This is a genomic window from Bacillus sp. Je.9.29.b (assembly GCF_051129925.1).
In the GTDB taxonomy this organism is placed as follows: Bacteria; Bacillota; Bacilli; order Bacillales; family Bacillaceae; genus Bacillus; species Bacillus safensis.
The window spans coordinates 173,015-230,685 of the sequence record NZ_JBCPSO010000003.1 but is presented as its reverse complement, the minus strand read 5'-3'; the positions used below and the strand labels follow the sequence as shown (position 1 = coordinate 230,685).

The window sequence follows — 57,671 nt, the reverse complement described above, 5'->3', positions numbered from 1 at the left end:
CGCATGATAATCATTTCCCACTTCACGTACCGGCAGGAAATACTCCGGCGCCAGCATAAGCGCCGTCAAAGCCGGCAATAACAGAAGCTCTCCTTCAATTAATCGCAAGCCAAGAAAAACAGCGACGGTTGCAATCGATAGCATGGAAAAGAAATCGAGGGCAAACGATGACAGAAAGGCAACCTTCAGTGTGCTCATGGTCGCTTTTCGATATCGCTTTGACACCTCCGCAATATGACGGGAGTGTTTTTTGCTGATACCTAAGTAACGAAGCGTCTCAAGGCCGCGGAGAGAGTCAGTAAAATGATTGGATAATTTCTCATACGATCTCCATTGTTTGGCCGCTTTACGCTGAGCAACAAGGCCTAGCAAAATCATAAAAATAATTAAAATTGGCAGCGTCACAATTAAAATGACGGCTGATGTTTCATCTAATGTCCACACATAGATAAGGACCATCGCCGGAATCACTGCCATGTTCACCATTTTCGGCAAAAACAGCTGTAAATACTGACGGTATTGAGCAATTCCTTCCATTGCTAATGTGACAAGCTTTCCTGTCCCTTTTTTCTTTGCGAAGGCAGGCCCTAATCGAAAGAGTTGGTCTAGCAGCTGCTTTCTGACGTCTGCTCCAATTTGGGAAGAGTAGGTAAACATGACCTTCTCCCGAATCAAGGTGAGACCGTGCCGCACAACAAAGGCAGCAAGAAACAGCATGACATAAGGCGTTGCCTGCGAGAGGCTTTTCCCGTCAAACAGCGTTGTAATGGCATGTGCCAGCCACTGTGCTTGGAAAATAATACTTGCTCCTTGGATGAGTGACACAATACCTAAGAGGGCAAGAAGCCCTCTCATTCCTTTTAATTGAAGCAAACGTTTATCCATTAGTAGGTCATTGGCTCCTTACCGCTTACACGTTTACGGAAGACGTAATAGCTCCAAATTTGATACCCAAGCACAAAGGGCAGCAAAGAAACAGCAACAATCGTCATGACCGTCAGTGAATAAGATCCAGATGCAGCGTTTTGAATTGTGAGATCAAATGAATGACTGATTGAACTAATCATGACGCGCGGGAACAATGCAGTGAAAAGCATGGACACCGTCACCATGATGCCTGCGCCTGTGAATAAGAATGTCCAGCCATCACGTTCTTTTCTCATCAAAACAAGGGCAGCTACATAACAAACCACAATCAGCACAGTTAATGGAATGGTGATGATCGGGCGTACAGTATAAATATCTGTTTCAATGATGGACACACCGACAAATATAACAAGAACAGGGAGTGCAATGAGCAGGACACGCTGGCCTAGTTTTCTTGCACGGTCTCTTAAGTCACCCTCTGTACGAAGTGTGACGAAAATCAAGCCATGCAGCAGACAAAGAACCGTCACAGCTAACCCGCCGATCACTGAGTAAAGATTAACAAAGTCCGTAAATCCAGCGTACATGTTCATGTCTTGATCAATTGGCATCCCGCGTAAAATACTCGTGAATAACACACCGAGCAAAAACGGCGGAAGCAGACTGCCAAAGAAGATCACCCAGTCCCACGCTTTAATCCAAGAGGCTTTCTCAACCTTCCCTCGGAATTCAAAGGCGACGCCGCGCCCAATGAGCGCTAAGAGGAGAACTGCAAACGGAATATAGTATCCGCTGAACATCGTGGCATACCAGTGAGGAAATGCAGCGAAAATAGCGCCGCCGGCAGTAATCAGCCAGACCTCATTCGCATCCCAGAAAGGACCAATCGTATTGATTAAAATGCGGCGCTCGTGCGCGTCCTTTCCAAGCAGCTGCATGGACATCCCGACACCAAAATCAAATCCTTCTAAGAAGAAAAATCCAACAAATAATACTGCGACAAGAATAAACCAAATCTCGTTAAGATATGCCATGATATGCGCCTCCATCAAATGGATCTGTAGACAGGTCCGTTTCATCCTTTTGATCTGTATCCTCTTCAGAATGTGCACCTTTTTTAATTTCTCGAATGAATAAGTAGGCAAGCAAAATGGCAAGAATCAGATACATCGCCGTAAAGCTAATGACTGAGAATAACAGCATGCCATACGATACGTTCGGTGAAATCGATTGAGCTGTCGTCATCATACCAAAGACGGTCCACGGCTGACGCCCGATCTCAGTCATGATCCAGCCGGCTGAATTCGCAATAAACGGGAACGCAATCATCCCTACCATGAAGCGTAAAAACCATTTGTTTGTTTCGAGTTTCTTTCTAAAGCTCAAGTACAAACCAATCATACTAGCAAAAATCATCAGCATTCCGGCACCGACCATGATTCTAAAGCTCCAGAATGTTGTTTTCACTGGCGGAATGTAGTCTCCGGGACCAAACTTGGCTTCATATTCTTTTTGAAGTGTCAGCATACCTGGAACATCTCCACTGAACTTCGAATATGCCAAATAACTTAAGGCAAACGGAATATTGATCTCCGCAGAGTTTTCTTTTTTATCTGTGTCAATGTTGGCAAATAGTGTCCAAGCCGCTGGATCTCCACTATCCTTCCAAAGGGCTTCACTTGCTGCCATCTTCATTGGCTGTGATTTCATTAAGTGCTTCGCTTGATCATGTCCAGAGAACGCCACACCTAAACCAGAAATTAAAGCAAGGACCATCGCAATCTGGAATGATTTTTTGAAAAAGGCGATTTCTTGTTTTTTGATCATTTTATAGGCACTAACTCCTGCAATAAAGAAAGCTCCTGTTGCCAGTGCACCAAATAGAACGTGCGGGAACTCAACCCAAAGCTGCGGGTTCGTCACAAGAGCGCCAAAATCATTCATTTCTGCACGACCATTTTTAATGGCAAATCCAACTGGCTCCTGCATAAATGAGTTGGCGAGTAAAATCCAAAACGCCGAAAAGATCGTACCAAGAGAAACAAGCCAAATGCACAATAAATGAATCTTCTTCGGCAGACGATCCCAGCCGAATATCCAAAGTCCAATAAATGTAGATTCAAGGAAAAAGGCCAAAAGTGCTTCAATGGCAAGCGGTGCACCAAAGACATCACCGACAAACCTTGAATAATCTGACCAGTTCATCCCAAACTGGAATTCCTGCAGAATCCCTGTTACCACACCTACTGCAAAGTTAAGTAAGAACAGGTGACCCCAAAACTTCGCCATCTTTTTATAGATGTCTTTTTTCTTGACGACATAAAGGGTCTGCATCAATGCGACGATAAACACCAAACCTATTGACATAGGAACAAAAATAAAATGAAATAATGTCGTTGAAGCAAATTGAAATCTTGCTAAAAACAGCTCACTCACAGCCTTACATCCTCCCTTACTTTCACATGCCGAACGATTCATGCTCACCATTTCACAAAATATTCACCGTTTGTTCAATGTTTCACAAATAAAAGTCCATTTGAAATGGTTCACTCGGTGAAATTTTACTCTTGATTTTCATTCGGTTAGTTATTTATACCTGTACTTTACACCCATACGCTTCAAAAATAAAGTAAATTTTACCTAAAAATTGGATGGTATTGTGTCAGTTGTTTGAATACTTTGTCAAGAATATGTGACGGAAAATAAACAACCGCAAAAAAAATAGCGCTGCACGTGGGCCGCAGCGCTGTGTTTCTATTTTAAGCTTTTTTCTGTAAAGCAGGTCTTGTGACTTGGACTTCATAGTACGTAATTTTGTTTTTTAATAAGCCTTCAGGTTTCGCTTTTCCATGAGCGTGTGCATCACCAAATGCCTGAGATTTTGTCCAGTTCACAAAGTCTTCTTTTCGATTCCAGCGGGTATGAATGGTCACTTCATCGTAATCGGTTGTCTGCTGTGTGACCCAGACTTCCATGCCTAAAAATCCTTCCATGAATTCTACTTGTCCCTGCTTGTTAAAACGCTTAACGAGGTGGTCTGCACTGCCTTTTTCTACTCTAACCTGGTTGTTTACAATGATCATGTTTGGTTCATCTCCCTTTTGTTGTTGGATCGAAGCGATTGGGATAATGAGCGGATGCTCTCCATCTAGGTGAACCTCTGCCTGAATCCCAAACACCTCTTTGAAAAAGTTTTCTGTTAATACTTCCTTTGGTGTCCCTATTTGGTAAACCTGACCACGCTTCATCGCAATCAGGCGGTCACAATATTTTGCTGCCTGCTGCAGGTCATGAAGAACCATTAAAATGGTGATCCCATGTGTTTCATTCAGCTGTTTGAGCAGCTCCAGTAAATCAAGCTGGTGCGCAATATCTAAGTAAGTGGTAGGCTCATCCAGAATAATCGTCTCTGTCTTCTGAGCCAGTGCCATGGCAATATACGCCTTCTGCCTTTCTCCGCCTGACAATGTATGCAGCATCCTGTTTTCATTCACTCGGCTATTTGTCACTTCAAGCGCCCACTCTATCGCTTCCTGATCTGTCTTCGAGCTCTTTTTCCAGATCGAACGATGCGGACTGCGTCCAAGGGCAACCAGCTCACGTACTGTCATCGATGGGATGGCTGTTCTCGTCTGCATCAAAACGGCGATTTCCTGTGCAATTTCCTGTGCTGTCATTTCTTTTTGCGGGATATCGTGAATATAAATCATGCCGCTTTCAATCGACGTAAGACGTGCGGCCGCTTTAATAAACGTCGACTTCCCTGACCCATTTGGTCCAATAATGCCTGTTACACTTCCTTTAGGCACAGTTGCTGAAATAGACGACAGCCGAAAGCCTCCTTGACTGAGACTCACGTCATCCATCGCAATCACATCCAACTTAACCCCTCCCTTTCTTTTTTAATAAATAGAGGAAGAAAGGTGCACCGATACAGGCCAGCAGAATACCAACAGGCAGTTCAACCGGTGTAAACCATACCCGTGCTGCTGTATCAGCAAAGACCACAAGTACGCCGCCGCCAAGCATTGAGATCGGCAGCAGGTACCGGTAGTCATCTCCAATTAAAAGGCGGATAAAATGAGGGACGACAAGACCGACAAATCCAATTAAACCGCTCACGCTTACAGCTGCACCCGCCAAAAGCGCTGCCAGTGCAATTAAGAAAAATCGGGTTCGCTCGACTCTAAGGCCGAGCAGCTGCGCTGACTCATCACCAAGCAAAAGAAGATTTGCCGGCTTGATCGCAAAAAAACAAAGACACAATCCAGCAATCGCATAAGGTGACACAAAGCTCAGATGATGCCAGCTCCGTCCATTTAATCCTCCTGATAAAAAAGGCAGAACGGCCTGCACACGCTCACTATAAAGCACCATAAATCCATTCATGACTGCACCAAGCAGGGCATTGACTGCCACACCCGCCAGAATCAATTTCAGTGGTGAAACCCCTTGATCGAACGACAAAATATACACAACAAGTGCCGCTAATAAAGCGCCAAGGAAGGCAGCCGCTGGAAGCAGATATGTGAATTGCGGAAACACGATCATGCTGAGTACAGCGGCTAACCCGCCGCCGGCGGTCACACCGATGATCCCGGGGTCAGCGAGTGGATTTCGGACGACTCCTTGTAAAATGGCTCCTGATGCTGCGAGACAGGCCCCGACGATGAAACCTATGAGAACGCGCGGCAGGCGTAAATCCATAACGATTTTTTCATGGACTGGCTGGCCTGATCCCGTCAAAGCAGCGATTAAATCTGGCAGCGATAATTGAACAGAACCTAATGCAAGCCCTAGACATATGCCCACACCTAGCGAGAAAAGCAGTCCCGGTATCAGCCATCTTCGTCTCGACTGTCTTTTTTGAAAATCTAACTCTGCATTCACCTTCATGATGACAATCGCTTCAATCTCTTCTCTAGTTCATCAATCGCCTTTATGACGTCTGCGCCTGGATTCGTCCCGAATAAATCACTAGGCAGAATCTCCACGCGGCCATTTTTGACAGCTGATACATCATGCCATGCTGCATTCTGTTTCATTTCACTCATAAAGCCTGCTTTCACATCTTCAGGATTGCTGTGTGTCATGAGCAGAATGAGATCAGGATCGGCTTCGATCACCTTTTCTGCATTGATTTGAGCGTATTGAGGAAATTTTTCGAGTGCCGGTTCATTCTCAGCAATGTTTGCACCCCCAGCGATGTGCAGCAAATCTCCGCTTAAGGATTGCGGAAGTGCCGCCATATATGTGCCGGGTGCACCGTACACAACGAGTGTTTTCACTTTTTTCTTGGGCTGCTTGACCTGCTTTTTCCGCTCATCAATTTGATCATTGAGTGCTTTAGCCTTTTGCTGCTTTCCGAGCAAATCCCCAAATAACGAGATTTGACGCTGGATGTCCTTCACTGAATTGGCGCTTGTCAATAGAAGCTGTGATCCAATTCCTTCTATTGTAGAGATGTCCTTGCTGTTTAATTGTTCATTTCCAAGCACCACATCAGGCTTTAAGCTTGTGATCAGCTCTACATCAAATTGATGCGTTGTGCCAATCGTTTGTACGGACTTTGCCTTTTGTAAGCTGTCTGGTAACTCGGCAGTTGGCCGGCCGACCGCCTCACCGCCTAAAGCATACAAAATACTCATGTCCCCGGTCGACAAGGCGACGATACGCTGAGGGGATTCATCAAACGACAGCGTTCTTCCGGTAAAATCCTTTATCTTCAGCGCTCCTTGCCCGCTTCCTTTCTCTACAGGTGCTGCCTGACTGCATCCGCCGAGGAGAAGCATCAAGACGAGTCCCGCTAAGATCACATGTGAAAATTTCAACCGTCTGTCTCTCCTTTTCTAGTAAACTTTCTTTAGCTTTGCCTGTACCACGAGACGCCCGCTTTTAGGTGCAAGCACATGATCACAGGTCGATAAGGTGAGGATGAGGTCATCTGTGGACACGTCTGTCTTCGTTTGATAGATTGATTTCTTCCTCACAGCTTGCAAGTAGTGCGCATATTCGCCAAGATCTTGAAAATCGGTTTGAATATAATCGAAGTCAACCGTCGTTTCATACACGGCAAAAATCTCCGCTTCATAGCTTTGATACAGCGTATCGTACTGAAATGTCCGGTGCTCTTGGAAGAAATCTTTTTTTAGATAGTTTGTGAGTCCAGCAAACATGGATCCATCCCTCATCCGATGGCCGTACACCACTGTATTAGGGCTTTCATGCAGGACGTCATTACGATAATCCATAAAGATACTGCCTGCCCGGGTGTCGTTTTTTAAATAATTGCGAGTTAAGTAGAACGCATTATCGTGAGATTGAACAATCGGATACTGAATCATCGTGTCCTTCATATTGATCCAGCCGACAATGTCCTCATTCACCTTCCGCAGCTCATCAAATGACGAACGGATCTTTCCCGGCCCCCGTTTTTCAGTCATTTCTTCTTCATGTCCATACATCGTCTGGGCCTTTGCAAGCACCTGGCGATTTTGATAATAACCGAAAAGTTCGAAGCCGATGGCTGTCCCGCTATAAATAAATACACCTAAACAAACGATCGTCAGCATCTGCTGCCAAAGCCGTTTTCCTCGTTTCACACTGTCTCACCTGCTTTTTGCCCAGCTTATATACCAACAGGCACGATGTACATCCCTGTTTCTGCATCCTGTCTAATCGTGACGGACACATCATAGATGTGCCGCACGTTTTCCTCTGTTAACACATCGTTTGGCTGTCCTTCACTGATAATCTGTCCATCCTTCATCGCTATGATGATATCGCTGTAGCGGACAGCCTGATTCATGTCGTGCAGCACCATGACAATCGTTAATCCATGCACGGCATTCAGTTCACGGATCAGCTCAAGAATGTCAAATTGATAGTAAATATCCAAATAAGTTGTCGGTTCATCTAAGAAAAGGATCGGTGTTTTTTGCGCAAGTGCCATCGCAATCCATACACGCTGCCGCTCTCCACCTGACAGTGAGGCAAGCGGCACCTTTCGTTTGTCCGTTAGCTTTGTACTGGACAGCGCCCACTCTATCGCTCTCTCATCCTCTTCCTTGTCTCCTCCGCGCATCGTCTGGTACGGCGTTCTGCCGAATGCCACGACCCGTTCGATCGTTAAATCAAGCGGCGCTTCATTTTGCTGATGGACGACAGCGAGCTTTTTTGCCAGCTCCTTTGGCTTGAACGTATTCAGCGTTTGCCCGTCTAAGTGAATTTGCCCTTTATTTGGACAATGATTATTCGCCATTAAGGAAAGCAGTGTGGATTTTCCCGAGCCATTTGGACCGATAATGGTTGTGATTTTTCCCTTTTCAATCTTTGTTGTGACTGATTGAACGATGTCCTTCTGCTGGTCATATGAGAATGACACCTCACGAATGTCCATGGAGACGGTCCCCCCTTCTTAATAAAAAGATCAGAAACGGCCCGCCAATCACGGCCATGATCGTAGAAGCAGGAATCTCATTTGGCGCCACAAGCGTCCTGCCAAGCGTATCAGCCGTCAAAATAAGCAAAGCCCCGCTTAACGCAGAAAATGGAATCAGTACCCGGTGATCCGAGCCGACAAGCCTTCTTGAAATGTGCGGAATGAGCAAGCCGACAAAGGCTATCACGCCCGCTACTGCAGCTGTCACCGCCGCAAGTAAAACGGCTGTGATGGAAATCAAAAGGCGCATTCTGGTCACACGCAATCCTAAATTTTTCGCTGTCTTGTCCTGAAGAGCCAGGAGGTTGCACCATCTGCTGAAGAAGAGTGCAACGACAAGGCCGGCGACACCATAGACACCGATTAAACGGACATCTCCCCACGTTTTCATCGTGAGATTCGACTGTCCCGACTGATTAATTGTGATATTGAAATAGCTGCAAATGGTCACAAATGCTTCAGCCATTCCAGTAAACATGGCATTGATGGCGATCCCAACCAAGATCATGCGGATCGGGCTTAAACCACCCTTCCAAGACAGAACGTACACGAGGAAACACGCAATAGCCCCGCCTAAAACCGAAAATAAAGGAGAGTAGAAATAAAATTGAGGAAGCGCTGTAATCGCCATTAATGAAAAGAAGCTGGCTCCTGATGAAATGCCAATGACGCCGGCATCAGCTAACGGATTCCTCATGACCGACTGCAGCAGTACACCGGAGACAGATAAGGCGGCCCCTGTAAACATCGCGATAAGCATGCGGGGAATTCTCAAATCTTTAATGATTTCTACCTGTGCATGTTGACCGGTGATGAGCCCTTCTAATAATTCAATTGGGGTGACATGAATGCTCCCAGTAATGGCTGAATAAATAAACACGCAGACCAGTAAGAGACTGACTATCAGAAATAAAATCCCTGTTTTTTTCATCTTGAACGTCCTTTTATCATTAAGATTCGCCGCTTATGACGGATACAACATACGAGTCAATTCATCTAATGCTTCTGCTGCCTTTAAATTGCCTGTTGTCCCGAATAAGCTTTCTTCGAGGTCATACACCCGGTCTTGTTTGACCGCATTGAAATGTTTCCAGATGTCATTTGTTTTGAATTCTTCATCAAACATTTGGACGACTTCGTCTGGCATCCCATGTGCGGCCCGGAGAATGATATCTGGATTGGCTTTTTGTAAATATTCCGTATTGGATGCCAAATACTCCATTTTCTCGCCTTTGACAATATTCTTTCCTCCTGCGATACGCACAAGATCACCAATATATGAATTCTCTGTCGCCACCAAATAACTGCCTGGCACACCAAGCAAAATCAGAACGGACGGCTTGCGTTTTCCTTTCGTCCTCTCTTGAATGTCTTTCTTTTTTTGCTCAAACTCAGACACAATGCGTTCAGCCTGCTTCTTTCTGTCATACTGATCTCCAAGCTTCGTGATGGCCTTCTCCATGTTAGCCATGCTCTCGAGATTTAGGTATGTGGCAGGGACACCTGCTTGCTGAAAGGGTGTCTCTAAATCATATTGAAGGGTTGTGACAGACAGGACATCTGTCGGTTGAAGTGATTGGATGATTTCCATGTCCGGGCTCATTGGGTTACCGACTTCCGGCAGTCCTTTGTAACGAGCTGGCAAGGATTTTTGACTTGTTGGCACCCCGACAAGATCCACCTCTAAAGCATCCATGATCTCCGCAGCAGCTACAGTCGTTGCTACAATGCGCTCACTTGATTCAGCGCTTTTTTTGCCTTTTGCTGAGCTTTCAGCTGACTGTGAGCAGCCCGATAAGATCATGCACACACTGAAGGCAGCGATCAAGGTACATAATATTCGATGCTTCAAAAACAGAAGCCCCCTTTCGAAAAAAGAGAGTGGATGCGCCGAGGTAAAAGGCGCATCTCACTTAAAATAAAACGAACTATCTTGTCCGTGTTTGATATTTTCTGACGAGTACGAATAACGAACCGCCGAATAAAAGAATATACACCCAAAGAAGAGAGGCATCTCCCGTTTTCGGATTCAGCTGTCCAGACTCAGATTTGGTTTGGTCATCTGATGGCGTAAATGTCATCTGCTCCGCACCCGTTTCCTCAGGTGCTGCATTCTCAAGTTGATTTGTTTGAGAATCGTGATCATTTGGATTTTTGACAAAGCCGATACTCTCATCGTCTCCAATGACCTCATGAATCCCGCTTCCCTCACCAGGAGCGATTCCTTTTGTGTCATAGACAATTTTGACATCGTACTGCTCATGGTAGTTCGCAGCTGGAATATCAATTTTTACGCGTGCAGCCTGAGCTCCACTTAAACTTTTTGCTTCATATTGAATAACGCGTGTATCTGCTTTTTCATCTGTTTTCGCAACAAGAGTCTCTTCAAACTTTCCACCTGTTCCTACTTGGAATGACGTGATGGCTGAGCTGTTCTTCACTGTATATGAAACGAAGTGGCGGCCATTTTTTACAACCAGTGTCGCAGGACTCACAACGTAATCGTTCATGCGGGAAAGCTCATCCTTGTCTGCTTTCTTCATTGAGAAAGGAAGCTTGTATACACCATCTTTTAGCTGAGCCGTCTCTTGATCTGCTCCGCCGTTATTCGTTTCTGTTGTTGGTGTGTTTGGTTTTGGTGTTTCTGGTGCAGCTGGTGTTTCTTCCTCTACCACCTGCCCGTCCTTCACTGGAGCGATACTCTTTGAATCAAATTGAAAACGAATATCGTAGGTTTGGTCATAGTTAGCGGCTGCTACTACAATGTGTACTTTTCCTTTGACCTCGTTTTTCAAATCATCTACATCAAATGAAACCACTCTTGTGTTCTTTGCCTCATCCTTGCTGACTGTTTTGGCTTCTTGATAAGAACCGTTTTTCTCTGTTTTTAAAGAAGCGACAGACTTATGGTCCTTCACCGTAAAGGAAATGGTTTGCTTTCCATTTTTGACAGTTAAGGATGCAGGATGTGAGAAGTAATCACTCATTCGAGATGCCTCATCCGTATCCCCTTTTAGCACACTGTAATGAATACGATATACGCCATCTTTTAATTGATTTTGGGCGGAATCATCTGGTTTTGTGCCATTGTTATTGCCTGGTGTTGTCGGTTGATCGTCTGGCTTTGTACCATTTTGATCATCTGGCTTTGTTTCGTTATCGTCTGGCTTTGTACCGTTTTGGTCATCTGGTTTTGTTTCGTTATCGTCTGGTTTTGTACCGTTTTGGTCATCTGGCTTTGTTTCATTATTGTCTGGTTTTGCAGGCGTAACGAGTGTTAGGCTGCTTTGATCAAATGCAAGCTGTACGTCATATGCTTCGTCATAAATAAAGCCGCCTAAATCCCAGTAAATTTTCACCCAGCCGTTTAATTTCGCTGATAAGTCGTCGACATCAAATTTGATCACACGTGTATTGGCTGTTTCGTCCTCACTGACCGTTTCAGTGGTAACGAGAGCACCATTTTGTTCGACCTTGAAATCTGTTATTTCTTTGCTTTGCTTCAGTGTGACATAGGCTGTTTTCTTGCCATTTTCCACAATCAGCTTAGCTGGCTTTTCTGTATAGGTATCCATCATGGACGCTTCTGTGCTGCCATTTTTTAAAATGGTGAATCCGACTGTGTATTCACCATCAACGAATGATGCCGCTTGAGCTGTTCCTTGAGGAATCTGAAACGCAGTCAACAAACTGAATAAAACGAGCAGAATGGCTGCCTTTAGATGAAAAAGACGTTTCAAATGGTGACACTTCCTTCCGTTAATGCTTGATGATCCACTTTCTTGCTAAAAACCCGCCTGAACATAAGACAAGCACAAGGAGCCACCCTGTTTGGCTTGTATCACCAGTTTGAGGATTTTCTTCTTGTTTCGTTGTGGATGAATCAGCTTTGTTCGTTGATTCTTTTGATGGATGCTGACTTTCTGCTGCACCCGCTGATTGATTTGCACTGTTAGATGAAAGTGATTTGATGCTGCTTTCATCGAATTTCAGCTGAATGGTGTAATCATGATCATAATCAGCAGATTTCACAGTGACATGAATTTTTGACGTGATTGGTTTAGACAAGCTTTGAGCCTGGAACTGAACAAGCCTTGTATTGGCTTTTTTATTTGTTGAGAGAACGGTTGTATCGACATAGCCGCCATTTCCCGGTACTTTAAATTCCGTTACCCAGCTGCTATTTTTAATCGTCGTTTGCACTGTCAGGAACCCATTTTTCACTATCACTTTTGCTGGCTTCAGCCAGTAATCATTTGCCATTGAGACCGCATTTCCTTCAGCTTTCAGCACTGTATAATTGACGGAGTATGTACCATCCTTTAATGCGGCAGCCTGTGCGTTTGAAAAAGGCAGCATAAGTGCCAGTAAAAAAACGGCCATGAAGACTGACAGCCTCATTCTTTTTTTCATCAAGCGAATTTCCTCCCTTTCTATTGAACAGATGCCGCATCAAACTTGAGACGAATGTCGTAATTGCCTGTATATCCGATAGCCGGTACAGTCACACTCACTTTTGCTGGTACGACCTCAGTCAGGCTGTTCACATTGAATTCTACTGTTCTCTTATTCGCAGCTGCATTTGTACTGATCACCTTCGCATCTTTGTAGACACCTTGATCGAGCGTTTTAAAGCTTGTGATCCAAGAGCTATTCGTTAACGTGACTTGCGCTTTGATTTTTCCACCCTTTACGACAAGCTTGGCTGGTTTTTCGAAATACGTATTCGCTGTTGAAGTCGAATCGCTATCAGCTTTCCATACCACATATTGCGCTGAATATTGACCATCTGCTAAGCCAGCTGCTGAGGCTGAGCTAACAGGAGCTAGAGCAAATAATAGAACAAAACTAAGGAATAATAATACGGGTGATGTTGAACGAATGACTTTCATGTGAAACCCCCTAAATGATATTGATAATTATTCTCAATAGACAATAAAAAAAATAACCTTCATAAGTGCTGGAACACACTTATAGATGATTATGATAATCATTATCAATTGAGTGGAAAAAATAAATCTTTGCTTCTTAAAGTCAAAGATGTCTGCTTCTAAATGATGGATTGATAAGAGTTTTAGGCAATCTGTCCCATTCATAATACCATGGCATAACCTCCATTCCATTACAGGGAAAAGAACCCTCTTCTCCTTGATATTATATAATGCATGAAATGATTGTCAACATCATTTTTCATACTATTGTCTTAGTTTTCTGGAAAATCACACAAAAAAATTTCGATCAGACACACTGATCGAAATCGATTAAGAAGGAACATGTTCCCCTATTTTGCTGTTTTTACGATCTAAAGACCAAGCATACATTTCACGAATAATCGGTTCAATTTTCTTCCCTTGCACTGTTAATTCGTATTCAATCCGCACTGGAATATCGGGGTATACCTTTTTCTCAACAAGTCCCTCAGCTTCTAAATCCTTCAGCCTTTCTGATAGTAATCTTCCGCTGATGTTCATTTCATTTTCAAGCTGACAAAAACGCTTAGGCCCTGTCAGAAGCTGATTGATGATGAGAATGACCCACTTCTTGCCTAGAATCTCCATGGCATCTGTAATTGGGCAGCCATCTACTTGAGCCATATCTTACTCCCTCCTGCTTTTTTCTCTTTTTTTCATTATAACACAATTAATTACTTGAAATAAGTCACTAACTATTATATAGTTTAGTTACTAAAAGTAACAAGGTATTCATTTTTTATAGATTTTCAAAAACATTTGAACATGCCGATGCATATATCATGAAGGAGATGACCGAGCTTGAAGACAATTGAGCAGCTAAGGTTGGGTGTGACAGAATTACATGTGTCCAGCTTTGATCGTTCTTTACCTTTTTATACAGACATTTTAGGATTTTCTATATTAGAAAAAACAGATTCCACGGTGACACTTGGCAGCAATGCAAAGGAACCGATTCTTTTGTTAAAAGAAGATGCACAGCTCAAAGAGAAGCCTGATCATGAGCCAGGACTTTATCACTTTGCTGTTTTATTACCTACCAGAAAAAACCTGGGCACATGGCTGGCACATGTGATCAAAAAAGGCTATCCTTTAATTGGAGCAAGCGATCACTTTTTCAGTGAAGCCATTTATTTAAGTGATCCTGACGGCATTGGCGTAGAAATTTATGCTGACCGTCCTCAGGACATTTGGGTAGGTGAGCATGGAGAACTGAAAGGTGGCGGAAATGCACCGCTTGATGGAGATGGACTCCTGCAGGAAGCCGCTGATACCACATGGGAAGGACTCCCTGCGGGCACATTGATGGGACACTTGCATTTCCATCTCAACCCAGAAGAAGCAGATTCCTTTTATGTGAACACGCTCGGTTTTCATATCCGAATGGCTCCACCAGCAAGCCTATTTATCGCCGCTGGTGTGTACCACCATCACCTTGCCTTTAATGCATGGGGACGCGGAAGAAAAGGAGCCATTGATCCACGTTTTTCAGGAATTAGAAGCTATACACTGGTTTTCCCAGAAGAAGCAGACAGACAATCCGTCATCGAACGCCTGACAAAAGCAGGCACTCAAGTCAACACGACAGGAAAAAGCAGCGAATTTGTTGATCCATTTGGCGTTCTCGTTCGTTTACAGATTGAAGAAACAGACTAAAAAGAAGGTGCAGAATATGGACAAACACACAGAGCTTAAAACAGCCATATTAAAAGATAAAATCAAACGAGTACAGCAAGAAGACGGGTATATATATATCACTGGACCCATTAAACTGCCAGTGAATTTAGACGGCAGAACCGTCATGTTCAACTGGTATTCATGGTTAAAAGACGATGGAAAAGAGCCATTGTCAGATGAAGCTTTAATTGAAAGCCTCTCGTCCCGCCAGCTTGCTGATCATCAGCAGTCAAGCGTTCTCGTATATGGGGATTTTGAGCACGCTGACGAAGCTCTTATCCGCATGCATTCCATTTGCCACACAGGCGATATTTTCGGAAGCAAGCGCTGCGACTGCGGATTCCAATTGAAGCAGTCTATGCGAATGATTGAGGACAATGGAGCAGGAGCCCTGTTTTACTTAGCCAATCATGAAGGCCGCGGCATTGGTCTTTTCAGTAAAGCCATGGCTTATATTCTTCAAGAAAACGGCTACGATACAGTAGAAGCGAACGAAGCACTTGGTTTTGAAGATGACACACGTCAATACGAAGAAGCCATTGCCGTTCTTCAAACACTTCGTACAAAGCCGGTCAGACTCATTACCAATAACCCAAAAAAGACAGATGCGATCAGCCATGCAGGTTTATCTCTTTCTGGACGCATTCCGCTTTGGGGAGATGTCTCTGAATTTAACGAAAAATACTTGCAGACAAAAATCAACCGCTCAGGTCACATGAAGGCGGAGCAAGAGGTGCGTACGATTGCCACATCATGAGCAATATATGAAGCTAGCCCTTGATAATGCAAGGGCAATGAAAGGTCAGACATCTCCGAACCCGCTCGTCGGGGCTGTGATTGTGCGAGAGAATGAAATTGTTGGAGTCGGTGCTCATATGAAAGCCGGTGAACCGCATGCTGAAATTCATGCACTCAACATGGCTGGAGACAAGGCAAAAGGAGCCACCATTTATGTGACCCTTGAGCCTTGTTCCCACCATGGCCGCACAGGCCCTTGTGCGGAAGCACTTGTGAAAGCCGGCGTCGAAACTGTTGTCGTGGCAGCACTTGATCCGAATCCGCTTGTCGCTGGCCGCGGGATTGCCATTTTACAAGACGCAGGCATCCAAGTCATCACGGGCGTACTTGAACAAGAATCCATTCTGATGAATGAAGTATTTAATCACTTTATTACGAAAAAAACACCTTTCGTGACGCTCAAAGCAGGCATTACCTTAGATGGAAAAATCGCCTCTGCCACGTCTGACAGCAAGTGGATTACATCTGAGACATCCCGTTATGACGCTCACCATATCCGCAGTATCAATGATGCGATTTTGGTCGGTGCTCAAACCGTCATTCACGATGATCCTTCATTAACTGCGCGGATTCCAAATGGGAATAATCCGATTCGAATTGTCTTAGACTCTAAGCTGTCAACACCACTGACAGCAAAGATCGTCACCGATCAGATGGCACCTACCTGGATCTTCACAACAAAACAAGCCGATGAGGAAAAACGAGCGGCTTTAGAAGAAGCTGGCGTTCGTGTCTTTATGACAGACAGTGACACGCGGGTACCCCTGCAAGAAGTGCTTCAAGTGCTGGGAGAAAAAAATATCTCCTCTCTCATGATTGAAGGCGGCGGCCAGATTAATGCCTCGTTCTTAGAACAGCAGCTTGTAGATAAATTGGTCATCTATATGGCGCCTAAGCTCATTGGCGGACGACTTTCCCCTTCCTTTTTCGGAGGCGAAGGCATTCGCCTCATGAGTGATGCCATTGAACTGGATCAACTCTCAGTGGAACCGCTTGGAAAAGATATTAAAATGACGGGATATCCCGTTTATCAATAACAAATAGGCTGTCGAGATTTCTTCGACAGCCTTCTTCTTGTCTTCTAGTCTCTTCTCTCTAAAAACTCAATTCGATTCCCAAAAGGATCTTCTACATAAAACCGATTGGCTCCCTCCAATGGCTCATCTTCTTTTATACTAATCTGATGCTTCAATAATACCTCTTTTAATTCCGATAGGCTCTTTACAAGAAAAGCTGGATGAGCTTTCTTTGCAGCTTGAAAATGTTCCTGAATGCCAATGTGAAGCTGATGATGACCGCATTGGAACCAGACACCTCCGCGTTTAGCTAAATTACTAGGCTTAGGTATTTCTTTCATCCCTAAAATTTCACCAAAAAACAAACGAGCTTTCTCTTCACTGCCTTTTGGGGCAGCTAGTTGAACATGGTCGATTCCAAAAAAGTTTGACATATTCCTTCTCCCTTTCTTTTCTCAATTGGTTTTTCTATGTAGGGTTTCTTAGTTTTGCGTTGCTGAGCAATATTTGATTGTTACTTCATTGGCGGGCTTGATACTTTGAGTCTTTCATTGAGGTGTTTCTTACGATGTAGGGTTTGAATGACAATTTTAAAAAACAGAACTCCCCTGGTCATGAAAGTTCTGTCCATCTAAGTCTCTCTTATAATAACAGTTGAAACCAAGACATATCATGTCAAGGTGTATGGGCGGTGATTCATTTTGGTGAAACTTGTCGTAAAATGTTTCATGTGAAACATTGATCGTTACTTCCCTTCGACCAGCCTGCCAAAGCTTTCTGGTGAAAGTCCCGGTGAAATGCGGACGCGGTGCAAGGACATCATGCCTTGTTCCTTCTTCGCATGTCCTGGTTCAGTGGTGACAGCCATTTGATATCCAGCTTCCTTCGCCAGCTTCAACGTCTCTTCATTATAGCGCCCGACAGGATAACTGACCATTCTCGTACGCTGAGAAAACCGCTGATCGAAGAATGTCTTTGATCCTTTTAACTCTTCTTCCTGCTGCTGCTTTGATAATCGATTGAGCTCTAAATGATGAATCGTATGACTCTCAATCGATATCCCATGTGCCATCATCTCATCCATTTGCTCATCCGTTAAGTGATGTGGACGGCCAATGGATTGCTCAATCATGAAAATCGTTGCTTTCATTCCATACTGCTTTAAAATTGGAAATGCCTTCGTATAGTTATCCGTATATCCATCATCAAATGTAATGAGGACACTCTTCTTACTTGGCATCGAATTTGTTGTGAAAACGCGGTACGCCTCTTCTGGCGACAGTGTGACATAGTCATTGTCCTTCAGCCATTTCATATGAGATGCAAATTCGCTCTTTGGCACACGTAACGAGTTGCCGCTTGAGATACTATGATACATCAAAATCGGAAGCTCGACCGGCTCCTTTTGCTTCATCCAGGTTTTTGTCTCTATCACTGCCGTTTCTTTTTTCTGCTGAATCTCTTTTGTTTGTAATGGACCCTTTTCCTCTTTGAGGACTTGCTGGCTTCCTTCCGCCTGTTCCTTCATTCCCATACAGCCCGAAATGAGCAGCAGCATAAGACCAATCGTCATCAGCCTACATATTTTTTTCATTCACCAATCCTGCTTTCTCTTTATCTACCGAATGATTATAACAGAAATTGGTTATTCATTGACAACTATTTTGACAGGGTATTCATTTTTTTACACATTTCGATCATTTCGATGGCGAGCAGATGAATGGTCTCTGTTGTGAGCATTTGATCTTCTGCGTGTATCAGCAGTAAAGAAAACGGAAGCTGTTCACCTGCCGCTTCTTTTTGAATCAGCGACAAGTGCAGATTGTGGATGCTTCGAAAGGCTTCCTCCCCTTTTTCGATCAACTGCTGCGCTTTTTCAAAATCATCAGCTCTTGCTAGACGAATCGCTTCTACATAATGACTTCTTGCCTCGCCTGCATGGGCAATGATTTGAAAGGCTGCTCCCTGCATTTCCTCTAATACCGTCATCTGCTTCTCCTCCAATTATTCAAGATTCATTTGCTAGTGTCAGTGCATGCTCTAGAATTTTTTCTCCGTTTGCTGTTCCGTATAATCTCACATTGACGACATCGACGGGGATTTGATAGGGTGCCGCTGTTTTTTCTGCTGCTTTTTTCATAAAACTAACTTGCGGTCCAAGTAAAATCGCCTGTACATCCTCTCCATGCTCTTCTAGTTCATCCGCAATGGCTCCTTCAGGTATAGCATAAATATAGTAATCCAGTCCTTTAGCTTCTGCGGCAGCCTTCATTTTGGACACCACAATGGACGTTGACATTCCTGCTGCACAAGCGAGAATGATTCGTTTCATTTCTCATCACTCCTATTGATAAATGACTTCTGTTTCAACCTGCAGTTCCCTTGTTTTGATTAATGTCTGGTACCAATACGCAGATGCTTTCAGCTGACGATTTCGTTCATTCTCCAGCTGGATTTCGACTAATCCGTAGCGGTTTTTAAAGGCATTCATCGGTGAGACATTGTCTGTAAATGCCCAAAGCATATAGCCTGTGCAATTTGATCCTTCTGCTTTCGCTTGAAGTGCCCGCTTCAAATGCTGGCTGATAAATGAAATGCGATACTGATCATCAATGATACCGTCTTCTGTTTTAAACCGTTCTTCCTTTTCGACACCCATGCCATTTTCGGCCACAAACCACTCAATATTTCCGTATTCTTCTTTTATTCTCATCCCCATATCATAGACAATCTTCGGGTAGATTTCCCAGCCTCTGAAAGGATTCATTTTTCTCCCTGGAAGCTCAAACATATCGTAATAATAGGATGGATGAAAAGGTGTTCCTTCGTTCCAAGCCTTACTCGGTGCCTTGACACGATGCGGATAGTACAAGTTAAGCCCAACGACATCCACCGTATGATTCTTGATGATCTGAAGCTCTTCCTCTGTGGAATCGAAAAGAATATCATGCTTTTTCAACACATCGATCAGTTCCTCTGGATACTCCCCTTTGATGGAAGGATCTAAGAACATTCGATTAAAAAACAAGTCATACATACGTGCCGCTTCTTGGTCATGCGGGGCAGACGATCTTGCATACGTCACTTCTGGATTGAGAATCACGCCGATTTTGGCTCCTGCCGATTCCTTCAACCCCATCTCCTGAAAAAGCTTCACCACTTTTGCTGTTGCCAGAGCTTTATGATAGTTCCACTGCATCCATTTCTTCGTATTTTGCTCAAACGGATATCGGATGGCATCTAGATAAACACGTGTCTGGACAACAATCGGTTCATTAAAACTAAACCAATGCTTGACCCGGTCTCCGTAGCGCTCAAACACCTTTTCTGCATAAAGTACAAACAGCTCGACAACATGCTTTGATGACCATCCGCCGTACTTCTCAAGCAAAACGGCAGGAAGCTCATAGTGCTCTAAGCAAAACATTGGTTCTACACCTGCTGCGATTAATTCATTGATCAGATCATCAATGTAACGAGCATAGGCCTCATCTACTATCCCATTCTCGTAATCTATGAGAAACCTCGACCAATTGATCGATGTCCTGTAATGTGTCAGCCCAATCTCTTTCATTAAGGCTACATCTTCAGGGTAGCGCTCGTAAAAGTTTGTCCCACCAGCAGGACCATAGCCTTCGTGCCACACGTGATATCCTTCCTTATACCATAAGTCGATGTACGAGTCCTGATGCGCCCGCTTTCCCTTCCATCCCTCGGTCTGCCAAGCAGAAGCCGCAGCACCTAGGATAAAATCACTTGGAATCTCAATTCTGTTCATGTCGCCGCCTCCCTTTTTTTCGTCTGAATGTTTATTCTGAATCTGGTGCCGCTTCTGGCTTGCGGTTAGACAAGAGTACAAACGGTAAATAGATGAAAACAGCAACCACAATACAGATAAGCTGTGTAATGACAGCGCCCATACTGCCAGCGGTGGACAGCCATGCATTCACAAGCGGCGGTGTCGTCCATGGCACCATCACGACCGCTTTTCCAGCGAATCCAGTAGCCGTCGCAATATAACCAATCGTACCTGTCACAAGCGGTGTGACGATAAATGGAATCGCCATCACAGGGTTTAGCATGACAGGTAATCCAAAAATAACGGGTTCATTGATGTTGAACAGTCCGGGTCCTGATGAGAGCTTGGCAATGCTTCGCATCTCTTCCCTTCTCCCAGCAATAAAAATCGCAACCAAAAGACCAATGGTCACACCTGAACCACCGATGCTCATATACACATCCCAAAACGGCATTGTGATGATATTCGGTATTTCTTTTCCCTCTTGAAATGCTGTCATATTCACTGCAATCGATCCTAATAAGAGCGGCTCCCGGATCGGCTTAATCATCTGGTTGCCATGGATGCCGATCACCCAGAAAAATTGCGCCACAAACATCAACGTTAAAATCCCAGGCAGCCCCTGTACAACACTTTCTAACGGACGCTGCACCACGTTATACACTGCTTCATGCAAATAAATGCCTGTCACACGATGAAATGCAAAGCCAAATGAACTAATGATTGTAATTGTAATGATAGATGGGAAAAGTGACGAAAAAGATGTTGCCACATTCGACGGAACCGAATCCGGCATCTTGATTTGCAGCCATTTCACCTCGGTCAGCTTACAAAAAATCTCCACAGATACGATCGCAATGATCATCCCTAAAAATAAGCTTTTTGGATCAGAAAATTGTCTTGCCAACACGTCAACAACCTCACGCATCGATCCATCGACTTCAAGAAGAAGTGTCGTTGGAATAACAGATATAAATGAAATCAATGCCATCAATCCTGGGAACAGAGATTTGTGACCGTTGATTTTCCCAAGCTCAATCCCAATGAGGAACACAGCTCCAATGGTTAAAAAGTTCAGTGTGGCATAATTGATTGCCTTCATAATAGGCTGAAGCTCTGCTAAAAACCTGAATATCTCAAAATGAGCAAGCCCTGTTTCCGGGCTCATGATCATATTCGCCACCAGTACAGCAAAAGCTCCTGTAATGATGATCGGCATCAGTGTGACAAATGCCTGTTTAATCGCCATAATATATTTCTGGTTGGTGATGCGATAAGCCACATGCCCCATGACATCTGCCGCTTTCTCCTTGAAGCTCATGATCCGTCTCCCCCTTTGCAAAAACTCGTGATATCCTCCTTTTTGATGTTATTTTAAAAGCGCTTTCATTAACATCTAATCTTTTTCCTCACAGATGCGGAAATGGGTATCGCGTTTTGTCATTTGGCTGCTCCAATACTTGAAGCGCAGCTGTCAGTTCTTCAAATGAAGCGGCTTTGATGAGTTGTTCCACCACTTCTTTCCGTTCTGTCAGCCGCACAAGAAATTGATAAAGCGACTGTAATTCTTTTTGATACGTCTTCTGGATGCTTAACAAGCATACGACTTGTACTCGATCTTCTCCCCACAGCACCGGCTTTTTCAACGTACAGATCGCACAAAACGTGTCATCTGTTGCCGGTTTAATTGGATGAGGAATCGCAACCAAATGACCGAAAGATGTGGGTGATACTTGCTCTCTTTCTAGCAATAATTGTTCAAACTCGTCTGGGATTCGATGCTGCTCCTTTAGAACGTTCACAAAAAATTGAAGAACCTCTTCCCTTGATTGGAGATCTTGCTGAAAAAATGTCAGCGCCGGACTCACATACCGCAAAACTCCTGTATCCTGTGAATTCTTCACAAATCGTTTCAGCCGCACAATATCATCGTCACTTAAAATCGTATGTACATCAATTACTGGCACCGGCAAAGTATTCTGAAGCGGAATCGTACTAATAATAAAATCAATGCTTCTCAAATCATACGAAGGAAGTTCCCCGACACTTGCAGTTCCAGCGATCTCCAGCCTTCCGCTAAAAGCTGCCGTGAGTTTATGAAGAAGAAGCTGGCTGCTGGCGACACCCGTCGCACACACAATAAGACATGTCTTTCTCACATGCTGTGATTTTGTCCGCTCGATTGCAGCCCCAATATGAAGTGCCAAATATCCGATTTCATCCTCAGGAATCTCAACACTCTCTTTTTCCTTCAGCCATCTGCCCATATAAACACCCGCCTCAAACGCAATGGGATAATGCCTTTTAATGTCTGGTAAATAAGGATTTCGGATGTTCATATCGTATCTAAAACGATGAATGGCTGAACGCAAATGAAGACTTAAACCAACGATCAGCTCCTTATCAAACTGAATATCAAGTGACATGTGATCCTCTACATAAGCAAGCAATTGGTGAGTGAAACGAAAATGATCTTCGTCCAGCAGATGAAATAGCGTATGGCCAGCCTCTCCATATGCCATCATCTTTGCCCCCATTAAGTGAATCGCGATGTACGCCATTTCTGATAGCGGAAAATCAATCGATAATACGCGGCGAATATCTTCAGCCATTTGTTGAGCTACCTGGAAAACTGGCTGTACTTGAATTTCTCTCAATTCCGCTTCTGGCATCTTGACCAGCTTTTTTTCTTCAATTCGTTTGCATGCGATAGCAATGTGGGTTACTAAATTACTTAAACCGATTTCTGATAGATGAAGTCCGGTGGCTTTTGTACGTGAACGCACGATGTCCTGAATCAATTGATACGTTTCTTCAGGTAACAGTGCAGCGTTCGCGTGCTCCTGCTGAAACACATGCTCTGCCATACAATATCTTAATTTCATTTCATCGCCTGTCAGACGAAGGCCATATTTAGGCCGGTGCGATATAGAAAGTCCATGCAATGAAAACAAGTGCCTGACAGCTTTCAAATCATTTTTCACTGTAGATTCACTCACAAATAATTCCTCTGCCAATGCCTCTAATTTGATATAGTCTTCTGACAGAAGCAGTCTTTTCAATAGATAAGCGACGCGATCCTCAGGCTGATTGGGAATGAACGGTTCCTTTTTCTCATTCCTTTCTCTCAGTGACGTTTTCAAAAATGTACGAAACGCTCCATAATCTTCAACGCTCAATGTATACCCTGCCCCGCGTTTAATATGCAGTGCGGCACCATGTTCTTCTAAGATCTTTTTAAGCGCTTTCATATCTGTTCGAATGGTTCGTGATGTGACTCCGATCACACGGGCAATTTCTTCACTTGTCAGTTCCTGCTCCGCTTGCATCAATCGTTTCAGAAGCTCCTCCTGACGTAGAGATAGCATGGGCTCTCCTCCCTTGGCATTTACTTTTGCCTATCATCATAAACGAAAATAGAACTCTTTGCCCAGTATTTCTTTCAAATCGGGAACCTTGATATGGCTCATTCGTATGAATATGAAACTAGAGGAGGGATGCATTATGGGTACTTTTATGTTTGTTGTCATATTAGTTTTTTTAGGAGCCATCATTGCCAACCAGTTCACATCAAAGGATAAACGTGCATCTGCTAAGCGTTCTGCACATCATAGCTCAACGACAAGCACTTATTCTGATTCGTATACCCATCACGCTTCTGATGCCTTCTGTGGGAGTGATTCAGGCGACAGCGGCGGTGGTGGATGTGACTAAACAAAAAAACAGCCGCCCTTTTAAGAGACGGCTGTTTCGTTTATGGTTTTAAAGAGCTTTCCAGCCCCGTTCAATCAAATGTTTAACATCCTTTGCAAAATCCTCGCCCTTTTCCATCACGTCCTGAGCTCTTCCTGCAAAATTACTGGCAACAGCCAGCTCCATTTTTTTCAATTCAAAGTGTAAGATTTTTTGATCAATCTCTGTTATATATTTTTCATATTCATTGTTGACGATGTCGTGCATCACGCTGTAAGCGTCTTTCCGGTGGCGATGAAAGTCGGTTCCTCTCTCGCCTTTCCATGACGAATCTAGTGCAGGCTTCTTGATTTCTTTGATATCTGACTGGGCAAGATCTTGTTCTGTTCGAATATTACTTTTGGCTGTCTTTAACCGAGAGATCATTTCGTCAAATTCTGCACGTTTGTTCTCAATTCCCATATGCAGATGGTGCAGCATCTCGGATAAACTCATGTCATCCACCTCTATCTGACCTCATACGAAAGCACGGCGTGAGCGCCTTTGGAAACCATCGACTCACTTGATTTTTCCAATCCTGACATTTCTATCGTTCTGCTTTCATTAACTATAGTATAAGGCGAAAAGCCTCAGGCTTAAATAGGGAAAAGGTGTCCTTTTAGCGACGTGTTTGGAAGAAAAACGGAATAATACAAGGTCTTACACCCTGAATTTTATATGAGTCTTTAATACCACAATCGCATTATGTCAATGGTACCCATAAATAAAAGCGATTGTGCTGATTATTTTGCAGCAATCGCTTCGTCTTGTTCTTTTAATGTTTTCACGTTAGAGCGTGTATCCTGAACATTTTTAATTAAGGCTTCTTTAAAGCTTGAGACCATTTCGCTCACTTCTGCTTCACGTGCCGTCCACTTGGTTACAAATTCAAGGCTGTTTTCACCCGCTTTATCTGCTGCTTTTTTCATCGCTAAAGCTTCGACGGCTTGGGAGACTTCATCTAGTTTATCCATGACTGTTTGGTAGTTTAACTTAATTTGTCCCATTGTGATATCCTCCAGATTTGTTCAGCACGAAACTCGTTTACAAGCTGCTCCATGCTTTTGAGATCAAGCGTTTTGCGTCCTCTACTGCGTCTTCTCCTTTTTCAGCAAGACGTGCGGCGTCTCCAGCTAAGGAACTGGCAAAGGATAACGCAGCTTGTTCTGCTTCTAATGTACTGATTTTGAATTCGATGCGGCTCACGTATCGTGGGTATTTGTCGTTCACGATTGTTTGCAGCGCATCATGTGCTTCATTTCGGTCCGTTTTGAAATCCTGGCTTCGCTCACCTTTCCAAGAGGTCCCAAGCTTTGGCTGCTTGATTTGTTTTAAATCTGTTTCTGCGGCATCTTGTTCACGTTCAACCTTGCTTTTCGCCTTTTTGAGCCGAGCGATTTTCTCTTCAATTTCTGCTTTTTTATTTGAAATGCCACCGTTAAGGGCAGACAGCATATCCGATAAGCTCATATGGGTTCCTCCTCCTGTCAAAAAATAAAAACGCTGCTTAGAGTCTCTCTAAACGAGCGTAAGGTGAATAGCACTTTTTCCAATATTGTTATTATAAGGTTCAAAGACTCATGTTTGAATAGGGATTTGTACCCTTTTTATGGGATAAATATGCTTTCATTCTGCTCCTCACTCCCCCTTTCGACCTCTTTTATAGGAGGTCTAAATTCCTGTTCGTTTGCTATATGTCACATATAGTCTCACGGTCCTAGGACAAACAAAGCCGCCCCGTTCAGGAGCGGCTTTTGCAAACGGCTTATGAGGCCGATTCTTCTCTTTCTTGTTGATCTTTCACGTACCAAATGAATTTACCCGTATATCCGTAAATGATCGCAAGACCAATGGCGACAAAGCTCAACCACATAAATGGTAAATAAGAGAATGTCGATACGCCAAGAATTCCTGCCATGTAAATACCGTTATCTGACCATGGAACCATACCAGAGGTCATTGTTCCCCCGACCTCAGCGTTTCTTGATAGAACGCGTCTGTCTATTTTTAATTTATCATAGCTTTTTTCCATAATTTTCGGTGTAAGAATTAATGAAACGTACATTGCACAGCCGAAGATATTTGCGAAGAATGCAACAACAAGTGTAGATAGGGTGACATTCCCTGCATTATATAATTTCTTCTCGAAAGTAGCGACAATCACTTTTAAGACGCCGAGATATTCAAGTACTCCACCAAAACCAAGTCCGAGAATAATGACCACTAGAGATCCAAGCATATTCACAATACCGCCGCGATTTAACAGCGTATTTAAGAATTCTACATCTGAATTAATAGAGAAGCCATTGTATGCTGAACCAATCGCATCTGCTGGATTCATTCCTTGGAAAGCCATCGCCCAAATTGCTCCTAAAAGAGCACCAATGGCTATAACAGGCATTGAAGGTTTCTTAAATACGAGCAGTAATACAACCACTATTGCTGGAATGACCATCCAAATATTGATTGTGAATGTATCATGAAGAGCATTTTTCAAAAATTCTACTTTACCTTGATCAATGTTGCGTCCGCCATACATAAAGCCTGTAACTGTAAACATAATCGCTGTAATCACAAAGGCTGGTATGGATAAAACCATCATTGCTCGAACATGCGCCAGCACGTCCACTTTTGAAAGTGAGGAAGCGAGTACTGTACTATCTGATAATGGGGATAATTTATCTCCAAAATAAGCACCAGATAAGACGGCCCCTGCCACGATCGGAAGTGGAATTCCAAGACCTTCACCAATTGCGATCATCGCAATCCCTGCCGTTCCAACTGTACCCCAAGAAGTTCCTGTTGCAATGGACATGATTGCACAGATGACAAGTGTAGCTAATAAGAAAATATTAGGATGAATAAACTCTAGACCATAGTAGATGAGCGTAGGAACAACTCCACCTGCAATCCATGTTCCAACAAGTGCACCTACTGCAATTAAGATCAAAATAGCTTCTAATCCATTCGATATCCCTTTTGTGATCGCATTTTGGAGATCCTTATAGGAATGCCCCAATCGAATACCTAAAGCAATAACCATAAACCATGAGATAAACAATGCTAACTGAATATCTAATTTGAAGTAAAGAGTAAATGATAAAACAATTGCTAAAAACAAGCCAAGTACAGCTACGACCTCTAAAATAGATGGTAGACGTGGTGATTTCATTGTGTTTCCTCCCTTTGTGCGTGCGTTAAGCGTTTTCAAAATATTGTGAAAAAAGTGTGTCAATTCGAAAGAAAGTGAATTGCCTGTTTTTCTCTTTTTCACAGGCAATTCCTCATATTAATAAAATAAAATTTTTGATATTATTATCGCTCTAGGAGCTCTGCACCCGCAATGCCAGGCTTTGTCATCTCGAATGGATTTAAGATAATATCAAGTTCTTCTTCCGTTAAAACATCGTACTGCAAGCAAAGATCTCTGATCGATTGCCCTGTTAAAATGGCTTCTCTTGCAATTCTAGCGGCTGCTTCATAGCCTAAGTGAGGGTTCACGGCAGTGATCACGCCTGCACTTTTTTCTACATATTCTTTCAAACGTATTTCATTTGCTTCAATGTCCGCTAAGCAATGATCTGTGAATGAGCGGAACCCGTTATTCATTATACTAATAGACTGAAGCAAGTTAAAGACCAAAACAGGCTCCATCACATTTAACTCAAGCTGGCCTGCTTCAGAAGCAAGACAGATCGTGTGATCGTTCCCAATGACTTGGAATGCGATTTGGTTAATGAGCTCTGCCATGACTGGATTGACTTTCCCAGGCATGATGGATGATCCAGGCTGGCGGGCTGGCAATGCGATTTCAGCAAGACCTGCGCGCGGACCAGATGCCATTAAGCGAAGGTCATTGGCAATCTTAGACATGTTCATCATACATACTTTTAATGCGGCGGATACTTCTGTGTAAGCATCTGTATTTTGCGTTGCATCCACGAGATGCTCTGCGCCTACAAGAGGAAGACCAGATATATCAGCGAGCTTCTTCACCACGATTTCAATATAACGAGGATCTGCGTTTAAGCCTGTCCCAACAGCTGTTGCACCCATATTGACTTCATATAAATGCTGTTTTGATTGGTTGATCCGCTTAATATCACGGCTCAGCACACGGCTGTAAGCTTCAAATTCCTGTCCCAAACGGATTGGAACAGCATCCTGAAGGTGCGTACGTCCCATTTTGATCACATGATCGAATTCTTTTGCTTTCTTTTGAAAAACGTCCTGCATGGCTTGCATCGTTTCAAGCAGAATGTCTAACTGCTTGAGCACAGCAATGTGGATCGCCGTTGGGAATGAATCATTCGTTGATTGTGACATGTTCACATGTGTGTTTGGGCTTAAATGGATGTATTCACCCTTTTGATGTCCCATGATTTCTAGCGCTCTGTTTCCAATCACTTCATTGGCATTCATATTCATGGACGTTCCTGCGCCGCCTTGAATTGGATCGACAATAAAGTACTCGTGCAGCTTGCCTTCAATGACTTCGTCAGACGCTTGAACGATGGCATTTCCAATGCCCTCATATAAACGTCCAACTTCCATATTGGCTTGAGCTGCTGCTTTTTTCACGATGGCAAAGGCTCTGATTAGTTCCTCGTGCATCCGATATCCTGTAATCGGGAAATTCTCTTTTGCACGAAGGGTTTGAACCCCATAATACACGTCTGCTGGAATTTCTTTTTCACCAAGAAAATCCTTCTCATAGCGATAAGTTGCTTGAACCATCTCTTATGACCTGCTTTCTATAGAATAGTTAAATCACTAAATCTTCTGCGATTGGCGTTTCCATAATCTTTTTGACTTCTCTTGGATCTGTTGTTTTGCCTAGTGCCCACATCAGTTTCGGCACGATGGCTTCTGTATTCATATTTCTTGAACGCGCCACCAATTCTTGATTGATCTTGCGTCCTACCTCATACACACTCATGTCTTCTCCTTCTTCAAGACACTGAGTGGTGATGACAACAGAAATGCCTTCTTCCAGCAATTCGTTGATCTTTTCTAAAAGGTTTCTTCCTTCGAAAGGAATTCCGCCGCTGCCGTAGCTTTCAATGACGACGCCTTTGTACATGCTTTTGACTGCATCTAAAAATTCTGGCTTCAGGCCTGGGTGCAATTTTAACAGACACACATCTGTGTTCAAGGATGCATCTAATTTAAGCGGTTTCATTGGTGTTCTTTTTACTTTGCTATTGTATTCAATTTGATGGTTTTCAATTGATGCAATATATGGGTAGTTAATGCTTTCAAATGCATCGTAGCTTTTCGTTCTTAGTTTGATCGCACGTGTTCCTTGGATGACCCTGCCATCAAACACGACATACACGCCGCCAACACCGTCACATGCAAAGCGAATCGCATCTGTGATGTTTTTCTTCGCATCTGTTTTCTTAAAAGTAATCGGAATTTGTGAACCTGTAATCACGATCGGCTTATCAGGATTTTGCAGCATATAAGACAGCGCTGCTGATGTATAGGCCATTGTATCGGTTCCGTGAGTAACGACAAACCCGTCATACTGGTCATAATTCTCATAAATGGCTGTTGCGATATCAACCCAGTATTCAGGCTGCATATTTGTACTATCTATACTCATTAGGGACTTTGTGTCCATTGTATATTCTGCATTAATTTCGTTTAAATAGCTCAAAAGATCCTCAGCTTTAACACCTGGAGCTAAACCATTTTCACTCTCTACAGATGCAATCGTCCCACCAGTCGTTAAAAGCAATAATTTCTTCAACAGGTCCACCTCTTTCGTAAAATTACTTCGTTTGTCACACATATTATAAGCTAGCTTGTGCTATTCTATAATATACGCTTTACGCGTACCTTCATTGCCATTATAGTCACATAACGCGAATTAATCAAGAAATTGTTACGCATAACGCGTACATTCTATGTCAAAATATGATATACTGTTGTTGTAAATAAAGGAGCGTTCATGTATGATACTCGATCGTTTAACCACCCTTAGAAAAAAGAAAAAATGGTCTCTCCAGCATACGGCAGATCGCCTAGGTATCGCCAAAAGCACCTATGCCGGTTACGAATCTGGGTACCGACGACCTTCGCTTGAAGCAGTGAAGCTGCTGGCTGATTTGTATGATACGTCCATTGATTTTTTACTTGGTAGAACGGACGAGCCAGAGATACAACGCAAAATCTCTGATATCAAAATTGAACTGACGGAAGCAAAAGAAGGAACCATTTATGTAGACGGCGTTCCCCTAAATGATGAAGAAATCAAACAGCTTGTTGCCTTTATTCGGGCGAAAAACACTCTAAAAGTATAAACACAGAAAAGAGAGGCTCCTTATAAACAGGTGCCTCTCTTTCCTTTTCCAATCTCAATATGAGGACGACAGCTGGCTTAATTCCTCTAGCCGCCGCTTCGCTTCTTCTTTATTAAACGAACTATAATAGCGATAATTCTCCTCATCTAAGATGCGGTAATGCTGACTAAGTACATTTTGCTGAAGGCGAAACGTGCCTTTTTTGACAGACGTCCTCCACCAAACCTTGCCGCCAATCGTACGCTCTACTGATAGATGTAATTCATCATGTGCCACAACTTCCAAAATCTCGAGCGGGTCATCCCCAAGAGTCCCTTTCAAAATGTCACTATCTCTGAATAATGCACATACGGCCGCGGATTGCGTCCAGTTGAGACGCAGCCTGTTTTTTTCAACCTGCTGTAGATGCCGTTTTGATAGACCAAGTACCTCCGCCATACGATCCTGCGTATAATCCTTTTCTTTTCGAATCCGTGCCATTTGTTCTGTGACGAGGTCGATTACCATCTCTTTATCCATCTCTCATCACCTCTTTCGAGTGTTCAGTCTTTACTGACATCATACACGATTTCTTCGAAAAAGTGGCGCCTCATCCTATAGAATTCTGACAAAGGCAGCTTAGTCGCTCTTCTCTTCTCCTTGGCCATGCTGCTGTCTCCAATTTTCTTGGGCTGTCTGATGTAAATATGGATAGATCTCCTGTTTGACGGTCTGCTCAAATACTTCTTCATCTAAAATGCTGTACGCCGGAATTTTGATCAATTTCCCATCCACTTTCCGAATGAGCACATCCATGAAAAGAAATCCTCTTATACTGTAACGATGCCTGCGCATGTCAATTGATTGAATATCTTGAAAAGGAACCGTCCGCTCCCGGTGCAGTACAGCGCCATTCTCTCCGCGCTGAATGCGAAAAATCACATTTCCCCTCTTCGTAAAAGCAGGCAAAATCATCAAAAAGGAGATCCAGCCATAGACAATACCTAATAGTCCGCCTAAAAATAAAAACAATGTATAGTTCGATTCAAATGTAAGAGCTTCTGAAAATAACCAAATACCGATGATACCGAAGCCGCCCGTTGCTAAGAATGCCCATACTCTTAAAAAAGGTCTGCTCCTTACTTCTATTACTTCACTTGGATTCAAGCGTCATTCTCCTTTTCTCCATTAGAATATAGAACGTAACCCGTCTTGATGAGCCGTCTCAATGCGAAATTGATTTTCTTTTATTCCTGATACAAGCCAAGATTGGTTCTCACCTGGAATCACAAATATCATGGACTCCACATCAGGCGTATTATTTTTGTCATAGACGACCTTCATGAGAGAGTCCAGCTTTCCTTTTCTCGTCTGTATATCAGAAACAAATGCCTTCACGAGCTCTTGATTCTCTGCTTTATTCAGGAAGGATGGCCACTCATTTTTCGCTTCGCTTGCCTGTTCTAACAGCATTTCAAATTCCTCTGCCTGCAGGCTGATGACAGGTTCAGGGTGATCATTCATCTGTATGTTGAAAAAGGCTGTCACTTGCTCCTCTGCCTGCTGATCGCCGTCCAGTTTGCGAATCTGATGCACTTGTTGATCATAAAGCGTATGATGCGCATATACACCCGCTTGTGTTGTGTGAAAAGAGGTGCTGACTTCTTCATCTGTGTCTCCAAATTTAGATGCCTTGATCGTGTGAGAGGCATCATTCATCGCCTGGATGAAATGACGGTATTCCGCTTTATAACGGTATTGTCTGTTTCGAAATTCCAGTACACCTTTTGCAAGCAAAGAGCGGCACGCAATTTCAAATAAAAACCCCAAGCGCTCGTCCTCTACTTCAGGATAATAAGCCTCCTTTAAGGACATGCCTTGTTCAAAATAGCCTTCACTGTAAAAACTAAAGATGAGTTCCTCAATACTTAGACTTAGCTGATCCAACTTGATCTCTCCTTATCCAAAAGAAAATGCACCCTTCAAGAAATCGCCTGCACCCTTTATGAGCGAATCTGCGGTTTCTTTTGTTTTTTCTATCCCTTTATGTATCACTTGATTTGCCTGATCAATGGTATCATTCACTGCTTTCACACCTTGACCCGCCAGTTCGAATGCTTTTTTCCCTTTATCCACGACTGCATGAATCGGATCCTTTAATTTCACTGCCATCTGTTCAGCAAAACCGGATGTCAGCTTGGCGACTTTTTCTCCAATAAATCCACCTACTGCTGAACCAATGGCTCCGCCAACAACGGTTCCAATCGGACCTGCAAAGCTGCCAAGAGCCCCGCCGACAACGGCACCTGCGACAGAACCGCCAGCGATAAAGACCGTATTGTTCACTGCATTTCCAACAGCCTTTGCATTTTCACGCTTAAGAACTTCGGGCTGATCACCGAATTCTGCATAGTTCTCGGCAATTTTCAATCCACAGCCAACCGTTTCTGTTGCACCAGTGACAACTGTTGCAATAATGGCATTTCCTTTCGCAAATCTTGCGCCATTTTTCAGAACAGACTTAATCGCAGCCGTGTCCTTCCAATTAATACTTCCTTTTGTAAAATCACGAACACTGTTTGTGAACGCAACTGTATCGTCAGGATAAAATTTTGTGAATTTCTTATGGACCAAGTCAGCCATCGGCCAGTTCGATCGTTTTAATAATTCTTTTTTACTCAGCCAAATCCTTGCTAACCGGTCAAATCTCGTTCCTTCTACCCGGCTGGTCAGATCAAGCAGCAGCTTTGAATGCTGCGCTGCATATCGGCCATTCTCTTTAATGAAAGTCGTCATCCCAAGCCCGTAATATTTCGCCTGCATCATCACGATACCAGCTAAGCTCGTGAGTGTACCATATTGATCATAGATACTGTACAATTTCCGCAATATATCATCTGCTTCGACCATTTTATCCGTTGCATGACGAATGGCAATATCATCACTGCTCAATTTGCTGATTAATGCCTGTCCTGCTCCCCATGCATCCCCGACACCAGAAAAACAGCTTCTATACCGAGGATCGCAGCCTAAAATGAGCCCGTCCAGTTGACTATGTAAATCGCGGTGCTTCGTTTCAATGGCTGACAGCTCACCTACAAAATCATTCGCCAGCCCAGTCAGCTGATCTGGATCAACCACAATGTCACGTGCCATCACCTCATCTCCCTTCTCGGTTTCTTTCTCTCCGTTCTTCTCGTCTCTTTCGCTCAAGCTCTTCCATTCTGGCAATTTCAGCTTTACGCTCCTCAATTTTGACCGCTGCATCCCGCAGTTCCTGACTTGTTTCAAGCAAATCTTTTTCAAATTGATCGTAGCGTGCCGTTGTTTCTTCAAAGCTTTGATCAAATTTATCCCTTGCTTCTCCCTGCCAGCCTGATCCTACTGCCTTCAGACGATTTTCCAGCAGCTGCTTGGACTGCCGAATCTCATCAGCCGCTTCCTGAAACTTTTGAGCGAGTGCCAGCGTTTGACTAGAATCCAACTTTCGCACCCCTTTCTCCCAATTTAACGTACAAATGGATGATTTTATATGTCCCCATTATAAATAAAAAGACACCCAAAAAAATCACCCTAAAGAACCATTCAGCACATTACCTAATGAAAGTAGGCCTTTTTCCTCTCTAATTGCCAGAGAAAGCCTTTCTTGTTATGAAGCGCATTCAAGACGTGATAAAATGGACGTATTCTACAAAAGGAGTGACGTATAGATGAAAGAGGAAATGATTCAGCGTTTCACAAGTTATGTGAAGGTAGATACGCAGTCAGATGCAGAAAAGGAAAGCTGCCCATCTACTGAAGGACAATTGAACCTGGCGAGACAGCTTGTTGAAGAGATGAAATCCATCGGGATTCAAGAAGTGACTATGGATGAAAACGGCTATGTCATGGGAACAATCCCATCTAACACAGACAAAGATGTGCCGACCATTGGCTTCCTGGCTCATATCGACACAGCCACTGACTTCACCGGCAAAAATGTAAAACCGCAGCTTCATGAGAACTATCGAGGCGGCGACATTACCTTAAATGAAGATCTACATATCGTTTTATCTCCACAACAGTTTCCAAATTTACAAAAGTACCAAGGACATACACTGATCACTACAGATGGCACAACCCTGCTTGGTGCAGATAACAAAGCTGGTATCGCAGAAATTATGACAGCTATGCATCACCTCATTGAACACCCAGAAATCAAGCATGGAAAAATCCGCGTCGCTTTTACGCCAGATGAAGAGATTGGCAGAGGGCCGCACAAGTTTGATGTTGATGCCTTTGGCGCTTCCTATGCGTACACAATTGACGGCGGACCGCTTGGCGAGCTGCAATATGAAAGCTTCAACGCAGCAGGCGCGAAAGTATCCATTAAAGGAAACAATGTCCACCCAGGGACAGCAAAAGATAAAATGGTCAGCGCTGCGAAAATTGGGATGCTCTTTCACAACAAACTGCCTTCTGACGAATCTCCGGAGTATACAGAAGGCTACGAAGGCTTTTTCCACCTGACGAAATTTGTAGGGGAAGTAGAAGAGGCTGAGTTGCAATATATTATCCGAGATTTTGATAAAGAGAAATTCAACAATCGCAAGGCACTGTTTGAAAAAATAGCAAATGACTTAAAAGCCATCTACGGAGAAAACAGCATCGCCCTCAGCATTCAGGATCAGTATTATAATATGAGAGAAAAAATTGAGCCGGTAAAACATATTGTGGACATTGCTCATGAAGCCATGGAAAATCGCTCAGTAACACCGGTCATCGAACCAATCCGTGGCGGCACAGACGGCTCCCAGCTTTCATATAAAGGTCTCCCAACGCCAAACATCTTTACTGGCGGGGAAAACTTCCACGGCAAATATGAATTTATTTCAGTTGAAAACATGGTGAAAGCAACCGAGGTTATCGTTGAAATTGCCCGTTTATTTGAAGAAAAAGCATAAACATGTTTACAACCGTTCCTGTTCGGGAACGGTTTTTTAATAAAAGTTTACAATTTTCCGAAACTTTTATGACACTTATTCGTACTAATAGAGACAACCCCAGAAAAAATTCTTCTTGACGAGTGAAATAACTGGAAATATAATAGTTAAAAACAACCAGTATTTTAGACCTAAAATAGCAGATCGAATGAATCTTAAGAACTAAACCAAGTCTGCTGCTTATTTTCAGTTATAAACATCACTCACCCTGTCTACACTTAAAGAATAGGATGAATTGGAGGAATGTCATATGATGATTTTATTGATTATCGCTTCACTTTGCTGCTACTTACTATTCTCTTTCAAAAAAGATAACCGCACCCAAAAAAGAAAAAGCGCAGAGCTTTCGGAGTTTGAAATCTTTCGTATGCGCCGCCACTACAACGGAAAACGCCGTCACCCACTAAACGATGCACCTAAACAAGTATAAATCCAAATAAAAGAGCCTCACGAGGGGCTCTTTTTGTTGAATAAACAGCAAAAAACGACCACTGAATCTGGTCGTTTTTCTTTTTATTTATATACCTTCGCAGGCACTTGAATCAAAGGAATTCCAACATAATAAGGTGAAATTTCATATGGCTGGAAGACAACAGCAATTCCCTTTTTCGTGAAGTAATACTGCGTGTTGTAGTTGATTTCAATGTCGCTTTTTTTCAGGTTTGCGTAGAATTTGCTTTTATGTTTCTTTGTGTAGTTATAAATATAATCTCTTACTTTCGTACGCTTTTTCTTTGTTTTCACAACGTCTGTCAAGAACAGCTGCTTTGTTTTTTTCTTTGTTAACACATAGTTCATGCTGGAAACCATTGTGTCTCCGTGTGCTCCACCGTTATACATGTAATCATAGTTTAAGATACTCAGTTTCTTACCATTATTAAATTTCGTTTTATACGTTCTCTCATACGTGACCTTCCCGTAGCCTTCCTTTTTCGCTTCGTCCTTTAAAAACAAGTACGTAGAATAAGAGAAAGCGATATCTTCTTTTAAATCACGATTGATGGTTTTCATATGCGTCTTGCTTAGGTTTTTCACCTGTGCATATTTGAACGTTTTTTTCTTTTTATAATAGTGTGTGCTTACTTTTGCTTTTTTTGCTTGTTTGGCATCCGCAGATCCAACTGGCGCAAACAAGGAAACAATCAGTGAGAAAATAAGCAGGCTGATCGTTAGGCCTTTTTTCATTGTCATAGTAAAAACCCCCATTTTTGTCTATTACCAAATGAGTATACCATGACAAAAGAACCAAAAGAAGTATTTTTTCCATATTATTCTTCATTTTTCCACATCGGGTTTGTTTACCGTTTTCATAAGTTCCTGTATGCTTAATGTAGAATGCTAGATGAAGTGTGGTGTTTATCATAGAAGAGAATATTTTTAGTCACATTCGGACAACGTTTCATAGTTTGTCCCCAACCCAGAAAAAGATTGCCAATTACATTTTACAAAACCCTCAGAAAGTTGTGCTTCATTCTATAAGTGCACTCGCTGCTGAATGCAGCACAAGTGAAACGACGATCTTTCGGTTTCTAAGAAAAATTGGCTATGAATCGTATCAAGTGTTTCGTGTTCATGTCGCACAGGATATCGCGACCAATACACCTCAATCCATATACGGCGAGATCGAGGCAACCGATAGTGTAGCTGATATTAAACATAAGGTCATAGAGTTAACAACAAACTCTATACAAGATATGAAGCATATTTTAGAGGACCATGCCGTCACACAATTCATTGAACACATGAAACAGGCACATAAAACCGTCTTTTTTGGAGCAGGTGCGTCCAGCTTTATTGCTGGGGATGCTTATCATAAGTTCCTGCAGCTTGGTTTTGAAGTGAGCCTATGCAGTGATCCGCATATGATGAATATGATTGCAACACACGCCACGGAACACGATTTTATCGTCGCAATCTCCCATTCAGGAGAGAGCAGAGAAATTCTTGACGCCGTACAGTTTGCAAAAGAAAAAGGGGCAAAGGTTGCTTCTATCACCAGCTATCCGAAATCTGAGCTCGCAAAGCGGTCTGATTTTCATCTGCTTAGCTCTTCAAGAGAGACAACCTATCGATCAGACTCCATGATCTCCCGTATCAACCAGCTTGTGATCATTGATGTACTATACGTCTCCGCTGTTTTAGAGCTAGGATCAAATGCCATTGAAAACGTGAAACGATCTCGATTAGCCGTAGCTAAAAATAAAACATAAACGCAAAAGACCGGAGCTGATTCCGGTCTTTTTTTGTGACTTTTTTCATATTTTCCGTTGACACGTTCCTATCACGTCATGTACATTAAATTAACAATAGTTTATTTCCTACTATTAAATTTATAAGATAGTATATATACTAACACATAGAAAAGAAAGCGCTTTTTGTAAGGGTTTTCTATATAGGAGGCGGACAACGTGACAAAGAAGATTGGATTCATTGGACTAGGTATTATGGGAAAACCTATGGCACTCAATCTATTAAAAGCTGGTCATACTTTGACAGTTTTTGACCTAAATGAGGAAGCGATTCGATCGTTACAAGAAGCCGGAGCAAAAGGTGCTGTTTCAGCAGCTGAGGCAGCTTCTGAAAGCGATATCATTATCACAATGCTTCCTAAAGGAGAGCATGTAGAGGCAGTCGTTTCAGGTGATCAAGGCATTTTAACGACAGCTGCACCTGGCACTGTCATTGTAGATATGAGCTCAATTTCTCCTGTCACCTCCAGGGCTTTAGCTGCTCTTGCCAAACAGCATCAGGTGGAATTTATCGATGCACCTGTCAGCGGCGGAGAACCGAAGGCAATAGACGGAACACTCGCCATCATGGCTGGCGGCGAAGAATACATCTTTGAGCAAGTGAAGGATGTCCTGCTTGCAATGGGCACTGAGGTCGTATTAGTTGGGGCCAATGGCAGCGGGACAACAGCGAAGCTTGCCAATCAAATCATCGTCAACTTAAATATTGCGGCCATGTCCGAGGCGCTCGTTCTAGCTGCTAAATCAGGCATTGCCATTGATAAGATGTATGAAGCCATCCGCGGCGGACTGGCAGGAAGTGCCGTTCTCGATGCAAAAGTTCCTCTCATCTTAGAACGAAATTTTGAACCTGGCGGACGCATCGACATCAACTTGAAGGATTTAACCAATGTCATGGAAACTGCTCATGATATCGGTGTTCCTCTTCCGCTTTCTAGTCAGCTGCTCGAAATCTTCCACGCCCTCAAAGCGGACGGAAAATCCGGGCTTGATCATGGCGGCATCGTTCAATATTACGAAAAAATGGCTCATGTCGAAGTAAAGAAAGGATGAGATGGTCATGAAACAAAGCACTGACATACTGAATGCCATTCCGAAAGCAGATTCAAAGGCCATTCAATCAGCATACGAACAAGCACTGAGCAGCTTTCAGCATAAAGTTATTGTATTAGACGATGATCCAACAGGGATTCAAACCGTACATGGCGTCTCTGTTTTCACCGATTGGTCAGAAGAAAGCATTGAAGCTGGTTTTCTTGAAGACAGCCGCATGTTCTTTATTTTGACCAATTCTCGCAGTATGACAGAGAAAGAAACTGCCGCTGTGCACGAAACAATCGCAGCAACCATTGTAAAGGTGGCTGAACGGCTTAATCAGGACTTCGTCATTGTCAGCCGAGGGGATTCTACTCTTCGCGGACACTTTCCGCTTGAAACCGAAGTACTCAAAACGACCATTGAACAGCAAAGCTCCCGCCATTTCGATGGTGAAATCCTTCTTCCTTTTTTCCAAGAAGGTGGACGCTTTACGATCAACAATATTCATTACGTACAGGAAGGACACGAATTAATTCCTGCTGGTGACACAGAATTTGCAAGAGACCGTACATTCGGCTTTCAATCATCTCATCTTGGAGAATGGATTGAAGAAAAGTCAGAAGGAATGTTCACAAAAGAGAACACTACCTACATTTCGTTAGCTGATCTGCGGGCTTTACGCATTGATCAAATCAAGCATCAGCTCATGAGTGTCAAGGATTTCAAAAAGGTGGTTGTAAACGCGGTGGACTATGACGATGTCAAAGTCTTTGTCACCGCTCTCATTGAAGCCATTCAAGCAGGACAGCAGCTGATGTTCAGAAGTGCGGCGGCGCTCACAAAAGTACTTGGCGGTATAGGGGATCAAGCCTTATTAACAAGAGATGACTTGATACAAGAAGAAAGCCCGCATGGTGGTCTCATTATGATCGGTTCTCATGTAAAAAAAACAACAGAACAATTAAAAGCGCTGCAACAAGATAAAGAGATGTCTTTTATTGAATTTAATACCCACCTCATATTAGAGCCTGATGCCTTTCGCGAAGAAATTGACCGTGTCATTCAGCAAACTGAAGCACTGTTGGCAGCAGGTCAATCTGTGGCTGTTTATACAAGAAGAGAACGGGTTGATCTTGGGGATGATCGCCAAGAGGAAGAATTAAAGCTCTCTGTACAGATTAGTGATGCTGTGACAAGTATTGTCCAGCGTCTCACCATTCGTCCTAAGTATCTTATTGCCAAAGGTGGAATTACCTCCAGCGATATTGGAACAAGAGGACTTAGCGTGAAACGTGCGACCGTGGCAGGTCAAATCAAACCAGGGATCCCCGTTTGGCAAACAGGAGAAGAAAGTAAATTCCCTTTCATGTCTTATGTGATTTTCCCGGGAAATGTTGGGTCAAAGGATACGTTAAAAGAAGCTGTAGACATACTTGAAGGATAAAGCTTAGGGGGTGTTTGCGCCCCTTATGCACCACAAAGGAGGAAAGATCATGTCGTTAGTGTTTATAGGACTTGGCGTTTTGTTATTGCTTTTACTCATGGTTGTCTTTAAGTTAAACGCTTTCATATCTTTGATTATTGTCTCTTTAATTGTTGCTGTGTTAGAAGGGATGACACCACTAGAAGCGATCGCTTCCGTCGAAAAAGGACTTGGCAGTACGCTCGGGCATCTCGCACTCGTTCTCGGTTTTGGTGCGATGCTTGGTAAATTGATGGCTGATTCTGGCGGAGCTCAGCGGATCGCGATGACACTCATTGACCGATTTGGCATCGGAAAAATCCAATGGGCGACGATGCTGACTGGATTTGTGATTGGAATTGCTCTATTTTATGAAACCGGATTCATTATCTTAATTCCATTAGTCTTTACGATCGCTCAAGCTGCAAGACTTCCAGTACTGTATGTGGGGATGCCGCTCGTCGCTGCACTCATCACCACACATGGCTTCCTCCCCCCTCACCCAGGACCGACTGCCATTGCAAATGTCTTTCAGGCAAACATGGGGCAAACCTTATTGGTTGGGATTATTTTAGCGATTCCTGCTGTTTTAGTAGGCGGACTTCTGTTTACGAAACTATTTAAAAAAGATCAGTTGCACGCACATATTCCAAAGAACTTATTTAATCCAAAGGAATTCACAGAAGAAGAAATGCCTAGCTTCGGCATTAGCATTTTCACCGCTGTTCTGCCTGTATTGCTTATGACATTTAGAGCATTTCTAGAAATTTTCTTCCCATCCTCTCCATTGCTGCCAACTGCTGAGTTTTTAGGCGAACCGGCGATTGCACTATTAATCTCAGTGCTGCTTGCCATCTACACGTTTGGGCTTGGAAGAGGAAAGAGCATGCAGGACGTGATGAAGTCAATAACGGATTCTATCGGCTCTATTGCTATGATTCTATTAATTATTGCAGGCGGCGGTGCCTTTAAACAAGTGCTCATTGATAGCGGCGTCGATCAATACATTGCAGGGATCATGCAAGGAAGCACACTTTCTCCCCTGCTTCTGACTTGGCTCATTGCTGCTGTCCTACGTGTCTCTTTAGGATCAGCCACTGTCGCCGGTCTCACGGCGGCTGGCATTTCTGCACCACTGATTGGTCTGACGGGTGTCAGCCCTGAATTAATGGTGATCGCAACAGGTGCCGGAAGTATTACGTTCTCTCATGTGAATGATGCGGGTTTCTGGATTTATAAAGAATACTTTAACCTATCAATGGCCCAAACCTTTAAAACGTGGACATTGATGGTCACCGTGCTTTCACTTGTCGGACTAGCTGGTGTTCTTGTTGCTGATTTGTTCATGTAGGAATTTAAATTAGCACCTTCATTGAAGGTGCTTTTATTTAATAATCAAGTCTCTTTATGTTCTTGAGAGTTCATACTTTGAATTAGTAACACCAAAGTAATTAAACACTTCGTCTTTTAAAAGTCCATTTGTATTTTTGTTACTATCTGTACAGTCGATATAATTTTTAGCTATTTTCATTTTTATATTCTTATTGTTAATAAAATCAACTATATGTTCTTTATTAATAAAAGCATCATTATCTTTAGGGATAAGAATTGATTTATCACCAAGTATTTTAGAAAAAGAAATTTGAGTATTAAACTCAAATTTTTGAAAAAGAATTCTCAAATACTCATCGCCTTCTTCTTCAATTACCCTTTGAACTGCTGTATAATAATTTTGGGGATCCAAACAATCCTCGATGACTGTACGTTCATAAAATTGTCCCTGTCTCCAAGGCTCTAAAAATTTAACAGCCTCTATATTATTACTAGTTAATGTTTGAATCCTTCTTATATCCACTTTCCCTTTACTCTCAGGAGCTTTAGTAACGTTCACTTTATTACTATCAGTATCGATTAAGCAAAGAATTTTACCACTAAATTGATCTGCTGTTAATTTGTCTGAAAGCGGATAACTTAATAATCCATATAGTTTTATTACATTACCACAACCACCAACAGGTAAAACTCGGAAATTCTCCAAACCATCAAGCAAATTCTCTAAATACAGCCTATCTGTACTACCTTCACAAATTATCCAATTAATATTTTCAACACTTTTTGAAAAACTTATAATGCTCGAAGCTAAATCAAACATGCTTTTCAATTCAATGTCATCAGGAAAGCGCCGTTGTTCATCTAAATAATCAAAAAAATTAAAGTCAGATATTTTTATATCAACATCTTGCTCTTCTTTTCTCAAATGATATAAATAACCATGATCTGTTATTGGTAAAGATCCATACCAATGTGTAGTAATTAAAACCTGTCTTTTAAAATTACTTGCTAATTCTTGAAGTCTCATAAATTGAGGGAAGCAATTTGCAATATTCATTGAAACTTCAGGTTCATCGATAGCTAAAATTACTTCCCTATCCATTTCTTTTGAATTAGATAAGAAGGCATAAGCAATATCAATTAAAGCTTTTCTTTTTTCACCAGAACTTAATTGATTTACTTCTCTATTCTTATACCTTAACGGTCTCTTAGAAAAATATGCTTCTATTATTTTATCTCTGATATCTGTAACTGTTAGATTTTTTTTACTAAAAGCTTCTGCACTATAGTTATAATTTTCGTCTATTTGCTTTATTGAACTATTGATACCTTTAATAAATTCGTTAAGATAATCATTTGTGAAATTCAGAAAACTTCTATTCTTACCCTCTATTTCATATTTAGAGTTTAATACATTATCTATCTCATATAAAATGTCTTTATTCATTAAAGTTTGCATTTGCCTATCTTCTAACTTTAATGTTTCATCAACATTTTGTTCTACAGGTATATATATGTATGCATAGTATTCTTTTAATATTTTCCTCAATCTGTCTATCTTTTTTTCAAAGTTATCCTCGCCCAATAACTTCCTATAATGACTATCAAAAGGAGTTAAAGTTGATTTGCCATTATATTTAATACCAGCTGGCAGAATATAATACTTTTTCTCAGAATAATTACCTATTAATTGCTCCAAATGACTAAAGAATATCTTTGCATATTCTCTTCTAGTCGCACCAACCAGAGAATTTTGTATACCATTCCAAAACTGAGCACTTATAACTTCAATATCATGTAATAATAGTTCATTTTCTTTAATTTCAATTTTATTAAAACGATTTTTATTTAAAACAAATTCTCTTAATATTTCTTTCTCTATCATAAAAATGGGGGTTATATAACATTCTTCTTTTTTTGAACCTCTATTTGCATTCCATTCTCTATTATTAAAAAAAACATCTATCGCTTCTAAAATCCCACTTTTACCTATACCATTAGTACCTATATAAACAGAATATTTTTCCTTTACATCACTCGTGATAGGAATGAATACAGACTTTGGATATGATTTATAACCATTTAAAAATACTCCTAGAATCATGAGTATCCTCCTTTATAAAATTTTCCATATAATTAAATATAAGTTTATTTGACAAAATAATCAATAAAAAAACCATTGACTTTTCCCTGAAAAGGTTGAATAATTGTGTTTATTAAGAAAATTGAATCAAAAGGTAACCTTATTAAGAGTGGTGGAGGGACTGGCCCTGTGAAACCCGGCAACCGCTGTTCCTAGGAACAGAATGGTGCTAATTCCTTAAGCAAGCAAATGCTTGTTTGAAGATAAGGCAGAGTTCTCACAGTATATGATGCTCTTCCTTATCTAAGGAAGAGCTTTTTTATTTGATTTTTTAACCTGAAGAAAGAAGGGATTCAGCATGACACAAGTACAAACCATTGGAAAGAAAACAACAAAACCGCCATTCCGCGCAGATCAAGTAGGAAGTTTACTTCGTTCAGAGCGCATCAAGGAAGCACGCAGGCAAAAAGCAGACGGTACGCTGACAGCAGAGCAGCTCCGGCAAATTGAAAACGAAGAAATTACACGTATTGTAGAGAAGCAAAAAGAAATTGGGTTAGAGGTTGTCACAGATGGTGAATTCAGACGTGCATGGTGGCATTTTGACTTTCTTGAAGGACTCGATGGAGTGGAAGGATTTGAAGCAGATCAAGGCATTCAATTCCATAACACAACGACAAAAGCAAGAGGGATCAAGGTAACAGGCAAGATCGATTTTACAGATCATCCAATGCTGGAGGATTATCGTTTCCTTCAAAGCATCGCTGGTGATCATACGGCTAAAATGACGATTCCAAGTCCAAATATGCTCTTTTTCCGTGGAAAGCTTGAAGAAGGAGTGTATGACAGCTTAGAGGAATTCCACCATGATGTGGCACAAGCGTATAAGAAAGCCATCCGTGCTTTTTATGATGCAGGCTGCCGCTACTTGCAGCTGGATGATACGGCATGGGCAGTGTTCTTTTCTGAAAAAGGCCATGAACAAATCAAAGCCTTTGGCCGTGAAGAAGATGAACTTCGTGAATCGTTTGCGAAGACAATCAATGAAGCTGTTGCCGACCGCCCAGAGGATTTGGTGATTACGATGCACATTTGCCGCGGTAACTTTAAATCAACTTGGGCAGCTGAAGGTGGTTACGAAGCAGCAGCAGAAACTATTTTCGCCGGCTTAGATCTTGATGGTCTCTTTTTAGAGTTTGACGACGATCGTTCTGGCGGATTTGAGCCCCTTCGATATGTGAAGAACCCAAACCTTCAAATCGTACTAGGCCTTGTCACTTCAAAATACGGTGAGCTTGAGCCAGTTGAACAGATTAAAAAACGCATTGAGGAAGCGGCTCAATATGTGGACATTAACCAAATCTGTTTGAGTCCACAATGCGGATTCGCCTCTACAGAGGAAGGCAACCTGTTAACAGAAGAGCAGCAATGGGAAAAGCTGCGTCATGTGATTGAGATTGCTGATCAAGTGTGGACTTCGTAGTCCCTCAAAGACAAAAAAAGACAAACCGCAGTATGAGCGGTTTGTCTTTTTCTTTTATGCATCCAAATGTTCACCATTTGTCGCAATCACTTGTTTATACCAATCGAAGCTTTTCTTTTTCTTTCTATCTAATGTACCGTTTCCTTCATTATCACGGTCAACATAAATGAAGCCGTAGCGTTTTTTCATTTCAGCCGTAGATGCGCTGACGAGGTCAATTGGGCCCCAGCTTGTATAACCGATCAGGTCAACTCCGTCTGCGATCGCTTCTCTCGCCTCTAGCAAATGGCTTCTGAGGTAATCAATTCGGTAATCGTCTTGAATTGATCCGTCTTCTTCTACTTGATCGACAGCACCCAATCCATTTTCTACGATAAACAATGGCTTTTGGTAGCGGTCATACAGCTGATTCAGTGTTGTACGAAGTCCTTTCGGATCAATTTGCCAGCCCCAATCACTTGCTTTTAGATAAGGGTTTTTCACACCTTCAAATAGGTTGCCGCCAGTCACTTGTTCAAGGATCTTTGGATCTGTACTCGTCACAAAACTCATATAATAACTGAAGCCAATATAGTCCACTGTATGGTTTCTTAAAATATCTTCGTCCCCTTCTTGGAACTCGATGTTGATGTCATTTTCAAGGAAATAACGTTTCATGTAACCTGGGTAATAACCCCTTGCCTGTACATCTGAGAAGAACAATGTTTTACGATCTTGCTCAATTGCAGCAAACATATCTTCAGGTCTTGAGCTGTACGGATAAGTTGTCATCGCTGCAATCATACAGCCGATTTTCGCATCAGGAATGATTTCGTGTCCTGCTTTGACAGCCAAAGCACTTGCAACAAATTGGTGATGCGCTGCTTGATATTGAATGCTTTTCTCGTCATCACCCTCTTCAAATACAAGTCCGCCGCCAGTGAAAGGCGCATGTAATACAACGTTGATTTCATTGAATGTCATCCAATATTTCACTTTGTCTTTAAAGCGGGTGAACAATGTTTTCGCGTATGTTTCATAAAGATCCACAAGCTTACGATTTCTCCATCCGCCGTAGTTTTTCACAAGTGCGAGCGGCATTTCATAGTGAGAGATGGTGACAACTGGCTCAATTCCGTGCTTATGCAGTTCATCAAATACTTTTTCATAAAAAGCGAGGCCTGCTTCATTCGGTTCCGCATCGTCGCCATTTGGGAAAATACGCGGCCAAGAAATGGATAATCTGAAGCACTTGAATCCCATTTCTGCAAAGAGTGCAATATCTTCTTTATAGCGATGGTAGAAATCGATTGCATCATGATATAAGTTAAGGTCTTTCATTGATTCATCGAATGGGTGCATAATACCATTTGGTGATACATCAGCTGTCGATAAGCCTTTTCCATCTTGATTATATGCGCCTTCAACTTGGTTGGCTGCAACAGCGCCGCCCCATAAGAAACCTTTAGGAAATGTTTTTTCTAACTTGTTCATGTTGAATACCCTCCTCTTTTTCTTCTACACTGACTGTAAGCAGTGTCTCTTTCACTGTAATCGTTCCATCTGTTTTCGCATCAACTTGTGCAAAATCGTTTGTGTTGGTGACAATAACAGGTGTGGTGACATCATAGCCTTCTTGCTGAATGCCCTCGATATCAAATTCAATGAGTACATCTCCTGCTTGAATCAGATCACCTGACTGCACATGACTTGTGAAATACTTTCCGCCAAGTTTTACCGTGTCAATCCCGACATGAATGAGAAGTTCTGTACCCTGTTCACTCTTCAAGCCAATGGCATGTTTTGTGTGGAAAATGGTTTCAACCTTGCCATTGAACGGTGCTACAACACGCCCAGCTGTTGGTACAATAGCTGCACCTTTACCCATGATTTCATTAGAGAATGTTGCATCATTTACTTGATTGAGCGGCTTTAGTTGACCTTCAAGCGGGCTTTGTACCACTTCATTTTGAAGTGCTGCTGTGTCTTTCTTTTCTTCTGGTTTGTCTGCTTTTGTATCATCTTTCACTGGTACATCTTTGAATCCTAGAACAAGTGTCATGATCGTTGCTGCGACAAAGGCGATTACTAAGCCGATGATAGAGTAGACAAATGTTGGTCCAATGAATGTCGGGAGACCTGGGAGACCTGCTGATCCGGATACCACATATGATTTTACTTTGAAGATCGACATGAACACGCCGCCTGCTGCTGCACCAATGAGGGCTGCAAAGAACGGTTTTTTCAATCGCATGTTCACACCATACATAGCAGGTTCAGTAATACCCATTAAGGCTGTGATACTTGTAGACATCGCCAATGATTTGAATGTTTTGTTTTTTGATCTTAAGAAGACACCGAATGCTGCGCCTGCTTGTGCCATATTCGCTACAAACATCATTGGAAGAATGAAGTCAAAACCGTTTAACGTAATGTTGTTGATCATGATTGGAAGCAGTGCATAGTGCATGCCCGTAATGATCAATGGTGACATGAATCCGCCGATCAAGAGTCCGGCCAAAAGACCTGCATGTTTAAACAATAAATCAATTCCACCTGAAAGGCCATTTCCAATAATCCCGCCAAGCGGTCCAACCGCGATGAGCATTATTGGTACAACGACAAGAAGTGTGACCGTTGGAACAAGGATGATCTTTAATGATTTCGGACTATATTTTTCTGCGAATCTTTCAACATATGAGCCAAGCCAGATGGTGAGTAGAATTGGAATCACCGATGAAGAGTAAACAACGGCAACCACTGGCAAGCCTAGAAATTCTGTATTTCCCGCGCCCAGTAAAGCGGTTAACTGCGGGTGCAGTGCTGCTGCTGCAATGGCAGCCGCGATATACTGATTTGTGCCAATTTTTTTGGCTACGCTTACAGCAAGCAGAATCGGTAAGAAGTAAAAGGCTCCATCTCCGATGGCTGTTAAAATCGCATACGTACTGCTTTTATCTGATATCCACTGGAATGTGAGCATCAATGCCAAAATCCCTTTGATCATACCGGCTCCAGCGATGGCTGGAAGAATCGGTGTGAAGACACCAGAAATAAAATCGAAAAGCTTTGATATCACATTTTGTTTTGACGCTTCTTCTGTACCGCCTGACTTTACATCAGATGATAGACCTGAGTCAGCGATCATCGCTTGATAGACATTTGAGACATCATTGCCGATAATGACATGATATTGACCTCCGCTTTGATTCACGCCCATGACGCCGTCTGTTGATTGCAGCTTCTCTTTATCCGCCTTGCTTTCATCGTATAAGTTGAAGCGAAGTCTTGTCATACAATGCGTGACGTGTTTAACATTCTTTTCACCGCCGACAAGTTCTAGCACTTCTTTTGCTGTTTGTTTGTGGTTCATTATGTTACCCTCCAATCGTTGATTTAATCTTGATATAGAAAAAACCTAAACATCCATTAATGTCCGAGAAATAGCGATTCAGACATTAATCGATATTTAGGTTTTGCCTGCTTAACCAGTAACAATCCTTCATAGCGATTGATCGTTATTTAATTTTTATAAGTCTTTAGATATAAAAAAACCTAAATCACGCCTTATCAAAGATAGGGACAATGATTTAGGTTTTGCCTGCTTGACCAGTAACAATCCTAAAAGATTGTGGGTTATTTAGTTTATAGTTATAAATTATCATGTTAAATTTGTGATGTCAACGCTTTCTTTTTGAATTTATTTTCTTTTTATTACTCTGTCTATATGCAAAGTTAAATATAGCATTTCATCTTCTATGAGACTTCGGTTGTATTCTTTTTGAACATAATCGTTAATTTTTTCTGCGCACTGAAAAGCTGCGGTGTTTTTCTCTTTTACCACTTCATACAGAAACTCATTTTGATTTTCCATTTGTGTTTCGTTAAACAAACGCTGACCAAAAAACTTCAAATGCGTAACAAAACGGAAATAATTTAATGATTCCTCGTCCAAATCAATTTGAAAGTGATACTTAACGATGTTTAAAATGTCTTGAATGAGTTTGGTGATTTGAATAACGTTTGGCATTTCTTCATTGAGCTCTGCATTGACAATATGCATAGCAATAAAGCCGGCTTCATCCTCAGGAAGATGGATGCTCAGCTTGTCCTCAATGATCCGAATAGCTTCTAAACCGCATCTAAACTCATCTTTATACAGCCGTTTGATTTCCCAGAGCAAGGCATTTTTGATGTCCATTCCTTTTTGATGACGTTCAATGGCAAAGGTGATATGATCCGTCAGCGTCACATAGATGCTGTCATTTAAATTTTTGTTAAGGGTTGTTCTCGCATGCTCAATAATCGCCTCACACACTTGCATATACTCGATTGGAATATCATAAAGCAGGGTTTTGAATTTTTCTGATATATCTTTATTTTGAATAGAAAATACTTTTTCGATTCGTTCTTCGTCAATCGGGTCTCCGCTTTTCTTTTGAAACGCGATCCCTCTGCCCATAATGACCAGCTCATGCTGCTCGTCATCATACGCACTGACAACATTATTATTGATTACTTTAGAAATGATCAATTGATACCCCCCAGTACATTCCGCTTTTTCGAGCATTTTATCGTTGATTCATATGTCATGTTATTATTATTTTCAAAAAAGAGGACTTTAAGATGATTTTACATTTTTTTTTGATACGGTCAACTAGAAAGAATGACATATTACCTCTCAAAAATGACGAAATAGGGGCAAAAAAGTCTAAAAACATACACAAAAACACTCTAAAAAGAGTGTTTAAAGTGTGTTTTTTACAAAATCAGGAGCAGTCCCAATTATAGACGACATTCTCGAAATTTTTTCGTTTAAGGTCTTCTGGTTTGATAAAAAAGTTGGCAATACCGCAATCTCCCCACATCAAATCTACTTCATCATCTGAGTCAATTTGTAATAACAGAACGGTATGTTCTTGATCTACATAGGTACGCGGATCTTCTTGTGTAAACCCTGGATACCCGCCCAATTTGTGACCAAAGCCACTCGCTGTTTCATAAAACTCATCCAGCAGGGCATCTGCTTCATCGCCATTAACACCATCTGCATCTTCGAATAGGTCCCAGCTGTTCTTTCCTGTGACTTTTTCAAAGCGGAAATCTCCTACACTGATCGTTTCGCTTGATAATTCACCTGTAATCGCGCCTTCCTTCGTCACAGGAAAATAAAAATCATCTGGAATTTTCACAAAAGAAAAATCAGTCATTAACTCTTCTTCTGCCAAGAAAGGTTCCTCAATAAATTTGATGCGAAAATCTTTTTGCTCTGTTTTATGGTCAATATTCATCCCATAAAGATCATCATGCACAGAAATAAAAACTTGCAAAAGTCCTGTTTCTGGATAATCCTTCAGCTTGGGCAGCTGGCCGAAATTAATTTGTGCCAAAAGTTTCATAGGATGTCCTTCGCCGTCAACTGGATATTCGTCGTTTTTTGGGAAATAAGGATCACCAGCTATTTTGCTGTCGTATGGTCCTGTTTTTCCTTGTTTCATCTGCAATTGAATCATTGGTTTTTCAGTTTCATCTAACAACGGACGGTAGGGTGCAAGTATTTCCTGCAGCTTCGCTGATTGTGTCACGATGATCTTCCTCCTTATGAATAGGTCTAATGACAAAACTTGTATCTCTTTTTCTATCATACAGAAGTGTACCCTGCCTGTCAGTGATAAATCGGTCAAAATCCTAACAAGTTTCTCTTCTTAAAATGTAAAAAAACCTCCGATTCAGCTGGAGGTTTTGTCGTTCTTTTATTTCACTTGATAGTTTACTAAGTCGTTTGCTAATGCTTTCATCGTTTCGTTTGTTTCGTGAAGACCTTCAATAATTTTTGTAAAAGTGCCTACTAGTTCTGCTTGATGCTCAGAGGAAGCGACAATTTGCGCAATTTCTTCTTCCATTCCTTTGATCGACCCCTGCACATCTTTTAGGGCTGTTTCAATATCAGTCGTCGCCTGTTTCGCGTGAGTTGACAGCTTTCTCACTTCTGTTGCGACCACTCCAAAACCTGCTCCTGCTTCCCCTACTCTTGCAGCTTCTATTGATGCGTTGAGTCCAAGTAAGTTCGTTTGATCAGAGATACCCTTGATGAGATTGGACACTTGATTGATTTTAGAGGAATTTTCGACAGTGGTTTTCGTATTTTGTAGAATTTGTTCACTTGTCGCTTGTAGTTCCTCTGAATGTGCGGCAACCTGCTGTACCATAGCGACTAGTTTTTCGGAAGCTTCGTTGCTTTCCGTCATGATGTGATCTAATCGTTGTTGATTCGTTTGGTCATAGGCCACACAGAAGGCAGCAACCACTTGACCTGATTCCTCAGTAATTGGAACGGCTACGATATCCATTGGAATCCCGTATACTTCTTTCGGAATTTGAATAAACGATGGTTCTCTCCCATTTTTCAGCATCGCAAAGTTTTGGAATCCAGCATCTACTGTATCACCAGCTTTAAATCCTAAATCAATATTCCCATGCTGCTGATAATAAAGAACCTTCTCTTTCCCTAAAACAGAAAAGGTTAGCTGCTCTCTCATAGCAAGTCCAATGATTGGTAAAGCGTCTATTATGTTATCAATTCTCTGTGACATTCGCTTACGTTCATCCTCTCTATTTCTCAGTACACCTTCTTTATCGGTTCGTTATATGATCTATTACAGCCTGTAATGTGCACTAATATCAATCAAATGACCTAAGACATATAAAAAGCCCACATTCTATCAAGAGAATGTGGGTGTTTTTTAAACAAAGTAAATGCACATGAAGACACTGATACCGATGAGAAAAAGATACATATAGTCAATCCATGAGGTGCTGATGATATGGTAATACGTTCGCTCTTTCGTCCCTGTGAAGCCCCTGGCTTCCATCGCAATCGCTAAGCGCTCTGATTTTCGTACACCTTGTGTAAAAAGGGGCAATGCATAACGCATAAAGGCTTTCCAGCTGTTTTTTTGCTTGTAGCCTCTGATTTTATGTGCCGCTTTCATTTGTTTTAATTCACTTTGAAATAACGGAATAAACCGGAAGCCGGCAAGCATGCCATACGCCCATTTTGGGGACATTCGGCATTGGTGAATCAGACTCATCATAAATGCCGTCAAATCTGTTGTGGACGTAAAAAGGAGACCAAATGTCACAAATCCAAGCATTCTAAAAGCGATGGTGAGCCCATTTCTTAAACTCTCCTCTGTGATATGAAACCATGCCCACTTCCAAACGGTATGATCCCCCTTGCCGAAGGCCGCCATCATCCAGAACACGAGAATAAAAAAGAGCAGATAAGGGACAAGCCTTGTAACGAGATACTTCATATTCCATCCACCTAAAACAACTCCAATGCCAAGAGCAAACAGCCAAATGATAAAGGTAGTTTTAGGGTCAGAAATCGACATGAGACAGCCCATCGCAAGCAGATGAGCGAGTAATTTCATGACTGGATTCACAGTAGAAAGAAAGGAGTGATTACTTTGCAATCGTCAGCACGTCCTTTCTTTCTGCCACATAGCGATAATGTAAAGGAGCTCTCAGCTGATAAGCATCGACAAGTTCTTGATTTGAAAATAAATCATAAGGGGTGCCATGATACACATGCTTCCCTTGATGAAACAGAAGCACTTGATCGGCACACTCATCGACAAGCTCCATATCATGTGTGACCATCACAATGGTAGTGCCTTGGCGCTGACGCTCTTTTAAACGCCTCATCAATTCCTTCGCCGTTTTTTCATCCTGCCCGAAAGTCGGCTCATCTAACAGCAATACATCTTGATCAAAGAGGAGCATCGTGGCAACACTCAATCTTCTTTTTTGCCCTAAACTTAAGGTGAAGGGATGTGCTTTTGCATGCTTCTCTAAACCGAACTCTTTCAGCAGCTGAACCGTTTTTTCTTGTACGACAGATTCTGGCCAGTTTCGCTGTCTGCCGCCAAAGGCAATTTCATCGAATACTGTGTCTTGTATAAATTGAAGCTCCGGATTTTGAAACACAAAGCCTGTTTTTTCATATAGTTCTCGGTCTGACCACTTTTTTAGGAGTGTATCTTTTAAGAAAATGTGACCTTTTTTCGTTGGCTCTAAACGAACCAAATGCTTGAGAAGTGTGCTTTTTCCACTTCCATTTTCCCCAATGATCGCCACCCAATCCCCTGATTTGATATCAAGCTGGAGATCACTCATAATCCTTTTTTTCCCGTAGCTTAATTGAAGATTTTCTGTACGAATCATTGTCTTTCGTTCGATTGATGGCACTTTTTCTCGCTGCTCTTTTCGTGCTTTAAAAGTTTGCATAAAGGTTTGACTTAGTGGATGAAATGGATCTTGAATAATCGTGGACCATTTCTCGGGAAATAATTTTGGCCGCCAAATCCCTGCCTCTTTCATTTCTTCCTCATATGCCGCGAGCACATCTTTTGGAGATCCATCTGCTAAAATGCTGCCTTGATCATCTAATAAAATCACCCGGTCCATCCATTCGATGACTCCGTCAAGCACATGCTCTACAAAAATCATGGTCTGCTGCTGATCGGCTGCAAGCTGCTGCAGCAGTTGAAATATGTCCATTCTACCTGCCGGGTCAAGCTGTGCTGTCGGTTCATCAAAGAATAGAACATCCGGCTGTAATGCGAGTAAACAAGCAAGTGCCAATCGCTGCTTCATGCCGCCAGATAAAGTGTGAATCTCTGTATGCGGATCGACATTCAGTTGGACTTTTTGCATGAGCTGCCGAATGATGTCATCCATCTCTTCACGAGGGACGGAACGGTTCTCTAAGCTAAAGGCAATTTCTTCATTGACGCGGTGCATACAAAATTGAGAGTCTGGATCTTGAAACATGACGCCTGTATGTCTTTGCAGCACCACTTCACCCTGCATGTCTGCTTCCACATGCTCTGGAATGATTCCAGCCAGAACCGAAATGAGCGTGGATTTCCCGCTTCCGCTCGGTCCTAAAATAAGGACCTTTTCCCCTTTTTGAATCGTAAGGGAGATTTGATGCAAAACGGGCTTAGGCTGTTCATAAAAACGGACAGTGAGTTCATTGCACGCGAGAAATGAATTCATGCTGTTCACCTTTGTTTCTTTTTTCTTTCATGATGGCATATTGATTCAGTACACCTGTTTTGGATAGTGCGTCCACCACCACTTTTGCAAGGCAGCCGCCAAGTATCATTCCACTGATCATTTGAGTCACAAGGGTCATAAGTAAAACTTGAGGCGTGTAATAACCAAAGCCATTTGCCACGAGACTGTACGCCATCGCTCCGATAGCGGCAAAGGCACCAGAGAGCATCAGTGTCCACATGCGATATCGTTTATAACCAAAAAGAGCAAAGGCGATTTCTGCCCCAAGCCCTTGGCATACACCAATCAGCAGAGCTGAAAGTCCAAAGTGGCTTCCTGTCAATAATTCCACAGCCGCGGCGGCTGTTTCTGCAATCAGAGCAGCCCCCGGCTTTTGAATGATATATGCAACGATTGGACTGGCAATGACCCATATTCCAAACATGATGTTGCCTCCTGCTGGACCCACAAGTGCTGTAATCGGTAAGTATAGCGTGGACCACCCTAAATAGATCACACCGCACGCAACGGATAAAATCACCGCAAGGACGACTTCTTTCATCTTCCATGCCATGATGAATGCACCTCCAGTTGAACTGGCCACTCTTCAACAGTGAAGGCCATTTCCCAAAACTTGTACTCGAGCTGGCAGCTTAAGATAAAATGCTGTTTCATTTTTTCCTTTTCCTTCTCACTTGCTGCTTCCGCCAATTGATCGAGCCGCCTGCAAAGCTCACCTGTGACAGAATCAGTTAATCCTCCATAAAACGTGATCCACTCATAAAACGGATGTGACGGGTCTGGCTGCACATCTGTAAGCATTCGTTTCCCTATTTCCCAATATGTCCAAGGACATGGAAGCAGGACAGCGATGATTTCACCAAGCGTGCCTTCTTGCGCAACTTGCAGCATATGATGAATATAGTGGTGAGCACTCGGAGCCAAAGAAGCACCTTGGAGCTCATCATATGCTACTCCTGCCACTCGGCAAAGGTTTTGATGAGGGTGCGTCTCACTATCTAGTACAAACGCAATCTGCTGATGAAAAAACGCAATATCCTCTCTGTCTGTACATTTGCTGAGCGCTGCTGCATAAATTTTAATGAATGCTTGTAAGTATTCTGCATCTTGTTTGACGTAATGAATGATTTGTTCCTTTTCCAGCTTTCCTGCTGCCAGGCCTCTGACGAACGGATGCTGATAAATGGCTTCAAATAACGGTTCTGCTTCTTTCCTTAATTGCGTAGAAAATGTCATAAAAAAAGCCTCCTCTTCTTCAGTTGAATAAATGAAAAAGCCACCCCAAATGGAGCGGCCTTCTTATCGATTCAATCATGAATAAGACAAGGTCCAGCTCCACTTCCCTCCGCTAGTACGAACTAGATCAGGTTCAAAGGGTCCAAGATTTTCTCTTGTCTCAGTCATACATGACTCCCCTAGTGGACTTTTGTCATTTAATTATCTTTACTCTACACATGTGGCGATTTGATGTCAACCGCCTTTCTTAATTCAACGTTCTGATTGTTGGCAGCTTCTCGATCCCTGCAGCATAGTAGAAATTCAGAACACTGAAGAAATCAATCGGCTTTCCTGTTTTTAAATCTACAGCTAAAATATGATCACCGTAATTTGTCATATCATCAATATCTAAGCGTCTTGGTGTTGTCTTCCCGAGTGTATCAACAAAGCTACTATGGTAGTACTGCCCGCTAGCAAACGATGATTCATGATACATAAATAAAGTCTCCACATCTAAGTAGACGAGAATGGCCTCAGAGGAACTTGCGTATGGAGCGGAGTACGACACTGGTGCCGAAATACTTTTCACTTTCACACTGTCAACAGAATGAGTTCTCTGTTCATATTTCCCATCATATGAGAAGTAAAACACACGCTCCCATTTATAATCGGCGGTCTTTGTTTGCTTATTGTACACTTTTGTACCATTTGCAAATACATCACCGTTTGCATACTCAGCTACAAAATATTGCAAGGTGGACGAAAGGGATACAGCCCCCGTGAAATTGGGCGGGTTTTTTGCATTCACTTGTATCGTGTAGGAGTCTCCAAATTCTCCGCCGCTTGTAATACCGAATGCATAATCACCTGCTGGTAAATTGGTCAATCCAAGCAGGCTGCCTGCCGGTTGAATCAAATCTGTCGGGTAGGCTTGTCCTGTTTCATAATCAACAACAAATAATTGAACAAAATAATCAGGGTTTGAAGAGGTAATCCGGCTGATGAGTGCCTGAGGTGAAGATGTGCTTAAAAACCATAAATCAACTGGGTCGTCCTCTGTTAAGACAGCCGATTGATTAATAGCTAGTCCATCAATGGAGCGAACGGCAGACGTGCGCATTTTGCCTTCTTTAGCAGCTTTTCGTTTGATACTGATTCCTTTCTTCTTATTCACTTTAAATGATTTTTTCACTTGCTTCTGTTGAATAGCGGTTCCTTCATCCTGCTTTTCAAACGATTCTTGCACTTGCTGAATCGCTTTTTCCGTCAGTGGTGATATTTTCCCTTCTGATTTCGGTGCTTCTTCTGCTTTTAATGCTGGTGAAAACAAACCTGTTGCGACGAGTAAAACAGATAGTAAAGCTGCGGTGATTTTGACATAAAATGCTCTCACAGGAACATCCCCTTTTTCCTCATTTGGGTTTTTTACCCTGTGATTATTTTACCATTATTCTAATTATTGTTTTGGTCTTTTTTGGGACATTTTTATAACAAAAAAACCAGCCGCATGAGTCACGACTGGTTTTTGATCGTTTTATGCAATGGTTTTGACAAACAAGCGTGCTGTTTCTGCACTTGATCCCGGGTTTTGTCCAGTGATGATTTGTCCGTCAACGACAGCAAATGGCGCAAAGGCCTCTCCTTTTTCAAACGCTGCCCCCTGCTCACGAAGTTTTGTTTCCAATAAAAATGGAACTTTTGATGTCAGCTGCACGGCTTCCTCTTCTTCATTTGTGAAGCCTGTGATTTTTTTGCCTTCGATAAATGATTTGCCATTTTGGTCCTTCACATCAACGAATGCTGAAACGCCATGACAAACGGCTCCGATCGCACCATTTTTCTCTGAAACCGCTAAGATCGCATCCGCTACCAGTTGATTAGACGCAAAGTCGATCATAGGGCCGTGTCCTCCAGCAAAGAAAATTCCGTCATAATCAGCGGGATTCACATCTGTAAGCGCCTTTGTGTCTTGAAGTAGTTCATACACATCTTGATATTGCGCTGGGACACCTTCAGGAATTGAATTTTTGTCAATTGGTACAGTGCCACCTTGAATAGAGACAATTTGTACTTCTAGTTCATTTTCTTTAAAAATATGAAATGGCTCTGCCAACTCTTCTAGCCATAAGCCTGTTGGATGTCTATTCATTTCCGGGCTGCTTGTCGATACT

The 57,671-nt window shown here is 42.3% G+C and carries 57 protein-coding genes and 2 riboswitches (2 of these 59 running past the window's edge); of the genes, 12 read left to right on the top strand and 45 right to left on the bottom strand.

The features are described from left to right. The 14 genes from cydD to AAZR19_RS07280 form a co-directional block, all read right to left on the bottom strand. Nucleotides 1-885, bottom strand: the 5' portion of a protein-coding gene (cydD, locus tag AAZR19_RS07345) for a thiol reductant ABC exporter subunit CydD (protein ID WP_248350980.1). Its footprint begins 852 nt before the window's first position; the window shows 885 of its 1,737 coding nt (coding positions 1-885); its start codon is at nucleotides 883-885; its stop codon lies off the left edge, out of view. Further along, nucleotides 885-1,901, bottom strand: a complete 1,017-nt coding sequence (gene cydB / locus AAZR19_RS07340) for a cytochrome d ubiquinol oxidase subunit II (RefSeq protein ID WP_041108365.1) — start codon at nucleotides 1,899-1,901, stop codon at nucleotides 885-887. The genes cydD and cydB overlap by 1 nt, the downstream gene beginning before the upstream one ends. Beyond that, on the bottom strand, nucleotides 1,888-3,303 hold the full coding sequence (locus AAZR19_RS07335; RefSeq protein ID WP_024423881.1) for a cytochrome ubiquinol oxidase subunit I: 1,416 nt from the start codon (nucleotides 3,301-3,303) through the stop codon (nucleotides 1,888-1,890). Before AAZR19_RS07335 ends, cydB begins: the two co-directional genes overlap by 14 nt. A gap of 323 nt (nucleotides 3,304-3,626) precedes the next feature. After that, nucleotides 3,627-4,742 (bottom strand): heme oxygenase, encoded by a 1,116-nt coding sequence (isdG, locus tag AAZR19_RS07330; RefSeq protein WP_275426736.1) that lies wholly within the window; start codon nucleotides 4,740-4,742, stop codon nucleotides 3,627-3,629. Nucleotides 4,743-4,749: 7 nt separating this feature from the next. Beyond that, entirely contained in the window at nucleotides 4,750-5,763 is a 1,014-nt protein-coding gene (locus AAZR19_RS07325; protein WP_185853943.1) for a FecCD family ABC transporter permease, read from the bottom strand. Next, a complete protein-coding gene (locus AAZR19_RS07320) occupies nucleotides 5,760-6,698 on the bottom strand; it encodes an ABC transporter substrate-binding protein (RefSeq protein WP_248350979.1) in 939 nt (312 codons plus the stop codon). Before AAZR19_RS07320 ends, AAZR19_RS07325 begins: the two co-directional genes overlap by 4 nt. 18 nt (nucleotides 6,699-6,716) lie before the next feature. Continuing rightward, on the bottom strand, nucleotides 6,717-7,469 hold the full coding sequence (srtB, locus tag AAZR19_RS07315) for a class B sortase (RefSeq protein WP_248350978.1): 753 nt from the start codon (nucleotides 7,467-7,469) through the stop codon (nucleotides 6,717-6,719). 26 nt (nucleotides 7,470-7,495) lie between these two features. Further along, complete coding sequence (locus tag AAZR19_RS07310; RefSeq protein ID WP_075621478.1) at nucleotides 7,496-8,266, bottom strand: ABC transporter ATP-binding protein; 771 nt, start codon at nucleotides 8,264-8,266, stop codon at nucleotides 7,496-7,498. Further along, nucleotides 8,253-9,239: a FecCD family ABC transporter permease gene (locus AAZR19_RS07305; protein ID WP_024427509.1), complete on the bottom strand. Its 987-nt coding sequence runs from the start codon at nucleotides 9,237-9,239 to the stop codon at nucleotides 8,253-8,255. Before AAZR19_RS07305 ends, AAZR19_RS07310 begins: the two co-directional genes overlap by 14 nt. A 33-nt stretch (nucleotides 9,240-9,272) precedes the next feature. Then, nucleotides 9,273-10,160, bottom strand: coding sequence for a heme ABC transporter substrate-binding protein IsdE (isdE, locus tag AAZR19_RS07300; protein WP_041108378.1), 888 nt, complete (start codon nucleotides 10,158-10,160; stop codon nucleotides 9,273-9,275). Between the two features lie 76 nt (nucleotides 10,161-10,236). Next, a complete protein-coding gene (locus AAZR19_RS07295; RefSeq protein WP_434702742.1) occupies nucleotides 10,237-12,048 on the bottom strand; it encodes an NEAT domain-containing protein in 1,812 nt (603 codons plus the stop codon). 19 nt (nucleotides 12,049-12,067) lie between these two features. Next, nucleotides 12,068-12,721 carry a heme uptake protein IsdC gene (isdC, locus tag AAZR19_RS07290; RefSeq protein WP_041108533.1) on the bottom strand — a complete coding sequence of 218 codons (654 nt, stop codon included), beginning with the start codon at nucleotides 12,719-12,721 and terminating at the stop codon, nucleotides 12,068-12,070. A 20-nt stretch (nucleotides 12,722-12,741) separates the two neighbouring features. Further along, complete coding sequence (locus AAZR19_RS07285) at nucleotides 12,742-13,200, bottom strand: NEAT domain-containing protein (RefSeq protein ID WP_041108382.1); 459 nt, start codon at nucleotides 13,198-13,200, stop codon at nucleotides 12,742-12,744. Between the two features lie 369 nt (nucleotides 13,201-13,569). Continuing rightward, entirely contained in the window at nucleotides 13,570-13,902 is a 333-nt protein-coding gene (locus AAZR19_RS07280; protein ID WP_087977956.1) for a winged helix-turn-helix transcriptional regulator, read from the bottom strand. 177 nt (nucleotides 13,903-14,079) lie between these two features. Here AAZR19_RS07280 and AAZR19_RS07275 point away from each other — a divergent pair, with 177 nt between their 5' ends. Genes AAZR19_RS07275 through ribD form a run of 3 tightly spaced genes read left to right on the top strand, consistent with a single transcriptional unit; the run spans nucleotide 14,080 to nucleotide 16,790 of the window. After that, complete coding sequence (locus tag AAZR19_RS07275) at nucleotides 14,080-14,934, top strand: VOC family protein (protein WP_087975992.1); 855 nt, start codon at nucleotides 14,080-14,082, stop codon at nucleotides 14,932-14,934. 16 nt (nucleotides 14,935-14,950) lie between these two features. After that, entirely contained in the window at nucleotides 14,951-15,712 is a 762-nt protein-coding gene (locus tag AAZR19_RS07270; protein ID WP_024427515.1) for a GTP cyclohydrolase II, read from the top strand. Next, complete coding sequence (gene ribD / locus AAZR19_RS07265) at nucleotides 15,699-16,790, top strand: bifunctional diaminohydroxyphosphoribosylaminopyrimidine deaminase/5-amino-6-(5-phosphoribosylamino)uracil reductase RibD (RefSeq protein WP_434702739.1); 1,092 nt, start codon at nucleotides 15,699-15,701, stop codon at nucleotides 16,788-16,790. The genes AAZR19_RS07270 and ribD overlap by 14 nt, the downstream gene beginning before the upstream one ends. Nucleotides 16,791-16,834: 44 nt before the next feature. Here ribD and AAZR19_RS07260 read toward each other — a convergent pair whose 3' ends face one another. The 7 genes from AAZR19_RS07260 to AAZR19_RS07230 form a co-directional block, all read right to left on the bottom strand. Next, a complete protein-coding gene (locus AAZR19_RS07260) occupies nucleotides 16,835-17,203 on the bottom strand; it encodes a VOC family protein (protein WP_024423896.1) in 369 nt (122 codons plus the stop codon). Nucleotides 17,204-17,514: 311 nt separating this feature from the next. Beyond that, nucleotides 17,515-18,363, bottom strand: coding sequence for a polysaccharide deacetylase family protein (locus tag AAZR19_RS07255; RefSeq protein WP_434702737.1), 849 nt, complete (start codon nucleotides 18,361-18,363; stop codon nucleotides 17,515-17,517). A gap of 65 nt (nucleotides 18,364-18,428) precedes the next feature. Beyond that, nucleotides 18,429-18,758: a PTS lactose/cellobiose transporter subunit IIA gene (locus tag AAZR19_RS07250; RefSeq protein ID WP_024423898.1), complete on the bottom strand. Its 330-nt coding sequence runs from the start codon at nucleotides 18,756-18,758 to the stop codon at nucleotides 18,429-18,431. Between the two features lie 19 nt (nucleotides 18,759-18,777). Then, the gene (locus tag AAZR19_RS07245) at nucleotides 18,778-19,101 is read right to left on the bottom strand and encodes a PTS sugar transporter subunit IIB (RefSeq protein ID WP_024427519.1); all 324 of its coding nucleotides are present in this window, start codon (nucleotides 19,099-19,101) and stop codon (nucleotides 18,778-18,780) included. Between the two features lie 12 nt (nucleotides 19,102-19,113). Continuing rightward, on the bottom strand, nucleotides 19,114-20,547 hold the full coding sequence (locus AAZR19_RS07240) for a glycoside hydrolase family 1 protein (protein ID WP_434702734.1): 1,434 nt from the start codon (nucleotides 20,545-20,547) through the stop codon (nucleotides 19,114-19,116). Nucleotides 20,548-20,578: 31 nt separating this feature from the next. Next, nucleotides 20,579-21,889: a PTS sugar transporter subunit IIC gene (locus tag AAZR19_RS07235; protein WP_024423901.1), complete on the bottom strand. Its 1,311-nt coding sequence runs from the start codon at nucleotides 21,887-21,889 to the stop codon at nucleotides 20,579-20,581. A gap of 88 nt (nucleotides 21,890-21,977) precedes the next feature. Next, a complete protein-coding gene (locus AAZR19_RS07230; RefSeq protein ID WP_434702731.1) occupies nucleotides 21,978-23,936 on the bottom strand; it encodes a BglG family transcription antiterminator in 1,959 nt (652 codons plus the stop codon). A 136-nt stretch (nucleotides 23,937-24,072) separates the two neighbouring features. On the opposite strand from AAZR19_RS07230, the gene AAZR19_RS07225 reads away from it, so the two are divergent. Further along, nucleotides 24,073-24,282 (top strand): hypothetical protein, encoded by a 210-nt coding sequence (locus AAZR19_RS07225; protein ID WP_229137077.1) that lies wholly within the window; start codon nucleotides 24,073-24,075, stop codon nucleotides 24,280-24,282. A gap of 48 nt (nucleotides 24,283-24,330) precedes the next feature. Here AAZR19_RS07225 and AAZR19_RS07220 read toward each other — a convergent pair whose 3' ends face one another. The 6 genes from AAZR19_RS07220 to AAZR19_RS07195 all read right to left on the bottom strand — a co-directional run bounded on the left by AAZR19_RS07220 (nucleotide 24,331) and on the right by AAZR19_RS07195 (nucleotide 30,055). Then, nucleotides 24,331-24,756, bottom strand: a complete 426-nt coding sequence (locus AAZR19_RS07220; protein ID WP_041087582.1) for a YwqH-like family protein — start codon at nucleotides 24,754-24,756, stop codon at nucleotides 24,331-24,333. A 287-nt stretch (nucleotides 24,757-25,043) separates the two neighbouring features. Next, nucleotides 25,044-25,307 (bottom strand): YwqI/YxiC family protein, encoded by a 264-nt coding sequence (locus AAZR19_RS07215; RefSeq protein WP_024423905.1) that lies wholly within the window; start codon nucleotides 25,305-25,307, stop codon nucleotides 25,044-25,046. Between the two features lie 37 nt (nucleotides 25,308-25,344). Beyond that, entirely contained in the window at nucleotides 25,345-25,770 is a 426-nt protein-coding gene (locus tag AAZR19_RS07210) for a YwqH-like family protein (RefSeq protein WP_041118256.1), read from the bottom strand. 295 nt (nucleotides 25,771-26,065) lie between these two features. Beyond that, nucleotides 26,066-27,472, bottom strand: a complete 1,407-nt coding sequence (gene nhaC / locus AAZR19_RS07205; RefSeq protein ID WP_434702727.1) for a Na+/H+ antiporter NhaC — start codon at nucleotides 27,470-27,472, stop codon at nucleotides 26,066-26,068. Nucleotides 27,473-27,615: 143 nt separating this feature from the next. Further along, nucleotides 27,616-29,037: an aspartate ammonia-lyase gene (aspA, locus tag AAZR19_RS07200; RefSeq protein WP_041108405.1), complete on the bottom strand. Its 1,422-nt coding sequence runs from the start codon at nucleotides 29,035-29,037 to the stop codon at nucleotides 27,616-27,618. 28 nt (nucleotides 29,038-29,065) lie between these two features. After that, entirely contained in the window at nucleotides 29,066-30,055 is a 990-nt protein-coding gene (locus AAZR19_RS07195; protein ID WP_024427527.1) for an asparaginase, read from the bottom strand. 205 nt (nucleotides 30,056-30,260) lie between these two features. Here AAZR19_RS07195 and AAZR19_RS07190 point away from each other — a divergent pair, with 205 nt between their 5' ends. After that, nucleotides 30,261-30,608: a helix-turn-helix domain-containing protein gene (locus AAZR19_RS07190; RefSeq protein WP_024427528.1), complete on the top strand. Its 348-nt coding sequence runs from the start codon at nucleotides 30,261-30,263 to the stop codon at nucleotides 30,606-30,608. A 54-nt stretch (nucleotides 30,609-30,662) separates the two neighbouring features. On the opposite strand, the gene AAZR19_RS07185 is transcribed toward AAZR19_RS07190, so the two are convergent. The 5 genes from AAZR19_RS07185 to AAZR19_RS07165 form a co-directional block, all read right to left on the bottom strand. Beyond that, on the bottom strand, nucleotides 30,663-31,127 hold the full coding sequence (locus AAZR19_RS07185) for a helix-turn-helix domain-containing protein (protein ID WP_041108407.1): 465 nt from the start codon (nucleotides 31,125-31,127) through the stop codon (nucleotides 30,663-30,665). Nucleotides 31,128-31,226: 99 nt separating this feature from the next. Further along, nucleotides 31,227-31,754 carry a YfjD family protein gene (locus AAZR19_RS07180; protein ID WP_076840539.1) on the bottom strand — a complete coding sequence of 176 codons (528 nt, stop codon included), beginning with the start codon at nucleotides 31,752-31,754 and terminating at the stop codon, nucleotides 31,227-31,229. 21 nt (nucleotides 31,755-31,775) lie between these two features. Continuing rightward, nucleotides 31,776-32,534 carry a hypothetical protein gene (locus AAZR19_RS07175; protein ID WP_041108411.1) on the bottom strand — a complete coding sequence of 253 codons (759 nt, stop codon included), beginning with the start codon at nucleotides 32,532-32,534 and terminating at the stop codon, nucleotides 31,776-31,778. A 12-nt stretch (nucleotides 32,535-32,546) separates the two neighbouring features. Beyond that, a complete protein-coding gene (locus tag AAZR19_RS07170; protein ID WP_434702723.1) occupies nucleotides 32,547-33,743 on the bottom strand; it encodes a DUF6861 domain-containing protein in 1,197 nt (398 codons plus the stop codon). A 4-nt stretch (nucleotides 33,744-33,747) separates the two neighbouring features. Further along, nucleotides 33,748-34,071 carry a WXG100 family type VII secretion target gene (locus tag AAZR19_RS07165; RefSeq protein WP_024427532.1) on the bottom strand — a complete coding sequence of 108 codons (324 nt, stop codon included), beginning with the start codon at nucleotides 34,069-34,071 and terminating at the stop codon, nucleotides 33,748-33,750. A 226-nt stretch (nucleotides 34,072-34,297) separates the two neighbouring features. Here AAZR19_RS07165 and pepT point away from each other — a divergent pair, with 226 nt between their 5' ends. After that, complete coding sequence (pepT, locus tag AAZR19_RS07160; RefSeq protein WP_434702721.1) at nucleotides 34,298-35,530, top strand: peptidase T; 1,233 nt, start codon at nucleotides 34,298-34,300, stop codon at nucleotides 35,528-35,530. A 289-nt stretch (nucleotides 35,531-35,819) separates the two neighbouring features. Continuing rightward, nucleotides 35,820-35,999, top strand: a complete 180-nt coding sequence (locus AAZR19_RS07155) for a hypothetical protein (protein ID WP_008345664.1) — start codon at nucleotides 35,820-35,822, stop codon at nucleotides 35,997-35,999. Nucleotides 36,000-36,082: 83 nt separating this feature from the next. On the opposite strand, the gene AAZR19_RS07150 is transcribed toward AAZR19_RS07155, so the two are convergent. Further along, nucleotides 36,083-36,760 carry a DUF3298 and DUF4163 domain-containing protein gene (locus AAZR19_RS07150; RefSeq protein WP_434702719.1) on the bottom strand — a complete coding sequence of 226 codons (678 nt, stop codon included), beginning with the start codon at nucleotides 36,758-36,760 and terminating at the stop codon, nucleotides 36,083-36,085. 161 nt (nucleotides 36,761-36,921) lie between these two features. Between AAZR19_RS07150 and AAZR19_RS07145 the strand changes: the two genes are divergently transcribed. The 4 genes from AAZR19_RS07145 (at nucleotide 36,922) to AAZR19_RS07130 (ending at nucleotide 41,669) form a co-directional block, all read left to right on the top strand. After that, on the top strand, nucleotides 36,922-37,779 hold the full coding sequence (locus AAZR19_RS07145; RefSeq protein WP_171464800.1) for a MurR/RpiR family transcriptional regulator: 858 nt from the start codon (nucleotides 36,922-36,924) through the stop codon (nucleotides 37,777-37,779). A 198-nt stretch (nucleotides 37,780-37,977) separates the two neighbouring features. Further along, nucleotides 37,978-38,871: a 2-hydroxy-3-oxopropionate reductase gene (gene garR, locus AAZR19_RS07140; protein WP_041108417.1), complete on the top strand. Its 894-nt coding sequence runs from the start codon at nucleotides 37,978-37,980 to the stop codon at nucleotides 38,869-38,871. Nucleotides 38,872-38,878: 7 nt separating this feature from the next. Then, complete coding sequence (locus AAZR19_RS07135; protein WP_041108539.1) at nucleotides 38,879-40,300, top strand: four-carbon acid sugar kinase family protein; 1,422 nt, start codon at nucleotides 38,879-38,881, stop codon at nucleotides 40,298-40,300. Between the two features lie 49 nt (nucleotides 40,301-40,349). Continuing rightward, nucleotides 40,350-41,669 (top strand): gluconate:H+ symporter, encoded by a 1,320-nt coding sequence (locus tag AAZR19_RS07130; RefSeq protein WP_024423918.1) that lies wholly within the window; start codon nucleotides 40,350-40,352, stop codon nucleotides 41,667-41,669. Nucleotides 41,670-41,723: 54 nt separating this feature from the next. On the opposite strand, the gene AAZR19_RS07125 is transcribed toward AAZR19_RS07130, so the two are convergent. Then, on the bottom strand, nucleotides 41,724-43,754 hold the full coding sequence (locus AAZR19_RS07125; protein ID WP_041108419.1) for an AAA family ATPase: 2,031 nt from the start codon (nucleotides 43,752-43,754) through the stop codon (nucleotides 41,724-41,726). Nucleotides 43,755-43,890: 136 nt separating this feature from the next. After that, nucleotides 43,891-44,003, top strand: a riboswitch (SAM riboswitch). An 88-nt stretch (nucleotides 44,004-44,091) separates the two neighbouring features. Between AAZR19_RS07125 and AAZR19_RS07120 the strand changes: the two genes are divergently transcribed. Next, nucleotides 44,092-45,216, top strand: coding sequence for a 5-methyltetrahydropteroyltriglutamate--homocysteine S-methyltransferase (locus tag AAZR19_RS07120; protein ID WP_076840543.1), 1,125 nt, complete (start codon nucleotides 44,092-44,094; stop codon nucleotides 45,214-45,216). 54 nt (nucleotides 45,217-45,270) lie between these two features. On the opposite strand, the gene AAZR19_RS07115 is transcribed toward AAZR19_RS07120, so the two are convergent. The 11 genes from AAZR19_RS07115 to AAZR19_RS07065 form a co-directional block, all read right to left on the bottom strand. Next, nucleotides 45,271-46,689, bottom strand: a complete 1,419-nt coding sequence (locus AAZR19_RS07115; protein WP_076840544.1) for a glycoside hydrolase family 1 protein — start codon at nucleotides 46,687-46,689, stop codon at nucleotides 45,271-45,273. Continuing rightward, nucleotides 46,661-48,568: a beta-glucoside-specific PTS transporter subunit IIABC gene (locus AAZR19_RS07110; RefSeq protein WP_434702715.1), complete on the bottom strand. Its 1,908-nt coding sequence runs from the start codon at nucleotides 48,566-48,568 to the stop codon at nucleotides 46,661-46,663. The genes AAZR19_RS07115 and AAZR19_RS07110 overlap by 29 nt, the downstream gene beginning before the upstream one ends. Before the next feature lie 327 nt (nucleotides 48,569-48,895). Next, nucleotides 48,896-49,729 carry a BglG family transcription antiterminator LicT gene (gene licT / locus AAZR19_RS07105; protein ID WP_034281373.1) on the bottom strand — a complete coding sequence of 278 codons (834 nt, stop codon included), beginning with the start codon at nucleotides 49,727-49,729 and terminating at the stop codon, nucleotides 48,896-48,898. A gap of 235 nt (nucleotides 49,730-49,964) precedes the next feature. Next, a complete protein-coding gene (locus AAZR19_RS07100; protein WP_075621455.1) occupies nucleotides 49,965-50,780 on the bottom strand; it encodes a YwqG family protein in 816 nt (271 codons plus the stop codon). Nucleotides 50,781-50,948: 168 nt separating this feature from the next. Then, a complete protein-coding gene (locus AAZR19_RS07095) occupies nucleotides 50,949-51,404 on the bottom strand; it encodes a methyl-accepting chemotaxis protein (protein ID WP_404841210.1) in 456 nt (151 codons plus the stop codon). 534 nt (nucleotides 51,405-51,938) lie between these two features. Then, entirely contained in the window at nucleotides 51,939-52,673 is a 735-nt protein-coding gene (locus AAZR19_RS07090) for an energy-coupling factor transporter transmembrane component T family protein (protein ID WP_041108431.1), read from the bottom strand. After that, nucleotides 52,663-54,261 (bottom strand): ABC transporter ATP-binding protein, encoded by a 1,599-nt coding sequence (locus AAZR19_RS07085; protein WP_087975971.1) that lies wholly within the window; start codon nucleotides 54,259-54,261, stop codon nucleotides 52,663-52,665. Before AAZR19_RS07085 ends, AAZR19_RS07090 begins: the two co-directional genes overlap by 11 nt. Then, on the bottom strand, nucleotides 54,236-54,835 hold the full coding sequence (locus tag AAZR19_RS07080; RefSeq protein ID WP_041108436.1) for an ECF transporter S component: 600 nt from the start codon (nucleotides 54,833-54,835) through the stop codon (nucleotides 54,236-54,238). Before AAZR19_RS07080 ends, AAZR19_RS07085 begins: the two co-directional genes overlap by 26 nt. Beyond that, complete coding sequence (gene tenA / locus AAZR19_RS07075) at nucleotides 54,820-55,518, bottom strand: thiaminase II (protein ID WP_087975970.1); 699 nt, start codon at nucleotides 55,516-55,518, stop codon at nucleotides 54,820-54,822. The genes AAZR19_RS07080 and tenA overlap by 16 nt, the downstream gene beginning before the upstream one ends. 87 nt (nucleotides 55,519-55,605) lie before the next feature. Further along, nucleotides 55,606-55,709: riboswitch (TPP riboswitch) on the bottom strand. A 56-nt stretch (nucleotides 55,710-55,765) separates the two neighbouring features. After that, the gene (locus tag AAZR19_RS07070; RefSeq protein WP_075621450.1) at nucleotides 55,766-56,893 is read right to left on the bottom strand and encodes a hypothetical protein; all 1,128 of its coding nucleotides are present in this window, start codon (nucleotides 56,891-56,893) and stop codon (nucleotides 55,766-55,768) included. Between the two features lie 141 nt (nucleotides 56,894-57,034). Then, nucleotides 57,035-57,671, bottom strand: the 3' portion of a protein-coding gene (locus tag AAZR19_RS07065) for a type 1 glutamine amidotransferase domain-containing protein (RefSeq protein WP_087975969.1). The gene runs 20 nt beyond the window's last position; only the last 637 of its 657 coding nucleotides appear in the window; its start codon lies off the right edge, out of view — the gene reads right to left on this strand; it ends in the stop codon at nucleotides 57,035-57,037.

What these genes read in the sequence shown, in the direction of transcription:
- cydB (WP_041108365.1), bottom strand. Translation starts at nt 1,901, where the DNA reads ATGGCATATCTTAACGAGATTTGGTTTATTCTTGTCGCAGTATTATTT.
- AAZR19_RS07325 (WP_185853943.1), bottom strand. Translation starts at nt 5,763, where the DNA reads ATGAAGGTGAATGCAGAGTTAGATTTTCAAAAAAGACAGTCGAGACGA.
- AAZR19_RS07310 (WP_075621478.1), bottom strand. Translation starts at nt 8,266, where the DNA reads ATGGACATTCGTGAGGTGTCATTCTCATATGACCAGCAGAAGGACATC.
- AAZR19_RS07305 (WP_024427509.1), bottom strand. Translation starts at nt 9,239, where the DNA reads ATGAAAAAAACAGGGATTTTATTTCTGATAGTCAGTCTCTTACTGGTC.
- isdC (WP_041108533.1), bottom strand. Translation starts at nt 12,721, where the DNA reads ATGAAAAAAAGAATGAGGCTGTCAGTCTTCATGGCCGTTTTTTTACTG.
- AAZR19_RS07285 (WP_041108382.1), bottom strand. Translation starts at nt 13,200, where the DNA reads ATGAAAGTCATTCGTTCAACATCACCCGTATTATTATTCCTTAGTTTT.
- AAZR19_RS07280 (WP_087977956.1), bottom strand. Translation starts at nt 13,902, where the DNA reads ATGGCTCAAGTAGATGGCTGCCCAATTACAGATGCCATGGAGATTCTA.
- AAZR19_RS07270 (WP_024427515.1), top strand. Translation starts at nt 14,951, where the DNA reads ATGGACAAACACACAGAGCTTAAAACAGCCATATTAAAAGATAAAATC.
- AAZR19_RS07260 (WP_024423896.1), bottom strand. Translation starts at nt 17,203, where the DNA reads ATGTCAAACTTTTTTGGAATCGACCATGTTCAACTAGCTGCCCCAAAA.
- AAZR19_RS07255 (WP_434702737.1), bottom strand. Translation starts at nt 18,363, where the DNA reads ATGAAAAAAATATGTAGGCTGATGACGATTGGTCTTATGCTGCTGCTC.
- AAZR19_RS07250 (WP_024423898.1), bottom strand. Translation starts at nt 18,758, where the DNA reads ATGACGGTATTAGAGGAAATGCAGGGAGCAGCCTTTCAAATCATTGCC.
- AAZR19_RS07245 (WP_024427519.1), bottom strand. Translation starts at nt 19,101, where the DNA reads ATGAAACGAATCATTCTCGCTTGTGCAGCAGGAATGTCAACGTCCATT.
- AAZR19_RS07240 (WP_434702734.1), bottom strand. Translation starts at nt 20,547, where the DNA reads ATGAACAGAATTGAGATTCCAAGTGATTTTATCCTAGGTGCTGCGGCT.
- AAZR19_RS07235 (WP_024423901.1), bottom strand. Translation starts at nt 21,889, where the DNA reads ATGAGCTTCAAGGAGAAAGCGGCAGATGTCATGGGGCATGTGGCTTAT.
- AAZR19_RS07230 (WP_434702731.1), bottom strand. Translation starts at nt 23,936, where the DNA reads ATGCTATCTCTACGTCAGGAGGAGCTTCTGAAACGATTGATGCAAGCG.
- AAZR19_RS07225 (WP_229137077.1), top strand. Translation starts at nt 24,073, where the DNA reads ATGGGTACTTTTATGTTTGTTGTCATATTAGTTTTTTTAGGAGCCATC.
- AAZR19_RS07220 (WP_041087582.1), bottom strand. Translation starts at nt 24,756, where the DNA reads ATGAGTTTATCCGAGATGCTGCACCATCTGCATATGGGAATTGAGAAC.
- AAZR19_RS07215 (WP_024423905.1), bottom strand. Translation starts at nt 25,307, where the DNA reads ATGGGACAAATTAAGTTAAACTACCAAACAGTCATGGATAAACTAGAT.
- AAZR19_RS07210 (WP_041118256.1), bottom strand. Translation starts at nt 25,770, where the DNA reads ATGAGCTTATCGGATATGCTGTCTGCCCTTAACGGTGGCATTTCAAAT.
- nhaC (WP_434702727.1), bottom strand. Translation starts at nt 27,472, where the DNA reads ATGAAATCACCACGTCTACCATCTATTTTAGAGGTCGTAGCTGTACTT.
- aspA (WP_041108405.1), bottom strand. Translation starts at nt 29,037, where the DNA reads ATGGTTCAAGCAACTTATCGCTATGAGAAGGATTTTCTTGGTGAAAAA.
- AAZR19_RS07190 (WP_024427528.1), top strand. Translation starts at nt 30,261, where the DNA reads ATGATACTCGATCGTTTAACCACCCTTAGAAAAAAGAAAAAATGGTCT.
- AAZR19_RS07185 (WP_041108407.1), bottom strand. Translation starts at nt 31,127, where the DNA reads ATGGATAAAGAGATGGTAATCGACCTCGTCACAGAACAAATGGCACGG.
- AAZR19_RS07170 (WP_434702723.1), bottom strand. Translation starts at nt 33,743, where the DNA reads ATGGCACGTGACATTGTGGTTGATCCAGATCAGCTGACTGGGCTGGCG.
- pepT (WP_434702721.1), top strand. Translation starts at nt 34,298, where the DNA reads ATGAAAGAGGAAATGATTCAGCGTTTCACAAGTTATGTGAAGGTAGAT.
- AAZR19_RS07155 (WP_008345664.1), top strand. Translation starts at nt 35,820, where the DNA reads ATGATGATTTTATTGATTATCGCTTCACTTTGCTGCTACTTACTATTC.
- AAZR19_RS07150 (WP_434702719.1), bottom strand. Translation starts at nt 36,760, where the DNA reads ATGACAATGAAAAAAGGCCTAACGATCAGCCTGCTTATTTTCTCACTG.
- AAZR19_RS07135 (WP_041108539.1), top strand. Translation starts at nt 38,879, where the DNA reads ATGAAACAAAGCACTGACATACTGAATGCCATTCCGAAAGCAGATTCA.
- AAZR19_RS07130 (WP_024423918.1), top strand. Translation starts at nt 40,350, where the DNA reads ATGTCGTTAGTGTTTATAGGACTTGGCGTTTTGTTATTGCTTTTACTC.
- AAZR19_RS07125 (WP_041108419.1), bottom strand. Translation starts at nt 43,754, where the DNA reads ATGATTCTAGGAGTATTTTTAAATGGTTATAAATCATATCCAAAGTCT.
- AAZR19_RS07120 (WP_076840543.1), top strand. Translation starts at nt 44,092, where the DNA reads ATGACACAAGTACAAACCATTGGAAAGAAAACAACAAAACCGCCATTC.
- AAZR19_RS07115 (WP_076840544.1), bottom strand. Translation starts at nt 46,689, where the DNA reads ATGAACAAGTTAGAAAAAACATTTCCTAAAGGTTTCTTATGGGGCGGC.
- AAZR19_RS07110 (WP_434702715.1), bottom strand. Translation starts at nt 48,568, where the DNA reads ATGAACCACAAACAAACAGCAAAAGAAGTGCTAGAACTTGTCGGCGGT.
- AAZR19_RS07095 (WP_404841210.1), bottom strand. Translation starts at nt 51,404, where the DNA reads ATGGTACAGCAGGTTGCCGCACATTCAGAGGAACTACAAGCGACAAGT.
- AAZR19_RS07085 (WP_087975971.1), bottom strand. Translation starts at nt 54,261, where the DNA reads ATGAATTCATTTCTCGCGTGCAATGAACTCACTGTCCGTTTTTATGAA.
- AAZR19_RS07080 (WP_041108436.1), bottom strand. Translation starts at nt 54,835, where the DNA reads ATGGCATGGAAGATGAAAGAAGTCGTCCTTGCGGTGATTTTATCCGTT.
- tenA (WP_087975970.1), bottom strand. Translation starts at nt 55,518, where the DNA reads ATGACATTTTCTACGCAATTAAGGAAAGAAGCAGAACCGTTATTTGAA.